A 57,671-nucleotide genomic window follows, 5' to 3' on the forward strand; every position below is an offset into this window, starting at 1 on the left:
TTCACACAGCCAGGGTCAAAAACGGCCGTCTAGACAAACGCGACTTGGCGTCCGGTATACTACGGACAGCCGACATGTCGATGGCGAACGTCTCTCTGTGTTGATTGGTCACTATGGTTGCCGGTGTGAGTCCTCAGGAACGCGACGGCATGCGGGTTAGCTTTCGGACGGCTGCGTGATTGGTGCGGGCTGGCCCGATCTCGGTGCTCGGATGTGCCGGCGCGTTGGTCTTAGGTTGAATTGCAAGCGCATCGCGCATCCAGCTGGGCCAGCGATCCAAATCCAGTTCTGGTCTCGCGACGACAGCAACGTTGCCTGTCGTGGGGAACAATAGCGATCCTCTCATCACGGTAATCTCCGTTCCGGCATGAAAAAACCCGCCACGGATTTCTCCGCGCGGGTGTTTACGAATTTTCGATGATGCCATTCTGCCAGTGTTTTGCCCGACGTGTCAAAGCGAAGTTTACGCCGAACGAGTGCGGCCCATGCGCTGATGAGCGCTGAAGCATGATCCGGACAAGTGCGAAGCGGTTTTCCGAAGAGATCATGCTCCAGACAGCAAGGGCCCAATGATTTCAATGCCTACGCTACTGTGCATGGGGTTGTTTTCGCGCTTTTGGTTTTGAGCGTGGCTAAACGCCCGCGCTTCAGCGCCGTCCGCGCGGCGCTTCGGCCTTCGCCGGCGCATCGGTCTGCGGCCCGCAGCTCGCGGCCGCCAGCGAGGCTTGCGCCTGCGGCATCAGGCCGGGCTCGGCGGCCAGCGCCTTCATCAGGATCAGGCCGGTCGCGCTCGGGGAATCGATGATCAGGCGGTCGGCCGCGGTGATCTCTTCGTCCTCGGGCAGGGCGTCGTGCTGTGCCTGCGTCATCAGGTCGAGCTCGATCACCTTCTTGCCGGCCGAGCGGTCGTTGATGGCGTAATAGGCGATCTCGTTGCGGGTGTAGAACGACACCGACGTATAGGCCTGGCTCACCGGCACGGTGAGCTTGATCGGCCCGCCAGAGAGATCATAGCGGCAGATCGCCAGCGCAAAGGCCGGGTCCATGAACGGCATCGGCGAGGTGTTGGGATCGGCGAGCGGAAGCTGCGTGACGCCGTTGAGCTTGGTCATCGGCGTCAGCCGCGAATAGGCATCCTGGGTCGCAATGCGCGGCAGCGCCAGCACGCTGACGAGATGGACCACGAGGCCCAGCACCACACCGGCGACGATGGTGAACAGCAGCCGGATCATGAGCAGCCCACCGTCGCAATCGTCGGCATCGGCGCATCGCGCTGGGTGCGCGTCGCCACGCCGACCGGCGTGTCGTAGAGGCGGAACATCAGCGCGTAGCGCTCGATACCGCCGGTCGGCAGCCAGTTGCCGGCGCGCGAGCGCGCCGCGATGTGGATCTCGAACGAGCCGTCGGACTGGCGGATGATCTCCTGGCTGGTGAAGCCGTAGCGCTGCAGCGAGTTGGCGACGAGGTGGCCCTTGCGGTCATACAGCGTCAGCGTCCAGAACCGCGCCGGCGGCGTCACGCCGGAGACGACGACGTCGCAGCGGCCGTCGAGCGCCTTCTTCTTGCCGTCGGCGGTCGCGGTGAAGGCGACGCCGTCGCCGGTGCCGATTGGCAGCTCGCCGTTGCGCACGATGGTGGCGCGCGAATAGGGATCGACGTCGGCGGTGCCGGTGCGGGGGCGGGCGGTCCAGGGGCCGATCGTCAGCGCGCCGATCTCGGTGCCGCGCGTCGTCGTCATCCAGGTCGCGCCCAGGCCGACCACCGTCGCGAGCAGAAGGGCCGTCAATGTGATCAGGATCAGCCGCACGGGATCAGATCAGTTCTTGCGCGGGGTGGTTGCGTTCGCGTTCTCCTCCGCCGCATAGTTCTGCGGGAAGGCGAGCGCGCTGTTCGACGATGCCGGCTTGGCCTGCTGGCTGTCGTTGGCCGTCGATTTGGTCGCGGTCTTGGCCGCGTCGTCGAGCAGCTTCTCGACGCGCACCAGGATGTCGGCGCCGCGCTTGGTCAGCACCGGCGGCGGACCGGGCTTGGTCTCCAGCACCTTTGGCGCCGCATTGGCCTGCGCGTTGGCGACGCGCTCGGGCGGCAGCTTCTGGCCCATGCCGATGCCGGGAATTTCGCGGACCTCGACGCCCTGATGGGCTGCAACCATGATGTCGTGCCAGGTCTGCGCCGGCAGCGAGCCGCCGGTCATGCGGTTGGTCGGCGAATAGTCGTCATTGCCGTACCAGACCGCGCAGGTGAAATTGCCGGTGTAGCCGACGAACCAGGCGTCGCGATAAGCATTCGTCGTGCCGGTCTTGCCGGCGGTCGGAATGCCGTCGAGCGCGGCACGGCGCGCAGTGCCTTCGCTGACGACGTGGCTCATCATGCCGGCCATGTCGGCGGCGATGTTCGGCGGAATCGCCTGCTTCGGCTTCGGGCCGTCGCGGTCCCAGCGCCAGACCAGATCGCCTGCGCCGGTGCGCACTTCGAGCACCGAATGCGGCGTCACCGACTTGCCGCGGTTCGGGAAGGTCACATAGGCCACCGCATGCTCGAGCACGGTGACTTCGTCCGAGCCGATCGGCATCGACGGCGTGTCGGGCAGCGGCGCCTTCAGACCGAAGCGGCGCGCGACCTCGACGATCTTGGCGCGGCCGATCTTGGCCGGGTTCGGCGCCTTCGGCTGCTCCTTCTGGCCGATCGCGATCGACAGCTTGACCGGCACGACGTTGATCGAGCGCGTGATTGCCTGCGTCAGCGTCACCGCGCCGGAATAGGAATGGCCATAGTTCTGCGGACACCAATTGCCGATGCAGACCGGGCCGTCGACCACGATCGAGTTCGGCGTAAAACCGTTCAGCAGCGCCGTGGTGTAGACGTAAGGCTTGAACGACGAGCCGGGCTGGCGATAGGCGTCGACGGCGCGGTTGAACTGGCTCGCGCCGTAGTCGCGGCCGCCGACCATGGCGCGGACGCCGCCGTCGAGATCGGACACCACGGTCGCGGCTTGCGTGGCGTGATAGTCGCGGCCGAACTGGCGCAGCTGGTTCTCGATCGCGTCTTCGGCAGCCTTCTGCACGTTGGTGTCGATCGCGAGGCGAACCACGAACACACGCTCGGTGTAGGATTTCGGGAAGGTGTCGACGAGCTTGCGCATCTCGTCGAAGGCGTAATCGAGATAATAGTTCGGCGATGCCTCGTCGCGGCGGTCGACCGCGAAGGCCGGGTTGCGGCGGGCGCCGAACACCTGGCCCTCGGTCATGAAGCCGGCATCGACGAGGTTGTCGAGCACAACGTTGGCGCGCGCGCGCGCGGCGGGCAGGTTGATGTGGGGCGCGTATTTCGTCGGCGCCTTGAACAGGCCGGCGAGCATTGCGGCTTCCGCAAGCGTCACGTCGCGCGCCGACTTGTTGAAGTAGAAATGCGCCGCACCGTCAACGCCGAACGTGCCGCCGCCCATATAGGCGCGGTCGAGATAGAGTTTCAGGATCTCGTTCTTGGTCAGGCGCCATTCCAGCCAGACCGCGAGGAAGGCCTCGTTGATCTTGCGCTCGATGGTTCGCTCATTGCTCAGGAACAAATTCTTGGCGAGCTGCTGCGTGATCGAGGAGCCGCCCTGGCGGACGCCGCCCGCTTGCGCGTTGGTGACGAGCGCACGCGCGGTGCCGGCGATGTCGATGCCGAAATGCTCGTAGAAGCGGCGGTCCTCGGTGGCGAGCGTCGCCTTGATCAGGACGTCCGGAAAATCTTCCAGCGGGATCGAGTCGTTGTGCTTGATGCCGCGGCTGCCGATCGGATTGCCGTAGCGGTCGAGGAACGTCACCGCCAGATCGGACTTCTTCAGCCAGTCCTCGTCCGCGGTCTCGCGAAAGGCGGGGATGGCGAGGATCAGCATCAGCACCATGCCGCCGAGGCCGAGCGTTGCGGCCTCCGACAGCGGCTCGATGAACACCCAGCGCTTCCATCGCCCGACATAGAAGCGGTCCATGAAGGTCGAGTAGCGCTCGTAGAGTTCGCGGATGCCCTTGGCCGAGGAGAACAGCGAGGAGTCGATGCGCGCATCGAGGTCCAGGAAGAAGTTCCTGATACGACTCTTCCAGTTGGATGGTGTGTTCTGGACCACCTAGAACCCTTGAGGCTCGCTTCGAAAGCGTTCAAGCACCCGGCCGGGGCGGCATCGAGACGTCTTGCGGGATTGTTGCGGCAAACCCAAGGCGCCCGTGTCGCGTCCGAGGGGACTTGCTGTTCTTCTAGCCGAGCGGGGCCTATAAACCAATGGTCAGGCTCGCAATTTTGAACAACAGGCCTAATTGAACCCCGGTTCATTACGGGCCTTGCGGGGGCATTGCTTGCAGCTTTCCGGCCGCGCGCCCTAGATGGCGCTGGCCGCACTTCTTGGGAATCGTATCAGTAGCATGACCGCAGCTCGCAAACGACCTTCCGACCAGGATGGATTCTTCTGGAAAACCAAGAAGATGGAGGACATGTCGACGGCCGAATGGGAGAGCCTGTGCGACGGCTGCGGCCGTTGCTGCCTGAGCAAGCTCGAAGACGAGGATACCGGCGAGATCTATTTCACCGATGTCAGCTGCAAGATGCTCGATTCCTGCACGAGCGGCTGCAAGGACTACGCGAATCGCTTCGACTTCGTCCCCGACTGCGTTGTCATGACCCCCGAAAAGGTCCGCACCCTGCCGTGGCTGCCGCCGAGCTGTGGCTACAGGCTCGTCGCCCAGGGCCGCGATCTCTATTGGTGGCACCCGCTGATCTCGGGCGATCCCAATACCGTGCACGAGGCCGGCGTCTCCGTGCGCGGCCGGGTCTCGGGCACTGAGGACGAGGTCCCGGATGACAAGCTCGAAAACTATATCGTGCAGTGGCCTGGACAGATCCCGAAACGGGCACGCCTGAAGCGACGCCCCAAGGACTGATCTGTCTTTCAGATCAATTGTTCGGGATGACCGCGGTGCGGGATGCACCCATGCGCCGCGGTGCCTGCCTGAGAAGAACTTTGCTGTCTAGATTGGCTTGATAGAACGAATCCTTCGCGGCTTTGCACCGCAACAAGACGTCTGACACGCCCGAAATGAACCAGTTCGCACGGCAGAGCAGCCAGCCTGCCGACATCCAGACATTGCCTGACGAGATCGCCGAGGAGCTGACCCGCCTCCCGGGCGAGGTCATCAGCGTCAGCGACGCTCCTTCGCTCGCGCCGCCGGTCCCGCTGTCGCAGGACGAAGTCCGGACCATCGTCCTCAGCCTGATGCTGACGATGTTCCTGGCCGCGCTCGACCAGACCATTGTCGCCACGGCGCTGCCGACCATTGGCCGCCAGTTCCGCGATGTCTCGAATCTCTCCTGGGTCATCACCGCGTATCTGCTCGCCTCGACCGCGGTTGCGCCGGTGTTCGGGACGCTGAGCGACATCTATGGCCGCAAGGTCATGATCATCGTGTCGTTGAGCCTGTTCATCGCGGGCTCCGTGTTGTGCGCGATCGCGCCCAGTATGCCGATGCTAATCCTGGCGCGCGGCCTGCAGGGGCTCGGCGGCGGCGGCATCATGCCTGTCGTGCAGACCGTAATCTCCGACGTCGTCTCCCCGCGCGAGCGCGGCCAGTACCAGGCTTATTTCTCCAGCGTCTGGATGGTCGGCGGCATTTTGGGGCCCGTCATCGGCGGCGTGTTCGCCGAGCATCTGCACTGGTCGATGATCTTCTGGATCAATCTGCCGCTCGCAGCCGCAGCGCTTGCGTTGCTGCTGCCGAAGATGGCGAAGATCCCGGTGTTCCACCGCAAGCGCAAGGTCGACTGGCTCGGCGGCGTGCTGCTGATGGCCTCTGCCGTCGTCTTCATGCTGGTGCTGACCTGGGGCGGCACGCGTTTTCCCTGGCTCTCGCCGACGGTGCTGTCGATGGTGGGCGGCGCCGTCCTGCTCGCGGTAACCTTCGTGTGGCATGCGCGCCGCGCCGACGAGCCGTTCCTGCCGCTGCCATTGCTCAGCGGAAAGGTCGCGCCGTTCGCGCTGACCGCCGGCGGCTGCGGGCTCGGCGCCATCACCGGCCTCACCGTGCAGCTGCCGCTCTATTACGAGTCGGTCTATCACCTCAGCGCCAGTGAGGCGGGCCTTGCCCTCATTCCGCTCGCCGCGGTCTCGACCGTGGGGGCAGCTGTTGCTGGCCGCACCATGGCGCGCGCCAAGCATTACAAGCGCGTCGCCATCATCGGCACATCCTGGGCCGCTTTCTGCGCGCTCGGCCTTACGCTCACGACGCTGCCGCTGTGGGGACTGTTGGCGCTGATGGCCGCGTTTGCGCTCGGGCTCGGCACGACCTTCCCGGTCTGCGTGGTCTCGCTGCAGAATTCGGTGTCCCGCCCGCAGGTCGGCACCATCACCGGGGCGATGAACTTCTTCCGTTCGCTGATGTCGTCATTCACGGTCGCAGCATTCGCAGCGATCCTCTTGATCGCGCTCGGCGCCGATATCCCGCTGGCCGGCGAGCATCACGCCGCAGGCAGCATCCCCGCGATCCCCACCGAAGACATGCGGCACGCCTTCCGCTACGTCTTCGCGGCCGCGACCGCACTGATGACCACTGCGGCGCTCTGCCTGATCATGATGGAGGAGCGGCCGCTGGCCGGTCCGTCCACGGCGCAACCCGTCGAGATGGCGGAGTAGGATTAGCCGCCGCGATCGGGATCGTCGTCGAGACTGCCTGCGCTCGTCTTGCGTGCTCTGGCAGCAAGATAACTCTTGAGCTTCGCCAGCGCGTCAGCGGACCAGTCACTGACATCGGTGACCGCGACCCAGGCATCGACATAGTGCTCGGGCGCATAGACATGGCCAAAGCCCATCGGCGTGCCGGTCGCGACCGCCATGTCGAGCGCGAGCTGCAGCATCGTCACGACCGGATACCATCGCAGCTCCGGTGACACGTCGGGCCCGCGCGGCGCATTCATCCAGGCCGGCGCCCGGAAGGCGTCGCGGTAGGCGAAGAACGTGATCGCGTCGCTGGCATATTGCAGATAGACCACGCGCATCGGGCCCCAGGGCGTATCCGGCGGCACCGTCGGCCCGTTCTGGTTCATGAAACGCACGAAGCGGCCGTCGCGGAATTCCGGCAGCCACGCCGGCGATCCTTGATTGCGGTTGTCGGTGATCGAGCGCCAGATGCGGCTTTCGAACGGCGCTCCACTCCAAAGCGCACCCGCAATGGGATCGCCGATCGTCTCGAACAGCTCTGCGGATTTCTCCGAGTTGAGGGCGCCGAGGCTCAGCCCATGCAAATACAGCTTCGGCCGCTTGTCCTTCGGCAGCGTCGTCCAGTAGCCGTAGATTTCCGCGAACAGGGCACGCGCCGCTTCCGCGCCGTATTCGGGCTGAAACAGCAGCGACAGCGGGCTGTTGAGATAGGAATACTGCATCGCGACGCTGGCGACGTCGCCATGATGGAGATATTCGACCGTATCCATCGCGGCGGGATCGATCCAGCCCGTGCCGGTTGGCGTGATGACGATCAGGATTTTGCGCTCAAAACCGTGCTGGCGCTTGAGCTCGTCGAGCGCAAGCCTGGCGCGCGCCTGGGCGGTGTCGCGGGCAGCGAGCCCCACATAGACGCGCACGGGCTCTCGCGCGGGCTGTTCCGTGACGGCACCCATCTCGGCTGCGGTCGGGCCTGAGGCAATGAACCGGCGCCCCATGCGCCCGAGCTCGTTCCACTTCACCAGGGAGACCGCGCTTCCTGTCCGAGCTGCATCGGTCGGCTGCGGGCGCTCGGGTTCGAACAGAACGTCGAGTTCGCGGAAGGAGGAATCGAGCGCGTTGAAGGCGGTGCGGATCAGGACATTGCTGGCGATCGCCCAGAACAGCAGTGTTGCCACCAGCACGCCAATGACGTTTGCAACTTTTCGCGGAATGACGCGCCGTGTGCGTGCAGCGAGGAAGCGGGCGACAAGCGCAAACAGCCGCCCCAGCACCAGCAGCACCACGAACGTGATCAGGGCGACGGCGCAAACCTTGAGCGGATGTGCGGTCTCGACCGGGGCCATCTTCATGACACTGCGGATCGCGTTCTGCCATGCGGTCGTGCGCCAGAGAGCGACGATGACGACGAGCAGGCAACCGACGGCGACAAGCGCATTCGCAACAGATCTCGCGCGCGCCGACGGCTCGGGCAGTTCGAGATAGTGCCACAGCCGGCGCCACAGCTCGCCTGCGAGATAGCCGATCGCGAAGCAGCCGCCGGCCAGCGCGCCTTGCGTGAGATAGCTGCGCGGGATCAGCGTCGGCGTCAGCGCGGCCGCGAAGAACAGTGCGCCCAGCATGAGGCCGACGCCGGACAGCGAAAGCAATTGCCGCCGAATGAACCGCGCGAGACCAGTCAAGCTATCCCCCGAACGATGCTATCCCTTGTTGTCCGCAAAGCCGCTCTTGCGCGGCAGCAGAATCGTGAACTCCGTAAATTTGCCCGGCTCCGTCGCGACGTCGATCGTGCCGCCGTGCTGCTTCACGATGATGTCGTGGCTCATCGACAATCCGAGGCCGGTGCCTTCACCGGCCGGCTTGGTGGTGAAGAACGGATTGAACATCTTTGCCTTCACGTCATCGGGAATGCCGGTGCCGTTGTCGCGGATGCGGATCTCGATGACGTCGCCGCGGTCGCGGGTCGTAGCGGTCACGACCGGCTCGAAAGTGCCGGCGCCGCTTTCCGCCTGGCGCTTTGCCACTGCATAAAACCCGTTCGAGATCAGGTTCAGCAGCACCCGCGAGATCTCCTGCGGAAACAAATTTGCGAACCCCGCCGCCGGATCGAGATCGCGCTTCAGCGTCACGTCGAACTGCGGCTTTTCGGCACGCGCGCCGTGATAGGCCAGGTTGAGGCTCTCCCCGACCAGCGCATTGACGTCGCTCAAGCCGTACTCGCCGCCGCCTTCGCGCGAATGCAGCAGCATGTTCTTGACGATGGAATCGGCGCGCTTGCCATGCTGCACGACTTTTTGCAGGTTGTCCTTCAGCATCCCCGTCAGCTCGTCGACCTCGCTGCGGACTTCGTCGCTGAGCGAAGTGGGCGCCAGCACCTCGTTCAGCTCGTCCGTCAGCTCGGCCGAGAGGGCGGCGAAATTGTTGACGAAGTTGAGCGGGTTCTTGATCTCGTGCGCGATGCCGGCGGTGAGCTGGCCGAGCGAGGCCAGCTTCTCGGTCTGGATCAGCCGGTCCTGCGCCGCGCGCAAATCGTCGAGCGATTTCGACAGTTCGCGCGTGCGCGCCTGGACCTCGTCGAACAGCCGCGCATTCTCGATGGCGATCACGGCCTGGTCGGCGAAGGTCGAGAGGAGCCCGATCTGACTGTCGGTGAACGGCCGCATGATGGATCGGGTCAAAGTCAGGGCGCCGATCGGCATGCCCTCGCGCAGCAGAGGCACGCCGAGAAAGGTGCGAGGATTGCCACTGAGCTGCTGACCCTCGAAATCATACTCCGGATCGGCAAGCACGTCGTGCACGTGGACGATACGTCCCTCGAGCAGGGTTCTCCCCGTGATAGTGCGCCGTTCGGGCTTGACCCGAATATCCTTGACGTAGTCGGCGAACTCACGCGGAAAGCCGTATGAACCGGCGCGGTAATAGACCTCACCGCTTCGCCGGGTAATGGCAGCCATGTCGGCTTCACACAACCGTGCTGCCGATTCCACCAGCGTATCGAGCACGGCCTGAAGATTGAACGCCGACCGGCTGATGACCTTGAGCACCTCGGCGGTCGCGGTCTGCCGTTCCAGCGCCTCCTTGGTGGCGTTGAACAGGCGGACATTCTTGATTGCGATCACCGCCTGGTCGGCAAAAGTCTGTAGCAGCCGCACGTGATGCTCGGTGAACGCGCCGGTCGTCCGCCGGGTGGCGATGATGACGCCTTTGGCTTCGCCCTCGCTCATCAAAGGCGTGAACAGCATGCTGCGAAAGCCACGCGCGCGGGCGATGTCACGCGCCGCGGGCTCGATCTCGGTGTCGGGCAGTTCAGCCGATTCACCATTGGCCGTGAGTTGGTAGGCCGGAAACTGGGCGAACGGCACCGGGAACGATTCCTGCAGCACGCGATCGCCGGCCGGATCGCCCGGCGTGAAGGCGGCAAGGTGCGCGGCGCCGTCGATGTAGCGCAGCACGGCGGTGGAGAAGCCGCCGATCAGCCGGTTGGCATTGGCGGCGATGGCGTCGAACACCGGCTGCACGTCGGAAGGCGAAGCCGCCATCACTCTCAAGATGTCGGCCGTGGCGGTCTGGCGTTCCAGCGTCTCGCGCGTCTCGTTGAACAGCCGCGCATTCTCGATCGCGATCACCGCCTGGTCGGCAAAGGTCTGGAGCAGCTCCACGAGGTCGGGCGCGAATGCGCCGGTCTCGGTGCGCGTGACGCTGATCATGCCGACCGCGGTGCCGCGGTTCATCAGCGGCATGAACAGCACGCTGCGAAAGCCGCGCAACCGCGCGAGATCGCGGTTCAACTCCGGGACGTCGCTGGCCTCGCAGTCGGGAAACTGGATCGTCTCGCCGCCGCGAACCAGCGCGAAGGTCGGAAAATCCTCGATCCGGCGCGGGAACGACGCCTTCAGTCCTTCGTCCCCTTCAGGGCTGGTCGGTGTAAACGCCACGAGGTGCAGCTCATCGCCGATGAACTGGAGCACGGTGGCGGAGAAGCCGCCGAGCAGGCGTTTGGAGCTGGACGCAATCGCCGCAAAGACGGGCCGGGCATCGGAGGGAGAGGCGGCGATGGTGCGCAAGATCTCGGCGCTGGCATTTTGCCGATCGCGCAGCCGCGCGTTCTCAGCTGCGGCGGACTGCAATTGCCGCTTGAGCTCGTCGATCCCGGCAGCATCGGTGGCAAGGGCGGTCATTCGCATTCCGGCTGAATGTCGCGACAGGCGCGGCACCAGGCCGGATTATCACATCTTCTGCGGCCGGAGCCAGCGCTCGCGGCGTTGCGGCTGCCTCACGTGCCGGGCCGCGATACCTCGGTTTCCTTGCTGGTGATGAACTCCAGCAGCACAGGGACGCCTTCCTGCGTCTTCTGGATGCCGCGCTTTATCGCGGGGATGATGTCGTCCGGCCTGGTCACTCGTTCGCCGTAGCCACCAAAGGCGCGCGCCACCGCGGCATAGTCGCCGGAAATGTCGGTCGAGCGATATTTCTCGGTCGAGATCGGCATCACCTTCAATTCGATCGCCATCGAGAAATTGTTGAGCAGGATCGACATGATCGGGATGCGCTCGCGCACAGCGGTCTCGAAATCCATGCCCGTGAAGCCAATCGCCGCATCGCCCCAGACATTGATGCAGAGCTTGTCGGGCTTTGCGAGCTTGGCGCCCATCGCCAGGCCAAGGCCGTAGCCGAGCTGCGTCGTCTTGCCCCAGCCGAGATAGGAGAGCGGCGTCACCGCCTTCCAGAACGGCGAGAGCTGGTCGCGCGGGCTGCCGGCGTCATGGGTGATGATGGTGTTGTCGATATCGACGGTGTGCTGGAGGTCCCACAGCACGCGGTAGGGGTTGAGCGGCGCATCATTGCTGGTGAGCTTTGGCATCCATTTTGCGAGCCACTCCTTGTGCGAAGCCGCGATCTCGGCGGCGACGGCCGAAGCGTCGCGATCGGCGGTGACGGTCTTGCCGATCTCCTCCAGCAGCGCATCGAGCACGAGGCCGGCGTCGCCGACGAGGCCGATCCTAGCTTCCACATCCTTGTTGAGATGGTTCGGATCGAGCGTGGAATGGATGATGGTCTTGCCCTTCGGCATCGCGATGCCGAAACTGGTTTCGGTGAAGGAGCAGCCGATGCCGAAGATGACGTCGGCGTCAGCAAGGAATTTTGGCACCGCGCGCGGCACGGCAAGCCCACCGGAGCCGAGGGAAAGCGGATGCGTCTCCGGGAATGAGGATTTGCCGCCGAGGCTGGTGGTGATGGGAATGGCGAGCCGCTCCGCAAGCCGCTTCAATTGCGGCCACGCCTGGGCGTAATGCACGCCCTGGCCGGCATAGATCACCGGACGCTTGGCGTTGACGAGCAGAGCGGCTGCTTCCTTCACATGCAGGGGATCGGCGCCATAGCGGGTGCGCAGCACCGGCGTGTAGTTCAGCGGTTCCGGCACCTCTTCGTTCCACATGTCGGCGGGGATCTCGACGATGACCGGCCCGCCGCGGCCGTTCTTCAGCTTGGTGAAGGCGCGCCGGAAAATGTTGGCGACCTCGGCCGCCAGGATGATCGGCTCGGAGGATTTCGAAAACGGCTTCATCGCCTCGCTGGAATTGAAGTTCGGCTCGATATGCGCAAGCCTGCGCTGGTAGCCCATCGGCAGCACCAGCACGGGCACGGATTCGCCGTAGCATTGTGCGACGCCGCCCATCGCATTCTCCGCCCCGGGGCCGTGCTGCATGCAGAACGCCCCGATCGTGCGCCCCGACGTGACGCGTGAGATCGCATCGGCCATGTGCACCCCGACGCGTTCCTGGCGCACCATCACGGGACGGATCTCGGCCTTGGCCGCGTGCTCGATCAGGTGATTGACAGGATAACCGCAGAGGATCTCGATCCCCTCGCGCCGCATGATTTCCGCAATGGCGGTGCCGAGCTTCATGGCGTCTCTCTCCCTGAGGCAGGCCGGTTGGTCCGGCCGATTAGGGAGAGAGGATCAGGAAATGCCGGGAGGGTAAAGCGCGGGGAGACGACAGTCAGCTATGCAGCGAGCTGCGGTAGCCCGGATGGAGCGCAGCGCAATCCGGGATAAGCACGTTCCAGCGGCCCCGGATTTCGCTTCGCTCCATCCGGGCTACGAGCTTGGCGACCTTCCTATTTGCAATCTTTGCAAATCGTCAGCTTTCGCTTCAACGCCTCGTCTTCCTGATCAATCGATGACTGCGCGTCGAGGCCATTTGTATCCCGACTGGAGCCCTTCGCTGCGCGTGATCTCACAGGCGGCGCCGGCTGGCTAGGTGCGTCGTTGTCGTCGGTGCTGGCGCTGAAGCCGTCATAGTCGGCGGCAGGAGCAGAGTTCGGTAATTGTGGAGGTCCGCTGGTTGCCGGTGCCGGCGACACCCTGTTGGACGTCGCCGGGGAATTCTTCACGCCCGCGCGCGGAGGCGATGCCTTGGGCGGGCTCAGCGAAACCGGCGGCGCGGTTTGAGCCCTCGCGCTGTCTTGCGAGCAGATGCCGGCCAAGATGAGGCTGAGAGCCAGGACGGTCGTGCGTCTCATCCGCATCCCTCAAACAGTTTAGGTTCAATGATTGACAGCATGGCGCGTCGTGCCACGCCTTGAAGAATATCTGGACTAAAATGATCGTCAAAGGTGACGGAAATGGGGAGCTTGTAGGATGGCGAACGCCCCACACTCATTGCGAGCGCAGCGAAGCAATCCAGACTTTCTCCGCGGAGAGATCCTGGATTGCTTCGCTGCGCTCGCAATGACGTATCGAGGGAGTTTACTTGGTGGCCGCGCTGATCGAGTTGAACTTGTTGCTGAGGAGGGCGCTGCCCGTGTTGGTCACGACGGTCACGATGGCAAGGGCGACGCCGGCGGCGATCAGGCCATACTCGATCGCGGTGGCGGCTTTCTCATCGGCAAGAAAAGACCTGAGCAAAATCATCGCCAACTCCTCATCATCCGGTCCAATGTAGGCGCGCGGCGTTATCAAACTGGTAAAGTGATCGACGGGCATTTGCGCGCGTCAAATAGACAAGGGCTCGGCCGAACCTTGCCCGCTGTGTCTTAACGTAACAGCCGTTAAACGAAGGTTTCATTATCCAATTGAAATGAAGGAAAGCCGGCCTGCCTCAACCCGTGGTGGTGCGTCCCGGCGCATCCTTGCGCGCGCGTCCCAGCACGGCCGCGAGGCGGCCGACCAGATAGCCCACCACATGCGGCTGCATGCGTGCAGCACCGTCGGCGACGCGCTCGTCTTCGGTCGTGTCGTTCACGATGCCGATGTAGTTCTTTCTGGCGTCCTGCTGCGGCACGAGGCTGCGAACCCTGACTCAATCGATGGCCGGACCATGGTGCGCGCAAGGGGAATCGGAAGTTAATTTTGGCTTCCGTAGGAATACTCAGTGCGACACGATGGCAGCGTGGTGCGGAAAGTGACCGGGCCGCTTAAGGGATTGTTGAGGCTGTTCGTCAACCGATCGGCAAGCATACCGATCGCGGTTCATCCACGCCGGTTATCCGCGTTCAACGCCCGCAGCATCCCGATGCGGGCGAACGTCAACCAGCCGCCGCCGGTCTCTGCTGCGTTGATCAGCATCTCGATCGCGGCCTGCCAGCGCGGCTCATGCTGCTCCGCTTCGGGCAGCTTCATGATGAGGTCGGCGGCCTCTTGCAGCGTGCGGAGCTTGCCGCCGCCGCGCAAGTCGATCGGATCGTCGAACGGCGTCGACCAGGGCATGTCAGGCTGCCCGATCGGTGAGGGGAGACGTCACGGCGGGATCGGTGATGCGAGGTCGTCAGCCGGCCTTCTTCGTCCGTGTGGTCGCGCGCACCGGCTTGTCGGCCTTCTTCGGCGCGGCCTCCTTGGCGGTGGCCTCTTTGCCGCCCTTGCCGGAGATCGGCAGCAGCATCTCGCGCTGGCCCTCGACGCGCTTCTTCGGCTTCTTGGCCTTGACGGTTTCCTTGACGGTTTCCTTGGCGATTTCCTTGACCGTCTCCTTGGCAACCTTGGCCTTGGGCGCGGCGTCCTTCTCGGTGGCGAGGCTCTTCTTCAGCGCGTCCATCAGGTTGATGACGTTGCCGCCGCTCTTCGGGGTGGTCTTGGCTGCGATCGGCGCGCCCGCGCGCTTCTTGTTGATGAGATCGATCAGCGCACTCTCGTAATGGTCCTCGAACAGCTCGGGCTCGAATGCGCCGGATTTCTTCTCGACAATGTGCTTGGCGAGGTCGAGCATGTCGTTCGTCAGCTTCACGTCCTGGATGTCGTCAAAATATTCGCTCTCGCTGCGCACTTCATAGGGGTAGCGCAACAGCGTGCCCATCAGCCCGCTCTCGAGCGGCTCGAGCGCGATGATGTGCTCGCGGTTGGTCAGCACCACGCGGCCGATCGCAACCTTGTCCATGCTGCGGATGGTCTCGCGGATCACCGCGAAGGCGTCGTGGCCGACCTTGCCGTCCGGCACGAGGTAATAGGGGCGGATCAGATAGCGGCTGTCGATGTCGGTCCTCGGCACGAATTCGTCGATCTCGATCGTGTGGGTCGAGTCCAGCGCGATGTCGTCGAGCTCGTCCTTGGTGACCTCGATGTAGGTGTCGGTGTCGACCTTGTACCCCTTGACGATGTCCTCGGAGGTCACCTCGTCGCCGGTCTCGGCGTCGACCTTGAGATATTTGATCCGGTGGCCGGTCTTGCGATTGATCTGGTTGAACGAGACCTTCTCGGTATCCGATGTGGCCGGATACAGCGCGACCGGGCAGGTCACGAGCGAGAGGCGCAAAAAACCCTTCCAATTGGCACGGGGGGCCATGGGCTACTCCAAACGCAACGGGGACAGACTTATGAGAATACCATCGGGGAACACCGAATCATACACGGCTCAGTGCGGATTCTTGCAACTGCGTTAACCAGTCGCTGACCGTGCGGTACGGCCCGATCCGATGGCAAATGGCCGGAACATCATATCGGATCGGGCGTTGGCTTCGGACACAGGGCCGTGATGACGTCGCGGCCACCGGAGGCGGCATCCAGAATTGAGGTCACCATGGCGACCACGCGAGACCAGCATCAAATCGTTGAAACTGCAACCGAGGCGCGCCAGGGCGAACCGGGGCCGTCGGTGGCCGCGCTGCTTGCCATCTCGACCGGGCTTGCGATCCTGATTCTCGCCGTCATCTGGTTCGTGTTCTTCCGGACCTGACGGCAGGCTTACGGGAAGGGCGGACCTTCCGACTCAGCTGCTAACGCGGCACATTGCGCCCGCCATGCCACAGGTCTCGTCCGGTGGCCTGGCGGGCGCAGTCGCGTCAGGTGCGAACACATCGTATATGACCAAAAAGTAACGCGGCCGGTTCCCGGCGTTCATACTCAGTTCACGCCAGAATTGATCATCTGTGGCGTAGTTGATGCAGCCATCTCGGAGAGAAGCGTGCGCTTGCTCGTTGTTGAGGACGACCCCGATCTCAATCGTCAGCTGACCAAGGCGCTGACGGACGCCGGCTATGTCGTCGACCGCGCCTTCGACGGAGAGGAGGGGCACTATCTCGGCGACAACGAGCCGTATGACGCCGTGGTGCTCGATATCGGCCTGCCCAAGAAGGACGGGATCTCGGTGCTGGAGGCCTGGCGCCGCAACGGCCGCACCATGCCGGTGCTGATCCTCACCGCGCGCGACCGCTGGAGCGACAAGGTCCAGGGCTTTGATGCCGGCGCCGACGATTACGTCGCAAAGCCGTTCCACCTGGAAGAGGTGCTGGCGCGGATCCGTGCGCTGCTGCGCCGCTCCACCGGCCATGCCCAGAGCGAACTGAGCTGCGGCCCGGTCACGCTCGACACCCGCACCGGCCGGGTCAGCGTCTCCGGCAATCCCGTCAAGATGACCTCGCACGAATATCGGCTTCTGGCCTACCTGATGCACCATTCGGGGCGCGTCGTGTCGCGCACGGAGCTGGTCGAGCATCTCTACGACCAGGATTTCGACCGCGACTCCAACACGATTGAGGTCTTCGTCGGCCGCATCCGCAAGAAGCTCGACGTCGACATCATCCAGACCGTCCGCGGCCTTGGATATCTCCTGACCCCGCCGCAGGCACCGGGCGCGTAACGGGTGTTTTCAAGGATCTTGGCTTGACGGGCGGCCCGACACGGGCCTTGGTCCGGTCATGACCGCCGAAGCCATGCCGCCACCTCGCGCCTCCGGGATCATTCCGATGCCCGCCAGCTCGCTTGCCAACCGACTGTTCCTGTCGGCGACCGCATGGCTCGTGGTGATCCTGGCCATCACCGGCGTGGTGCTGTCGTCGGTCTACAAGAATGCCACCGAGCGCGCCTTCGACCGCCGGCTCAACCTCTATCTCCGCACCCTGATCGCCGAGGTCGCCACCCCCGACGAGCCGCCGGACCGCCAGTTCCAGTCGCTCGGCGAGCCCCTGTTCGAGCTGCCGCTGTCCGGCTGGTACTGGCAGATCACGCGCACCGACACCGAGAAGCCGGAGGTGCGGTCCTCGCGCTCGCTCTGGGACAAGAAGCTGCCAAAGCTGGAGGATCAAGGCACCGAGCTCACCGCAGCCGGCATTCGCCTCGCTTATGTCGACGGGCCCGAAGGGCAGAATCTGCGCATGGTCGAGCGTCCCGTCGATCTCGGCGCCGACGGCAAATACCTCGTCAGCGTCGCCGGCGACGACACCGAGATTTTCGACGAGACGCGGAGTTTTGACTATTATCTCGGCGGCACCTTCACCGCACTCGGCATCGTGCTGCTGCTGACGACCGTGTTCCAGGTCCGCTTCGGTCTCGCGCCGCTCAAGCGCATCTCGGAATCCATCGCCGACATCCGCTCCGGGAGGGCGGAGCGGCTCGAGGGCGAATTCCCGGTCGAGATCGCGCCGCTCGCGCGCGAGACCAACGCGCTGATCGACGCCAATCGCGAGATCGTGGAGCGCGCGCGAACCCATGTCGGCAATCTCGCGCACGCGATCAAGACGCCGCTGTCGGTGATCGTCAACGAGGCCGGAACGCATGCCGCCGACCCGTTCGCCGCCAAAGTGATGGAGCAGGCGGACGTGATGCGCAACCAGCTCGCCCATCATCTGGAGCGCGCCCGTATCGCGGCCCGGGTTTCGATCGTCGGCACCGTGACCGAGGTTGCCCCCGCCATCGAAGCGTTGCGGCGGACCATGGAGAAGATCCACCGCGACCGCGGCATCGTCGTCGAGGCCAAGGCCGATCCGTCAGCCAAATTCCGGGGCGAGCGGCAGGATCTGGAGGAGATGGTCGGCAATCTCGTCGACAATGCCTGCAAATGGGCGGCCTCGCGCGTCTTTATCGAGGTGTTGGTCGAGGCACCGACCCAGCCCGGCGCAGGCCCCAGGCTGCGGCTCATCGTCGATGACGACGGGAGCGGGCTCTCGGAGGCCGAGCGCGCGCAGGTCTCCCGGCGCGGTCAAAGGCTCGACGAGTCCAAGCCGGGCTCCGGGCTCGGGCTGTCGATCGTGACCGACCTTGCCGCGCTCTATGGCGGCAGCCTCTCGCTCGGCAGCGCGCCGATCGGGGGCCTGCGGGCCGAGCTGGTGCTGCCCGGAATATAATCCTCTGATCCCAAACGATTATTTCGGCTTCCGGGCGAAACCGGAGGTATTCGGAGCGACTTCCTCAACGGCTTCTTAAGGCGCACCCACCTATGATCGGAGAGGACGCATCCTACGTCCGCCATTTTACCGTGCATTACCCGGGCGCATGAGCCAGACATCGATCGAGCGGCTGAGGGAATATCTCGCGCAGCTCCCGCCGCAGGCGCAGGCGCTGCTGATGCGGGAGTTCGAGCGCGCGCTCGAGCGTGGCCAGGACACGGCTGTGGCGACCCTCGTGCTCGAGCAGCTGCGCAAGATCGTGCGCAAGACCGAGGCCGACGAAGCTCCGCCGCCGCGCACCGACGATCTGTCGCGGCTGCTGTTCCAGGTGCTGGAACCGTTCCTGGTCGAGGCCGGTGCCCCGACCCGGGTCGGCCAGATCCGCCGCTCCTCGCTGTCTCCGATCTGGCAATGGCTCGGCCGCGACGGCGCCCCGGACAAGATCAACGAATTCGAGGCGGCGCTGGCACGCATGCCGGCGTCAGACAGTGCGGGGCAGGTCGAGGCGCTGGCGCTCAAGCTCCAGGCCGTGGCTGCGGACGCCATCTTCGAGCTGACGGGGCCCGGCGGCGGCGACAAGTCGCGCGCGCTCGCCCGTGTCGGTCCGCCCAGCGTGATCGAGGACCTCTATTCGATCGGCGCGGTGCTCGCCGTTCGCGAGGCCATCGGCACGCTCAATGAAAAGCTGCCGCGCTTCCTGCGCGCATTCGGCGATCCCCAGATCGCCTCGGTGACCGCAGCCCTCAATATTCCCGTGCTCCAGACCCCGCAGATGTTGCCATTTGCGCTGTCGGTGGTGGTCCAGCGCATGACCGCACCGTGGCAGATCATTCGTCTCGCCATCAAGATCGCCGCGTCCGACGACGAGATCCGCGTCGCGGCGACGCCCTACGGCGTGGCTGTCACGATGGCCCTGCACGATCTGGCCCGCGTTGCCGCCAATTTGCGCATGGACATCAAGCGCGGCCATTTCGAGACCGTCGCCGACAATCTGAAGGCGCTGCATGACGGCGTCCGCGGTCTGCGCACCGAGCTCGACCTGCGTAACGATTCCGCCTGGGGCAAGCAGCTGACCTCGATCCGGGCCGACATCTCCAACGCGCTGCAGTCCGAGATCGACAGCGTTCCCGGCCGCGTCCGCCGCATCCTGCGCCAGCGCCCCGAGAAGGACATTCCGCCGGGCGCGCGGATCGACAGCACCGAGGTCGAGGAAACCGTGGCGCTGATCGATTTCGTCGCGACCTGCCGCAACTACGCCAGTGAGCTTGCGATCAACGAGGTGACGCTGCGCACCTATTCCGACCTGCAGCAATATGTGGAACGGTCGACCGAGCAGCTGGTGCAGTCGCTGCGCGCCGCCGATCACAAGGTCCGCACCTACCGGCAGCAGCAGGTGCAGGCCGCGATCCGCTTCTGCCAGGTGCTGTTTGGCGACGATTACGCCTCGCTGATGAGCCGCGCCGCAGAGAACGCGGCGACGGGCGAGCGCAAATCGACGCGCGCCAGCTGATCCAAGCGCATCTTTTCGTGATCACAATTTGTAGTTGACGCTGCCGATTGCGAGCCCTACGGTCCCGTGCAGGCTCCTGGAATTTCTATCTGTAGGCGCATGAAACCCGTTATCAGCTCCATCGAAATTGAAAACCGTGTCATTGTTGCCAAATATCAAAGGCTGATGGTCGGCGCGAAGGTGGTGCTGGTCGAGAAGGCAAGCGGTCGGCAACTGCCCGAGACCGTGACCAGGGTTGCATCGCCCGTTCCCGTCGGGGCGTTGCGGATCAGATTGCCTGAGGCCATCGAGCCGGGAACATACTTCCTGAAGGCCTTCAACGGGCACGGCGAGGACGCCGCCCAAAGCGTGGACTTCGTGATCGGCTAAGCCGTTGGATTTTCACTATTTCGGGACTGTGTGCGCTCGCGCCAAATTGACAATTGTCAATTGCCGCATCGTCCGGCCGTGGTGTAAAGCCAGCTACAGGCGCGGCTCGCGCGCTGCCGGAAGCTTGCCTGATGACGCTATGGTTCGTGTTCGCGCTGATGACGGTCGCGGCGATCTTCGCCGTGCTCTGGCCGCTCGGCCGTGGTGCGCGTCCTGACAATCAAGGCAGCGAGGTCGCGGTCTACAAGGATCAGCTGGCCGAGATCGACCGTGATCTCGCGGCAGGCCTGATCGCGCGACCTGAAGCCGAGGCGGCGCGCGTCGAGATCAGCCGCAGGCTGCTCGCCGCCGCCGGCAGCGAGTCTGCGCTCGTGCCGACATCCAGTCTGAAATGGCGCCGCGCGGCTGCCGTGCTGGCGCTGGTCGGCCTGCCTCTGGTGGCGGCCGCGATCTATGTTCCGCTCGGCTCGCCCGCGCTTCGCGACTTCCCGCTGGCGCAGCGGGAGCGTGGCGCCGGACCCGGCATGGCGCAGTCGCTCGAGAACCTCGTGGTGCAGGTCCAGCAACATCTGGAAAAAAATCCGACCGACGGCCGCGGCTGGAACGTGCTCGCGCCGGTGCTGGAGCGGGTTGGCCGCTTCGACGAGGCCGTGCGCGCCTATCGCAACTCGATCACCTATAACGGCGAGAGCGCGGAGCGCCGCTCCGATCTCGGCGAGGCGATCACGGCCGCGGCCAGCGGCGTGGTGACGGCGGAAGCCAAGACCGAGTTCGAGCGCGCGCATGCGCTCAACGCCGACGATCCCAAGGCGAATTACTTCCTCGGGCTCGCCGCGGAGCAGGACGGCCGCAAGGATGACGCGGCCAATATCTGGCGCGCGCTGCTGGCGAAAGCACCTGCCGATGCGCCGTGGCGGCCGCTGGTGCAGACCTCGCTCGCGCGGGTCGGGGGTGGCGGCGTGACGATGCCGGCGCTGTCCGACGAGACGATCGCAGCGTCCAAGGAGATGAACGACGGCGATCGCAACGCGATGATCCGCAGCATGGTCGAACGTCTCGCCACGCGCCTCAAGCAGAACGGCGACGATGTCGAGGGTTGGCTGCGTCTGGTGCGCGCTTATCTCGTGATGGGTGATCGCGACAAGGCGCTAGGCGCCTCGACCGACGCGCGTCAGGCGGTCGCCAAGGATTCCGAGCGGTTGCGCCAGCTCAACGAAGGGCTCAAGACTCTCGGGCTCGACGGATGACAGTCGCAGCACGGGACGAGCGGAGAACGGATACGCCATGACGCGCAAGCAGCGACGTATGACCATCATCGGCGGCTCGCTCGCCGTGCTCGCGCTCGCGGCCGCGCTGGTGCTCAACGCACTGCGCGACTCCATCGTGTTCTTCTCGACCCCGACCATGGTGGCCGAAAACCACGTCCAGCCCGGCAAGCGTTTTCGCCTCGGCGGCCTGGTGCAGCCGGGCTCGCTCCAGCGCGGCGACAATCTCGCGGTGACGTTTGAAGTGGCCGACGGCGGTGCCAAGCTGCCTGTCGCCTACAAGGGCATCCTGCCCGATCTCTTTCGAGAAGGGCAGGGCGTCGTCGCCGAAGGCGCGCTCGATGCCAACGGCGTGTTCAAGGCCGACACCGTGCTGGCCAAGCACGACGAGACCTACATGCCCAAGGACGTCGCCGATGCCTTGAAGAAGCAGGGGCACTGGAAGGACGATTACGGCGCCAAAGATCCTAATATGGCTTCTGGTGGCACTAAGCCGGCGGCGACTACGGCGCAAGGCAATTCGCAGGGAGCGGTGCAGTGATCGCGGAAGCCGGACATTACGCGCTGGTGCTGGCGCTCGCGCTGGCGCTGATCCAGTCCTTCGTGCCGATGATCGGCGCGCGCCTGCGCGATCCCGCGCTGATGAACGTGGCGCGTTCCACCGCGCTGGCGCAGCTCCTGTTCGTCGGCGCGTCGTTCATCGCGCTCGTGACGTTGCACGTGAACTCGGATTTCTCCGTCGCCAATGTCTACGAGAACTCCCACTCCATGAAGCCGTTGATCTACAAGATCACCGGCGTGTGGGGAAATCATGAAGGCTCGATGCTGCTGTGGGTGTCGATCCTGGCGCTGTTCGGCGGGCTGGTCGCGGCCTTCGGCAACAACCTGCCGCTGTCGCTGCGCGCGCATGTGCTCGCAGTTCAGGCCTGGATCGCGAGCGCCTTCTATCTCTTCATCCTGATCACCTCGAATCCGTTCCTGCGCATCGTCAATCCGCCGATCGAGGGGCGCGATCTCAATCCGGTGCTGCAGGACATCGGTCTCGCCGTGCATCCGCCAATGCTCTATCTCGGCTATGTCGGCTTTTCGATCTCGTTCTCGTTCGCGATCGCGGCGCTGATCGAGGGACGGATCGATGCGGCCTGGGCGCGCTGGGTGCGGCCGTGGACGCTGGTCGCCTGGATCTTCCTCACGCTCGGCATCGCGATGGGCTCCTACTGGGCCTATTACGAGCTCGGCTGGGGCGGCTGGTGGTTCTGGGACCCGGTCGAGAACGCCTCGTTGATGCCGTGGCTCGCCGGCACGGCGCTGTTGCACTCGGCGCTGGTGATGGAGAAGCGCAACGCGCTGAAGGTCTGGACCATCCTGCTCTCGATCCTGACCTTCTCGCTGTCGCTGCTCGGCACCTTCCTGGTGCGCTCCGGCGTCATCACCTCCGTCCACGCCTTCGCCAACGATCCGACCCGCGGCGTCTTCATCCTGCTGATCCTCTGCCTGTTCATCGGCGGCAGCCTGTCGCTGTTCGCGGGACGTGCGACCTCGTTGAAGCAGGGTGGCCTGTTCGCGCCGATCTCGCGCGAGGGCGCGCTGGTGCTGAACAATCTGCTGCTGACGGTGGCCTGTGCCGTCGTGCTGTTCGGAACGCTTTATCCGCTGGCGATGGAAGTGCTCGCCGATTTCAAGATGTCTGTGGGCGCACCATTTTATAATCTCAGCTTCGCTCCGCTGTTCGTTCTGCTGCTGCTCGCCGTGCCGTTCGGGCCGATGCTGGCGTGGAAGCGGGGCGATCTGCTCGGCGTCACCCAGCGCCTTCTTGCAGCCGGCGTGGCGGCTCTTGTCGTGATCGCCCTTGTCTGGGCCTGGACGCGTGGCGGCAGCGCGCTGGCGCCATTGGCGATCGGGCTCGGAGTCTTCGTCATTGCCGGTGCGGCGACTGATCTGGCCGAACGAACCGGCCTGTTTCGCCTGCCGTTCGCGACGTCGCTGCACCGCGCCCGCGGCCTGCCGCGCTCGGCCTGGGGAACCGTGTTCGCGCATGCCGGCCTCGGCGTTGCGCTGATCGGGATCGTCTGCGAGACCACCTGGAACAGCGAATATATCGCGACCATGAAGCCGAACGACGTTGCGCAGGTCGCCGGATATGAGCTGAAGCTCGACGGCCTGCTCGAGCGCCAGGGGCCGAACTACCGCGAGATGATTGCCCAGTTCAACGTCAGTCGGGACGGCGAAGCGCTCAGCGTCATGACGCCGTCGAAACGCAGTTTTACCACACGCGGCTCCTCGACCACCGAGGCTGCGCTGCTGACCCGCGGTGCGAGCCAGCTCTACATCTCGCTCGGTGACGTCACCGGCGAGGGCGCGATCGCCGTGCGCATCTATCACAAGCCGTTGGTGCTCCTGATCTGGTGGGGGCCCGTGCTGATGGCGTTCGGCGGCGTGCTGTCGCTATCCGACCGACGCCTGCGGGTCGGTGCGCCGAAGCCGGCGCGGGCCAAGCAGCGCCTGCAACCGGCGGAGTGATTTTGATGCGCCGGATAATGTCCGCGATCGTCGCGCTTGTGCTGCTGGCCGCTCCAGCGGCCTACGCCGTGCAGCCTGACGAGATCATGTCTGATCCGGTCAAGGAGGCGCGCGCGAGAGACTTGTCGCGCGAGCTGCGCTGCATGGTCTGCCAGAACCAGTCGATCGACGATTCCGATGCGCCGCTCGCGCGCGATCTGCGGCTCCTCGTGCGCGAGCGGATCGCGGCCGGCGACAGCAACTCTCAGGTGCTCGACTTTCTGGTCGCCCGTTACGGCGAGTTCGTGCTGCTGAAGCCGCGCTTCGAACGGCAGACCATGCTGTTGTGGCTGCTCGCGCCGCTGCTGCTGGCCGGCGGCGGCTTTGCGCTGTGGCGGCAAAACCGACGCCGCGCGCAGGCCGGCGCAGAGGTTCCGCAACCGCCGCTCACGCCCGACGAACAGGCACAGCTCGCCGCGTTGATGTCCGAAGATGCGGCATCGCGCTAGCTGGATTTACGTCGGCGCGAGCGCGTGGGCGCCGTCACGGGAACTTGAATAAATTCCTGTCAAACCACGATTTTCGGTGTGCGCTAAACTGCCGCATGCCGGCACGTTCTTTATTACAAAAGTTTAACCCCGCAGCCAGCGCGCGGTAAGGCGGAAGTCCCCATGTTCAGGTCCGTAAGGTGCCGCCATCAGGCACCAAATGGATTTCAAGGCCCTGGAGACCTGCATGAACGACCGTATCGACCTCACGAACCTTCCGTCCTACCGGCAGCCCCGCCGTTCGGTGTTTTCCGCCCGCAGGATCGCGCTGATGGCCTCGGTCGTCGCCGGCCTCGGCATCGCGGTCCACGGCTTCAGCCCGTCGACGTCGCCCGCCGACCTGTTCTCCAGCCCGGCGCACGCGCAGGTCAACAACGAGGTCAAGAAGGTCGAGCGTCCGATCGGCTTCGCCGACATCGTCGAGCGGGTGAAGCCGTCGGTGATCTCGGTGAAGGTCAATCTCAAGGAAAAGACCGCGAGCAACGACGATGGCGATGATTCCGCCTCGCCGTTCCAGCCGGGCTCGCCGATGGAGCGATTCTTCCGCCGCTTCGGCGGTCCGGACGGCATTCCCGGTCTGAAGGGCGGTGGTCGTGGCCGCGTCGTGCAGGGCCAGGGCTCCGGCTTCTTCATCTCGGCGGACGGCTTTGCCGTGACCAACAACCATGTGGTCGACGGCGCCGACAAGGTCGAGGTCACCACCGACGACGGCAAGACCTACAGCGCCAAGGTGATCGGCACCGACCAGCGCACCGACCTTGCTCTGATCAAGGTCGAGGGCGGCTCGAACTTCTCGTTCGCCAAGCTTGCCGACGGCAAGCCGCGCATCGGCGACTGGGTGCTGGCGGTCGGCAATCCGTTCGGCCTCGGCGGCACCGTGACCGCGGGCATCGTCTCGGCCAGCGGCCGCGACATCGGCAACGGTCCCTATGACGATTTCATCCAGATCGACGCGCCCGTGAACAAGGGCAATTCGGGTGGTCCGGCCTTCGACACCAACGGTGAGGTGATGGGCGTCAACACCGCGATCTACTCGCCCTCCGGCGGCAGCGTCGGCATCGCGTTCTCGATTCCCGCCAGCACCGTGAAGAGCGTGGTCGCCCAGCTCAAGGACAAGGGCTCGGTCAGCCGCGGCTGGATCGGCGTGCAGATCCAGCCTGTCACCTCGGACATCGCCGACAGCCTCGGCATGAAGAAGGCCGAAGGCGCGCTGGTGGCAGAGCCGCAGGCAAACGGTCCGGCGGCGAAGGCCGGCATCGAGTCCGGCGACGTGATCACGTCGGTCAACGGCGAATCCGTCAAGGATGCCCGCGAGCTCGCCCGCACCATCGGCGGCTTGGCGCCCGGCGCGACCGTGAAGCTCAATGTGCTGCACAAGGGGCAGGACAAGGTCGTGAACCTGACGCTCGGCCAGTTGCCGAACACGGTCGAGGCCAAGGCCGACATCGATAGCGACAGCGGCAAGGGCGCGAGCAAGGGCACCGATGTGCCGAAGCTCGGCATGACGGTTGCGCCCGCCAACTCCGTGGCCGGCGCCGGCAAGGACGGCGTCGTGGTCACCGAAGTCGATCCGAAGAGCGCAGCCGCCGAGCGCGGCTTCAAGGAAGGTGACGTGATTCTCGAGGTCGGCGGCAAGAGCGTGAGCACCGCCGGCGATGTCCGCGACGCCATCAACACGGCGCGGACCGACAACAAGAACAGCGTCCTGATGCGGGTGAAGAGCGGCGGCCAGTCGCGCTTCGTCGCCGTGCCGATCGCCAAGGGCTAACAAGCCTTTAGCCTCAGGAGGCTTACGAGATGAAGGGTGTCGCCGGCATCAGTCGCCCCCGCCGCCGGCACTCTTCCGGGGAGCAGCGTCACGTTTGCTCCCCACACCTACCTTCCGGTGGAATTACGCCCCCCTCCGTCGGAAGGCCTAGGGCGGTGAGGTCCCCCCAGCTTCACCGCCCGCCTTTTTGCCTACCCAAGTCCCGATCGCTTGGCTTGCATGCGATTGCCGCTCGCGTCATGTTCAGAGAAGGTTGACCTCCTTGACCGCCGCCGAACGCACAATGCGCCTCCTCATCATCGAAGACGACCGCGAATCCGCCGACTATCTCGTGAAGGCGTTTCGCGAGGTCGGACACATTGCCGACCACGCCGGTGACGGCGAGGAGGGCCTCGTCATGGCCGAGAACGGCGATTACGACGTGCTGGTGGTCGACCGCATGCTGCCCAAGCGCGACGGGCTGTCGCTGATCGGCTTGCTGCGCGACAAGGGCGATACGACGCCGGTGCTGATTCTCTCCGCGCTCGGGCAGGTCGACGATCGCATCAAGGGCCTGCGCGCCGGCGGTGACGACTATCTGCCAAAACCCTATTCCTTCGCCGAGCTGCTCGCCCGCGTCGAGGTGCTGTCGCGCCGCCGCGGCGGCCCGGCCGAGGATACGCTCTACCGTGTCGGCGACCTCGAGCTCGACCGGCTCTCTCACCGCGTCGCCCGCGGCAAGGACGAGCTGACGCTGCAGCCGCGCGAATTCCGCCTGCTCGAATATCTGATGAAGCATGCCGGCCAGGTGGTGACGCGCACCATGCTGCTGGAAAACGTCTGGGACTATCATTTCGATCCACAGACCAACGTGATCGACGTGCACATTTCGCGGCTGCGCTCCAAGATCGACAAGGGTTTCGAGCGGCCGCTGCTGCACACGATCCGCGGCGCCGGGTACATGATCCGTGACGGCATTCGGTAAACTCGTCCGCACCACGGCATTCCGGCTGACGCTGGTCTACCTGTTCCTGTTTGCGATTTTCGCGGCCTCGCTGCTCGGCTATTTCGCCTGGAACACGCGGCGGCTGATCACCGAAGAGATCACGCAGACGGTGAATGCCGAGACCTCGGAGATCAACGACATCTACGGGCGCCGCGGCCTGTTCGGCCTGGTGCGCGCGATCGAATATCGCGCGCTGCGGCCGGGCGCCAATCTCTACCTCGTGACCACGCCGACCGGGCAGGCGGTTGCCGGCAATGTCGGCTCGCTGGCACCGGGCGTGATGGCGACGCGCGGCTGGTCCGAGACGGCCTACAGGCGAATCGAGGACGCGAACGAACACGATCATCGCGCGCTGGTGCGTGTGACCGAGTTGGAGAACGGCTTCCGTCTCCTGATCGGCCGCGATCTCGACGAGCGACGGCGCTTGTTCGGTATCGTCGCCAAGGCGGCGCAATGGTCGGTGCTGATCGTCGTGGTGCTTGGCCTCGGCGGCGGCATTTTCGTCGCGCGCAGGGTGCTGACGCGCATCGACGCGATGTCCGGCACGGCGCATCGCATCATGATCGGCGATCTCAGCGAGCGCCTGCCCGTCGGGCGCAGCGGCGACGAGCTCGACCGCCTCGCCGAAAACCTCAACGCCATGCTGGAGCGGATCGAGGCGCTGATGGCGGGGCTGAAGGAAGTCTCCGACAACATCGCCCACGACCTCAAGACGCCGCTGACGCGATTGCGCAATCGCGCCGAGGAAGCGCTGGCGAAATCGGGCGGCGAGGCCGACTACCGCGCGGCGCTGGAGCGGACCATCGAGGAATCCGACGGGCTGATCCGCACCTTCAACGCGCTGCTGATGATCGCGCGCGCGGAGTCCGGCCAGGCACGCGGCAACATGGATGATTTCGACGCGGCCGATGTCGCGGGCGGCATTCACGAGCTCTACGAGCCGCTGGCCGAGGATGACGGCATGACCTTGAGGGTGAAGACGCAAGCCGCGCCCATTCACGGCAATCGTGAATTGATCAGCCAGGCGCTCGCCAATCTCGTCGAGAACGCGATCAAATACGGCAAGCCGGCGGCGCAGTCGGCGGGAACCGTGGTCAGCATGGACGCCCGTCAGATCACGATCGAGGCGAAGCGCGAGGGAGACCAGGTGCTGCTCAGCGTCACCGATCGCGGCCCCGGAATCCCCGAGGCCGATCGCAAGCACGTCGTCGAGCGATTCGTCCGGCTGGAGGCGAGCCGCACCATGCCGGGCTCCGGCCTCGGCCTCAGCCTTGCATCCGCTGTCGCCACATTGCATGGCGGTGAATTGCGGCTGGGCGACGCTCAGCCTGGCCTCGTCGTCACGCTGATGCTGCCGGCGCGCGCGGGGGCCGGCGACAGGGTTGCTCCGCCAATGCCGGATGTGCCACAGAAGGTGGCATGAACCACTCCGCGCCGGGAAACGCGGACAAGCATGGTGAGAGCCTGGCCGCGCGCTTCGCGGAGGCTCCCCATATTGCCGCTTCCACAATCGACGAACCACGTTTTGAAAGCTGGCTGGCCGAGCTTGAGCCGGCACACTCGGCTCGTGTTGAAGCGTTGCTGGTCCATCCCTTTGCCCGGGACATTCTCGCCGGGATCGCGGAATTCTCGCCTTATCTGTTCGATCTGGTGCGTGCCGATCCGCTGCGCCTGATCCGGCTGCTCGAATGCGAGCCGGATGCACATCTCGCTGCGCTGATCGCAGAGGCGAGGAGCGCGGTGCTCGCCGCCCCCGACGAAGCCGAGGTGATGCGGCTGCTTCGTCGCATGAAGGCGGAGGCGGCGCTCCTGATCGCGCTGTGCGACACCGGCGGAGTCTGGCCGGTGATGCGGGTGACAGCCGCGCTGACCGACATTGCGGTGTCGTCGGTGCAGGCGGCGCTGCAGTACTTGCTGCGACAGGAAGCCGCACGCGGCAAGCTCGTGCCGCCAGATCCGGAAGCGCCGGAGGTCGGCTGCGGCCTGATCGTGCTCGCGATGGGCAAGATGGGCGCGGGCGAGCTGAACTATTCCAGCGACATCGATCTCATCGTGTTCTTCGATCCCGATGCCACGACGCTTGCGCCCGACATCGAGCCGCAGCCGTTCTTCGTCCGGGTGACGCAGGGCATGGCGCGCATCCTCCAGCAGCGCACCTATGACGGCTATGTTTTCCGCGTCGATCTGCGGCTGCGTCCTGACCCGTCCTCGACGCAAGTGGCGATCTCGCGCGACGCCGCGCTGAACTACTACGAGCGGGAAGGGCGCACCTGGGAGCGCGCCGCGATGATCAAGGCGCGTGCCTGCGCCGGCGACGCCAGAGCAGGTGAGGCGATGCTGGCCGAGATCGCGCCGTTCGTCTGGCGCAAGCATCTCGACTTCGCCGCACTTGCCGACGTGCACGACATGAAGCGGCAGATGCAGACTTATCGCGGCCAGAGCGAGGTCTCGGTCGAGGGCCACAACGTCAAGGTCGGCCGTGGCGGCATCCGCGAGATCGAATTCTTCGCCCAGACGCAGCAGCTGATCGCCGGCGGCCGGCATCCGGAATTGCGGGTGCGGCCGACGCTTGCCGCGCTCAACATCCTCGCGTCCAGCAACTGGATCACCCCTGTGGCGCGCGACGAGCTGACTACGGCCTATGAATTCCTGCGCCGGGTCGAGCACCGTCTCCAGATGATCGCCGACGAGCAGACCCATGCGCTGCCGGAGGACAAGGAGGCGGTCGAACGCTTCGCCTGGTTCTTCGGCTATGACAGCCGCGAGACTTTTGCGCGCGACCTGCTGAGCCAGCTCGGGATCGTCCAGGGGCATTACGAAAAGCTGTTCGAGGGCGATGATCCGACCGGCACGGCAAGCCTGCCCGCGATCGACTATCGCGCCGGTCCCGACGATCCGCGCCTGCTTCAGTACCTGACGACGCTCGGCTTCAAGAAGCCCGCCGCCGTGGCGCAGACCGTCCGCGACTGGCTCACCGGCGACTACCGCGTCTTCCGCAACGAGCAGACGCGAAACGCCTTCGTCGAGTTCGTCCCGGCCCTGATCGACGGCCTCGCGCATGCCGAGGGGCCGGACCGTGCCGTCGTGGCGTTCGATCAATTCCTTCAGGCGCTCCAGCGCGGCGGCCGGCTGATCACGCTGCTCGGCCAGAACCGCGATCTCGTTGCGCTCGTCGCGCTGGTGCTGGGCGCGGCGCCCCGGCTTGGCGAGATGCTGGTGCGGCAGCCGCAGCTGATGGACGGCCTGATCGATCCGCGCTTCTTCGGCGCCATGCCGGACAAGCGGGAATTGTCTGCGCGGCTTGCGACCACGGTGCACGATGCAGGCTCCTACGAGGAGTTCTTGGACCGCCTGCGCCTGTTCGGGCAGGAAAGCCTGTTCCTGATCGGCACGCGCATCCTCTCCGGCACCGTCTCGGCGCAGCAGGCGAGCACCGCCTTCGCCGACGTCGCCGAGGGCATCGTCCACACCGTGCACCGCCTTGTCGCGGAGCGCTTCGCCGACCAGCATGGGCGGATCAACGGGCAGGAGACCGCCATCATCGCGATGGGCCGGCTCGGCAGCCGCGAGATGACGGCGTCCTCGGATCTCGATCTGATCCTGCTCTATGATTTCGACAGCGACAATCCGGACTCCGACGGCCAGAAATCACTCCAGGGCGCGCATTACTTTGCGCGCCTCACCCAGCGCCTGATCAGCGCCTTCACCACCCGCACCAATTACGGCGTGCTCTACGAGATCGACATGCGGCTGCGTCCCTCGGGACGCGCGGGTCCGGTGGCATCGAGCCTCGTCTCCTTTGCGGACTATCAGGCCAACGAGGCCTGGACCTGGGAGCACATGGCGTTGACGCGCGCGCGCGTGGTCTCGGCATCGCCCGAATTTACCGTGCGGATCGAGAGTATCATCCGCGAGGTCCTGACCCGTCGCCGCGATCCCGCGGTCACCGCCAACGACGTCGCCGACATGCGCCGGGCGATCGCGCAGGAGAAGGGCGAGACCGACTATTGGGACCTGAAATATGCCTCCGGCGGCATGGTCGATATCGACTTCATCGCGCAATATCTCCAGCTCGTCCATGCCCATGCCAAGCCGGATATTCTCGACGTAAGCACGGTGCAGGTGCTGGAGAATGCCGCGAGGCTCGGCGTGCTGCCGCACTCGGAGGCGGAGATCCTGCGCGCCGCGGCGCGGCTCTATCACGATCTGACGCAGATCCTGCGGCTCTGCGTCAGCGACCGCTTCAAGCCGGAAACGGCGGGCACCGATCTTCAGCGCGTGATGGCGCGCGCTGGCGATGCGCCGGATTTCTCGTCGCTGGAGGCGCGGGTGAAGGAGACGCAAGGCGAGGTGCGGCGCGTGTTCAAGGCGCTGGTCGACAATCGCGGCTAGTTCGGCTTTGACGTCGCGTCGGCAGCCGGCTTGATCTGCACCGGTATGGATTTGTACGACGGCGTTCCAGACTTCGCGTCGTAGTGATCGAGCGCGACCAGCACATTGGCCTCTGGGTAGTAGGCCGCAACCGACCCTTCAGCGATCTTGTAGGCGACAGCCGTCACGCCGCGCAGGATGCGCTCACTCAGGCCTTGCTCGGCCGGATCATCAACGCTGACGTCGACGATGTCGCCATGGCTTAATCCGCGTTTTGCAAGATCCTGCGCGTTGACGAAGACCACGTCGCGGCGCCCCTTGATGCCCCGATAGCGGTCGTTCAGCCCATACAGCGTCGTGTTGTACTGATCGTGGCTGCGGATCGTGGTCAGCGTCAGTGCATTTTCGTTCGGCGGATCTTCTTCGAGGCCGGGATAGATCAGGAAATTGGCCTTCTTGGTCGGTGTCAGCCATTCGCGTTCGGAGGCGGCGTTGCGAGGACGGAAGCCGCCGGGATGCAGGACGCGCGCGTTGAAATCCTTGAACGCGGGAAAAATGGCTTCGATCGCATCCCGTATCTTGTTGTAGTCGGCAATCATCTCCGACCATCGCACTTTGGTATTGGGCAATGTCGCCATCGCCATTTCGGCGATGATGGCCGGTTCGGATTTCAGGTGTTCGGATGCGGGCTTCAGGCCGCCGCGCGATGCATGCACCATCGACATCGAGTCTTCAACGGTGACGGCTTGCGGGCCAGTGGCTTGCATGTCGATTTCGGTGCGTCCCAGACATGGCAGGATGAACGATTGCCTGGCCAGCAGCAGGTGTGAGCGATTGAGTTTGGTTGCGATATGGACAGCAAGATCGAGGCCGCGCATCGCCTCGAAGGTGGCTTGCGGGTCCGACATGGCGACGGCGAGATTGCCGCCGAGGCAGATCAGCGCCTTCGAACGGCCGTCCCGGATGGCTTCGACCGCCTCGACCGCGTTATGTCCTTTCGCGCGTGGTGGCTCGAAACCGAAGACGCGGGAAATGCCGTCGAGCAGAGCGTCATTTGGGATTTCGGTGATGCCGACGGTCCGGTCGCCCTGCACATTGGAATGGCCGCGCAACGGCGAGATGCCGGCGCCCTCGCGTCCGATATTGCCGCGGAGCATCAGCAGATTGGCGATCTGCTGCACATTGCCGGTGCCGTGCCGGTGCTGGGTAATGCCCATGCCATAGTTGATGATGACACGATTGGCCTTGGCATAGACGTTTCCGATGGCCTCGATGTCAAACCGCGGGAGACCGGACGCCGCCTCGATCGCATCCCAGGACGTCGCCTCGATATCTGCCAGCAAGGCCTCGATGCCTGTGGTGTGGGCCGCGATGAACTCGCGGTCGAGCAGGCCGGGGCCACCTTTCGCAAGGCTGCTTGCATCGAGGGCAAGCAGGGTCTTCATCATGCCCTTGAGCACCGCGATGTCGCCGCCGACCTTCACCAGATAGTAGGAGGACGCGATCGGTGTGGAGTCGAGCGTCAACATCTCCACCGGACTCTGCGGCGATGTAAAGCGCTCCAGGCCGCGTTCGCGAAGCGGATTGATCGCGATGATCGGCACGCCGCGCTTGGACGCCTCGCGAAGCGTGGTCAGCATGCGCGGATGGTTGGTGCCGGGATTGTGGCCGATGCAGAAGATGCAGTCGCTGTGGTCGAAGTCCTCCAGCGTCACCGTGCCCTTGCCAACCCCGATCGATTCCGGAAGGCCGACGCTGGTGGCCTCGTGGCACATGTTCGAACAGTCGGGAAAGTTGTTGGTGCCGTATTCGCGGACGAACAATTGATACAGGAAAGCGGCCTCGTTCGAGGCCCGTCCCGAGGTGTAGAACTCAGCCATGTTCGGATCAGGAAGCGCGCGCAGCGCCGCGCCGATCTGGCTCATGGCATCCTGCCACGAGATCGGCAGATAACGGTCCGTGGCGCGATCGTACACCATAGGGTGGGTGAGGCGGCCTTCGTTTTCGAGATCGTAATCCTGCCAGGTCCAGAGTTCGCTGACGGTGTGGCTGGCGAAGAACTCGGGCGTGGTCCGTTTGGCCGTCGCCTCCCAGGTCACGGCTTTGGCGCCATTTTCGCAGAACTCGAACGACGAGGTGTGCTTCGGGTCCGGCCAGGCGCAACCGGGACAGTCGAAGCCGTGGGGCTGGTTCATGGTGAGGAGACCATGGGTCTCCTTAGCCGGCGACATCTGCCCGCGAACCGCGTCGGCGACTGCTTTCAGCGCGCCCCAGCCTGCGGCCGCGCCCTGGTAGTCCTCAATGCCTTCGAGTTTCTTCCGGGTCATCTGCCGCCTCATTGTCTGGAGTGACAGGATAATGCCAGCGTACGCCTATGAGCCACGCAATAAATTGCGAGCCGACACTTGGCCGCGCCCGGTATCGGCGAGATAATCGTGCGATTTCGATAGAGTGCGCGGCCCGGCGCCCGCGCTCAGGGCTGCTTGAGCGAGGTGAGGGCTTCGAGCACGTTCGGCTCGAGGCCTGCGCCGCCGGCATCGAGGTGCGCGAAGATGGCGCGCTTCATCCGGGGATCCCAGAACTTCTTGATGTGGTCGGCGATCCCCGGCACGGCCTTGTCGTGGCCCTGGCTGCGGAAGAACGTGCCGATCTGGTTGGCCATGTAGACGAGGCGGTCAGGCGACGACATTGACGATCTCCGGAGCACGATGAGCCGTGATGCGGCCCGGGTGCGTGAACACTTCAAACCCGTCGCTGCGGGCAATCGCAATCAGCGTGATGCCGGCGGCCTCCGCGGTGCGGACCGCGAGCGCGGTGGGGGCGGAGACCGCGACCATCACCGGCGCGCCAATGGCGGCCGTCTTCTGCACCATCTCGACCGACACGCGGCTCGTCAGCAGAACCATGCCGCAGCTTGCGTCCGTCCGGCTGCGCGCCAGCGAGCCCGCGAGCTTGTCCAGCGCGTTGTGGCGGCCGACGTCCTCGCGCAAGGCGCCAATGCCATTCGAAGGCGACCAGAACGCCGCTGCGTGGACCGCGCGGGTCTGGATGTTGATCGCCTGCAGGGGCGCGATGGTCTGCATCGCCGCCATGATCTGCTCGGGCGTGAAGGTCTGGCCCGGCGGCACGATGGCCGCAGGCCGTATGGCTTCGGCGATGGAGTCGATGCCGCAGATGCCGCAGCCGGTGGGCCCGGCAATGTGGCGGCGCCGCTCGCTGATGCGCGCGGCGTTGTCCTGCTCGAGCCACATGCGCAGCTCGATGCCGTCGTCGAGGCGGACCACATCGAGCGACTTGATGTCGTCGACCGATGTGATGATGCCTTCGTCCAGGCTGAAGCCGACGGCAAAATCCTCGAGGTTCTGCGGAGTCCCCATCATGACGGCATAGGTGCCGCCATTATAGGTCAGCGCCAGCGGTGTCTCCTCGGGGATCAGCCGCGTCCCTTCTGACGCAACGCCGTCGCGCCAGATATCGCGGTCGATGGCCTGGACAGGCACGTGCATCCTGTTACTCCGCAGCCTCGGCGGGCGCGATGCGGCGGGAGTGCCGCGCCTGCTCGTCGTAGCTCTTCTGCCAGTCGGACGGGCCGTTCGATGGCGAGATCTGCACGGCCGTCACCTTGTATTCGGGGCAGTTGGTCGCCCAGTCCGAATAGTCGGTCGTGATCACGTTAGCCTGAGTGTCGGGATGATGGAAGGTGGTGTAGACCACGCCCGGCGACACGCGGTCGGTGATCTCCGCGCGCAGCGTGGTCTCGCCGGCGCGGCTCTGCAGCCGCACCCAGTCGCCGCCGCGCACGCCGCGCAGTTCGGCGTCGTGCGGGTGGATCTCCAGCCGGTCCTCGGCATGCCAGACCACGTTCTCGGTGCGCCGTGTCTGCGCGCCGACATTGTACTGGCTGAGGATGCGGCCCGTGGTGAGCAGCAACGGGAAGCGGGGACCGGTTCGCTCGTCAGTTGCGACATATTCAGTGACGATGAACTTGCCCTTGCCGCGGACGAAGCCGCCGATATGCATCACCGGCGTGCCTTCCGGCGCCTTCTCGTTGCAGGGCCACTGCACCGAGCCGAGCTCGTCGAGCTTGGCGTAGGAGACGCCGGCGAAGGTCGGCGTCAGCGCCGCGATCTCGTCCATGATCTCGGACGGATGGCTGTAGTTCATCTCCAGACCCATCGCCTTGGCCAGCGCGATCGTGACCTCCCAGTCGGCCATGCCGTTCTTCGGCGACATCACCTTGCGAACGCGCTGGATGCGGCGTTCGGCATTGGTGAAGGTGCCGTCCTTCTCGAGGAAGCTCGAGCCGGGGAGGAACACATGGGCGTAGTTCGCGGTCTCGTTGAGGAAGAGGTCGTGGACGATGACGCATTCCATCGCCGACAGCGCCGCCACCACATGCTTGGTGTTGGGATCGGACTGCAGGATGTCTTCGCCCTGCACGTAGATGCCCATGAACGTGCCTTCGATGGCGGCGTCGAACATGTTGGGAATGCGCAGGCCTGGCTCCGGGTTGAGCTTGACGTTCCAGAGCGCCTCGAACTGGTCGCGCACGGCATCGCCGGAGATGTGACGGTAGCCGGGCAGTTCGTGCGGGAACGAGCCCATGTCGCAGGAGCCCTGCACGTTGTTCTGGCCGCGCAGCGGGTTCACGCCGACGCCGGGACGGCCGATATTGCCGGTCGCCATCGCCAAATTGGCGATCGCGATCACCGTGGTCGAACCCTGGCTGTGCTCGGTGACGCCGAGCCCGTAATAGATCGCGCCATTGCCGCCGGTGGCGTAGATGCGGGCCGCTTCGCGCAAATCATTCGGATCGACGCCAGTGAGGATCGCAGTCGCTTCCGGGCTATGCTTGGGCTGGGCGACAAAGGCGGCCCATTCCTCGAACTCGCTCCAGTCGCAGCGCTCGCGCACGAAGGTCTCGTTGACGAGACCTTCGGTGACGATGACATGCGCCAGCGCCGTCACGACAGCGACGTTGGTGCCGGGCATCAGGGGCAGATGCAGCGCCTTCACATGCGGCGAGTCCACCATTTCGGTGCGGCGCGGATCGAGCACGATCAGCTTCGCGCCCTGGCGCAGCCGCTTCTTCAGGCGGGAGGCGAAGACGGGGTGAGCCGAGGCCGGATTGGCGCCGATGATCATGGCGACGTCGGTATTCTCGACCGAGTCGAAATCCTGCGTGCCGGCCGACGTGCCGAAGGTCTGCGACAGGCCATAGCCGGTCGGCGAGTGGCAGACGCGGGCGCAGGTGTCGACATTGTTGTTGCCGAAGCCCGCACGGATCAGCTTCTGCACCAGATAGGTTTCTTCGTTGGTGCAGCGGGACGAGGTGATGCCGCCGATGGCGTCGCGGCCGTATTTCTTCTGGATGCCGCGCATCTTCGCTGCGGCAAACGAGAACGCCTCGTCCCAGGACACTTCGCGCCACGGATCCTCGATCCGCTCGCGGATCATCGGATTGAGGATGCGCTCCTTGTGATTGGTATAGCCCCAGGCGAAGCGGCCCTTGACGCAGGAATGGCCGCGATTGGCCTTGCCGTCCTTGTAGGGCACCATGCGGACGACTTCCTCGCCGCGCATCTCGGCCTTGAAGGTGCAGCCGACGCCGCAATAGGCGCAGGTGGTGACGACGGAGTGCTCGGGCTGGCCGATCTCGATGACGGACTTTTCGGTCAGCGTCGCGGTCGGGCAGGCCTGCACGCAGGCGCCGCAGGAGACGCATTCGGAGCCGAGAAAACTCTCGCTCATTCCGGGCGAGACGCGGCTGTCGAAGCCACGGCCGGAGATCGTCAGCGCGAAAGTGCCTTGCACTTCCTCGCAGGCGCGGACGCAGCGCGAGCAGACGATGCACTTGGAGGGATCATAGGTGAAGTAGGGATTGGACTCGTCCTTCGGCATCCAGGCGGCGTTGATCTCGCCATGGGATTTGGCAAAGACGTGATTTTCGCCCTCATAGCCGTAGCGCACGTCGCGCAAGCCGACGGCGCCGGCCATGTCCTGCAATTCGCAATCGCCATTGGCGCCGCAGGTGAGGCAGTCGAGCGGATGGTCGGAGATGTAGAGCTCCATCACGCCCTTGCGCAACTTCTTCAGCCGCTCGCTCTGGGTGTGCACGACGAGGCCGTTCATGACCGGCGTGGTGCAGGAGGCCGGCGTGCCGGTGCGGCCCTCGATCTCGACGACGCAGAGCCGACAGGAGCCGAAGGCGTCGACCATGTCGGTCGCGCACAGTTTTGGGATCTGGTGGCCGGCATCCATCGCGGCGCGCATGATCGAGGTGCCCTCGGGCACCGTGACCTCTTTGCCGTCGATGGTCAGCGTGACCATCGTTTCCGATTTTGAGCGCGGCGTGCCGTAGTCGATTTCTTCGATCAGAGACATTTTCGTTCTCCTATTCCGCGGCCTGAAGCGTGGTCGGGGCGGGGGCGAAATCTTCCCGGAAATGCTTCAATGCGCTGAGCACGGGGTAGGGCGTGAAGCCGCCGAGTGCGCAGAGCGAGCCGAATTTCATGGTGTTGCAGAGGTCTTCGACGAGCGCGAGGTTTTCGCTGACGCGTTCGCCGCGGATGATCTTCTCGATGGTCTCGACGCCGCGGGTCGAGCCGATGCGGCAGGGCGTGCACTTGCCGCAGGATTCCACGGCGCAGAATTCCATGGCAAAGCGCGCCTGCTTGCGCATGTCGACGCTGTCGTCGAACACGACGATGCCGCCATGGCCGATCAGGCCGTCGCGTGCGGCGAAGGCTTCGTAGTCGAACGGGGTGTCGAACAGCGCGCGGGGGAAGTAGGCGCCGAGCGGACCGCCGACCTGCACGGCGCGGACCGGCCGGCCGGTGAAGGTGCCGCCACCGATGTCGTCGACGAGCTCGCCGAGCGTCACGCCGAACGCCGTTTCGAACAGCCCGCCCTGGCGGATGTTGCCGGCAAGCTGGATCGGCATGGTGCCGCGCGAGCGCCCCATGCCGAAATCGGCGTAAGCCTTGGCGCCCTCGGCGAGGATGAAGGGGATGGCTGCAAACGACAGCACGTTGTTGATGACGGTCGGCTTGCCGAACAGGCCGTGATGCGCCGGCAGCGGCGGCTTTGCGCGCACCAGGCCACGGCGGCCCTCGAGGCTTTCGAGCAGCGACGTCTCTTCGCCGCAGACATAGGCGCCGGCGCCGACGCGCACTTCCATATCGAAGCTATGGGTCGAGCCGCCGATCTTGTCGCCGAGATAGCCGCCGCGCCGTGCTGCGACGATCGCAGCTTTCATCGCCGCGACCGCATGCGGATATTCACTGCGGATGTAGATGTAGCCCTTGGTGGCGCCGACGGTGATGCCGGCCGTCGTCATGCCTTCGATGACGAGGAAGGGATCGCCTTCCATGATCATGCGGTCGGCGAAGGTGCCGCTGTCGCCCTCGTCGGCGTTGCAGACGATGAACTTGCGGTCAGCCTTGGCTTGCGCCACCGTCTTCCACTTGATGCCGGTCGGAAAGCCGGCGCCGCCACGGCCGCGCAGGCCGGATGCGGTGACTTCAGTGAGGATCGCATCCGAGCCGAGCGAGAGCGCACGTTCCAGGCCCTTGTAGCCGCCATGGGCGCGATAATCCTCGAGCGAACGCGGATCGATCACGCCGCAGCGGGCGAAGGTGAGGCGGGTCTGGCGCTTCAGCCAGGGGATCTCGTCCGCGACGCCGAGCCGCAGGGCGTGCGGTCCGTTGCTGGCCATGGACTCGAACACGGAGGCGACATCCTCGGAGCTGACCGGGCCGTAAGCGACGCGCCCCTTCAAGGTCGCCACCTCGACCATCGGCTCCAGCCAATGCAATCCGCGCGAGCCGGTCCTGACGATTTCGATCGGCAGGCTACGCTTCGCTGCGATCTGCGCGAAGGCTGCGACAACCTCATCGGCGCCGACGGCGACAGCGGTTGCATCGCGCGGAACGAAAATTTTCATCTTCATCGCTGCGCCTCCGCGACCAGCGCATCGATGCGCTTCTCGTCGAGCCGGCCGATGAGGCGGCCGTCGAGCATCGCCGACGGTGCGGTCGAGCACAGCCCGAGGCAGTAGATCGGCTCCAGCGTGACGCGATCATCCGCAGTGGTGTTGCCGAGCGAAACGCCAAGCTTGGCTTCGGCGCGCGCAGCCAACGCGTCGCCACCCGCGGCCTGGCAGGCCTCGGCGCGGCACAGCTTCAGCACATGGCGGCCGGCCGGCTTGTGGCGGAAGTCATGGTAGAAGGTGAACACGCCATGGACTTCGGCGCGCGACAGATTCAGCGTCTGCGCCACCATCGGAATCGCGGCCTCCGGCACATAGCCGAACGCTTCCTGGAGCGCGTGCAGAATCACCAGCGTCGCACCTTCCTGCCTGGCATGTTCGGCGATGATCTCGGCGCCGCGCGTCTCGTCCCAAGGCTCGTAAGAAGGCTCGTAAACCGTTGTCATTCTTCGTTCTCAAATTGAGCGTCCCTGCGCTGCAAACTATTTGGAATCGTTCGAAGATCAATAAAGCTGTCTCATGCTGCGATTGCGAATTCAGATCGATTTGGAAGTCCAATCGGTCGATACGAAGTGCTAATGAAACTTGTATCCACTGCCGGTTTTTGCGTGTTGGTGCAGGCCCGGCGTGATAGCTTGTATGCCACGACAAAATCCGAGGGGACGACCGGTTGATCGACAAGCTTGAACTGCTGCTGGCGCTGGCCAAGGAGCGGCATTTTGGACGGGCGGCAGAGGCCTGCGGCGTCACCCAGCCGACCATGTCGACCGGGCTGAAGCAGCTCGAGGAGATCCTCGGCGTGATGCTGGTCGAGCGCGGGTCCCGATTCCAGGGATTTACCCCCGAAGGCGAGCGGGCGCTGGACTGGGCGCGGCGGATCGTGGGCGATGCCCGCGCGATGCGCCAGGAGATCAACTCGCTGAAGGAAAAGCTTTCCGGCGAGATTCGTATCGCGGCGATCCCGACCGTGCTCGGCATGGTGGCCTCATTGACCACGCCGTTCCGCGCCAAGCATCCCGAGGTCCGCTTCCGCATCCAGTCGACGACCTCGTCCGAGGTGCTCGGGCTGCTCGAAAATCTCGAGGTCGATGCCGGGCTGACCTATATCGAGAACGAGCCGATCGGGAAGGTGCGCACCATTCCGCTCTTCAACGAGAGCTACCGCCTCCTGACCGCGCCGGATGCGATGTTCGGCGACCGGGAGTCCGTGACCTGGAGTGAGGTCGGCCAGGTGCCGCTGTGCCTGCTGACACCCGACATGCAGAACCGCCGCATCATCGATCGCGCGTTGCGCTCGGTCGGTGCGGAGGCGACGCCGACCTTGACCTCGAACTCGCTGCTGGTGCTGTACACGCATGTGAAGACGGGGCGCTGGGCGAGCGTGATGCCGGCCAAGCTCGCCGAGACGCTCGGGCTTTCCGACAAGGTCCGTTCGATCCCGATCACCGATCCCGACGTCAATTACAGCATCGGCCTGGTGATCCCGCAGCGCGATCCGATGACGCCGCTGATCGCGGCGCTGGTCAACGTCGCGCGCGAAGTGGCGCCGTCGCTGCAATCGTAGGAGCCAGAGCGGGAGGGCCCGAGCAAGCGCCTCGTCCTTCGAGACGACCGCTTCGCGGTCTCCTCAGGATGAGGCTCCGTTGTATCGGTGTTCGTCGAATGGCTGCCGCGTACTCCGCCCTCATCCTAAGGGCCCGCCGGAGGCGGGCGTCTCGAAGGATGGCCGCAGGCGAGCTTCCTGCCACGCTCTAGGCCGCGGCGGATATTCCGGCTGCGGCCTTGATGGCGTCGCGCGGCAGCGTCACGCGGACGACGGTGCCAACCTCGAGCCTGGAGCGCAGCTTCATCGAGCCGCCGTGGAGCTGCGCCAGCGAGCGCGCGATCGCGAGCCCGAGGCCGGAGCCGTGATAGGTCTTGGTGAGCTGGCTCTCGACCTGCTCGAACGGACGTCCGAGCCGCGCCAGCGAGTGCGGCGCGATGCCGATGCCGGTGTCGGCGATCATCAGCACGATCCTGTCCTCGAGCTGCAGGCTGCGCACCACGATGCGTCCGCCCTCGGGCGTGAACTTCACGGCGTTGGAAAGCAGATTGACGATGATCTGCTTGGTGGCGCGGCGGTCGGCGACGACCGAGATGGACTTCTCGACCTCGGCGTCAAGCGCCAGATTCTTGTCCTGTGCCCGGCCGGCGACGACTCGCAGCGATTCCGCGAGCGTCTGTCCGAGGTCGAGCTCCTCCATGTCGAGCTTCATCCGGCCGGCCTCGATCTTGGACATGTCGAGGATGTCGTTGATGACCTCGAGCAGATAATGGCCGCTGGTCAGGATGTCGTGGCAGTATTCCTGGTACTTCTCTGAGCCTAGTTCGCCGAACATGCCCGAGCCCATGATCTCGGAGAAGCCGATGATGGCGTTGAGCGGCGTGCGCAGCTCGTGGCTCATATTGGCGAGGAATTTCGACTTGGTCTGGTTGGCTTCCTCGGCCCGGGTCTTCTCGCGCTGATATTTCTCGGCGAGGTCGGCGAGCTCGATGGTCTGGCGTTCCAGCGCCGCCTGCGAGCGCTTGAGGTCGATGACGGTGGCGCGCAGGCGCAGATCGTTGTCGACGAGCTTCTGCTCGTGCTCCTTGATGCGGGTGATGTCGGTGCCGACCGAGACGTAGCCGCCGTCCTTGGTGCGGCGCTCGCTGATGTGCAGCCAGCTGCCGTCGTCGAGCTGGGCCTCGAAGGTGCGCGCGCCCGGGCCTTGGGCAGCGGTCTCGTTGTGGCGGGTGCGGACCTCCGGCATGCGGCCGACTTCCAGCACGGTCTCGTAGGATGTGCCGGGGATCACGGCCGTGTCGGGCAGCTTGTGCAGGCGCTGGAAATGCGAATTGCAGAGTACCAGGCGGTCGCTGGCGTCCCACAGCACGAAGGCTTCCGGAATGGTCTCGATGGCGTCGCGCAGGCGAAGGTCGGCTTCCACGGTGCGCTCGGCGAGGCTCTTCTGCTCGGTGATGTCGACCGCGATCCCGATCAGATGCATGCCGGCATCGCCCGCCCCGTGTGTCCGCTCGCAGCGGACGCGCAGCCAGATCCAGTGGCCGTCGACATGCTGCATGCGGAAGGTTTGGTCGATGTGGTCGATCTTCTCGGAGATGAGCTGGTCGGCGATCGCGAACAGGTCGATGTCGTCCGACTTCACCAGCGCGTTGACCTCGCCGAAGGTGAGGAGCTCGTTGCGGCCGTCCAGGCCCAGCATCGAAAACATCGATTGCGACCAGAAGATCCGGCCGCGCGACAGGTCCCAGTCCCACAGGCCGCAGCGGCCGCGGTTGAGCGCGGTGTCGATCCGGCCGCGCACGGCGTCGTTGATGAGGTCGCCTTCGCGGGCGCGCGTCGATTGCCAGTGGAAGGCAAAGCCGAGGATCAGGACGACGAAGCCGGTGGTGGCCGACAGCGTCACCGAAAGGGCTGCGTCCGAACCCCAGATCGGCTCGTTGCGTTCCTGGATCACGGTGACGAGGCCCGGCAGCGACTTGATCGGCCGCGAGGTCGCCATCGCGGTGTTGCCGTTCGGCAGCGTCATGTTGGAGACGTCATTGTCGCGCGGCGGCGCGGCAAGCAACTGCGCGGTGGTGATCGCATCGAGCAGGCTGTCGTTGCCTGAGGGATCGCTGTCGATCGGAATGCGGGCGAGGACGCGGCGTTCGATTCCGGCCGAGGTGACGACGACGTGGCGGCCCGCGACTCTGGCCCGGGACGGGATCATGTCGGGCAGCAGCGTCGGCAGGTTCTCGACGCTCTTCAGCCGCTCCGCGCGCACGGAGGTGAGGCGATCGATGCGCTCGGCGAGCAGTTCGGCGAGGAATGAAATGTCGTTCTGGATCACCTGGCGCTTCTGGCGCGTCTGATCGACGACCTGGACGAATGCGCCGAGGCAGATCGTGATGAGGAAGGCGATGATGAGCGTCGGCACGGCGCGACGCAGCGCCGGCTCCGCAATCAGGAGCCGATGATAGGCAGGTTTCGCGATCGATTGCGCCAATCCTTTGATCGAATCGGATTGGACACACGCGTTCGCGGCGTCTGCGCGCGCCATGCCTTCGGCCCCCTGAAAACCAGCTTACGACGAGTTTCGAAAGCAGCCCCACGTCGCTTTCGAATCAAAGCGATTTGAATCCAGTTTGCGCAGGCTGTCGAGAGTCAACGAAAGGTTAACGCGAAATAATTCTTATCCAACGGAGACTTCGCGCGTTTTAACTCCGCAAACTCACGTGCGTGATGAGTCCGAAACAAGAACGTGTGACTCCATCACGCACGCGGCGGTTCGGCGTGACTGATGACGCGCTTCACGCTCGGGAACGCGCGACGCAAGCGGCGCTCGATCGCATCGACTTGCTCGTGCACCCTGATCACGCTCATCGACGGCGTGGCGCGGCAATGGAAGTTGACGATCTCGCCGCCCTCGGTATCGCGCACGCGCACATTATGGATGTCGTGGATCTCGCCGCCGGCGGCATATTCGGTGAGCGCGGCTGCGATGGTCTGCACCCGCTCCGGCGCGGCATCGACGCCGAACGGCAGTTCCGGTTCCAGCGGCTCGATATGGACGTCGACCTCGACGTCCGCGCCGAACTCCTCCTGGATCTTGCGTTCCAGCGTGTTGGCGACGTCGTGGGCGGCCTCGAGGGCCATCTCGGCGTTGACCTCGAGGTCGATGCCGACGATCAGCTTGCCGCCGAGATCGTGCACCGTGACGTGGTGGATCGCGAGGCCCGAATTGTGCGCGATCACCATGATGCGGTCGCGCACGGTTTCGTTGTCGCGCGCGACGGGGACCGCGGTGAAGGTGAGGTCGGCGTCGCCGAACGTCTTCGTGACGGCGGCCTGCGCGTTGCGCTTGATCTCCTCGACGCGGTCGATCGGGTAGGTCCGCGGCACCTTTGCGATGGTGTCGATGAACGTGGTCGCCCCGACCATGCGCACCCGCAGCCGCTCGACATCGATCACGCCGGGTACGCTGCGGATGGCGGCGGTTGCTTTCTCCTGGGCGCCTTCCGGCGCGCGGTCGAGCAGCGTCTGCACCGTGGAGCGTGCCATCCGCAGGCCGAGCAGGGCGATCATCACGGCCACGGCCGCGGCGGCCGCGGCGTCACCCCACCAGAAGCCGCAGGCCGCGAGAATCAACCCCACGATCACGGCACACGAGCCCATGACGTCTGATGCAAAGTGCAGGGCGTCGGCAGCGAGCGCCTCGCTTCGGGTCTCGCGGGCAGCCCGGTGCAGGGCGCGGGCGCGCCAGAGATTGACGACGATATCGATCACCAGCACCACGAACGGCACGGCCGAAATCGTCGGCGGCGGGGTTCCCTCGCGAAGGTGGCTATAGGACTGGACCAAAATGCCGCCGGCGAGCACGTAGAGCAGGGCGGTGACGCCGAGCGCGGAGATGCTCTCGAGCTTGCCGTGGCCGTAATGGTGCTCGTCGTCGGCCGGCTTGTCCGAGACCCGCACCACTGCCCAGGTGATGATGGTCGCGACCAGGTCGATCGAGGAGTGCAGCGCTTCGGAGATCAGCGCCAGCGATCCGATCGCGATGCCGACGACGAATTTGGCCGCCGCCATGCCGCCGCTGGCCAGGATCGAGATGGCCGCGACCGATGTCTTGTCGTGTTGTCCGCTCATGGCGGGGATTTAGCAGGGCGTTCGCGAACATCAAGCGACGATCCACAGAAGTAGTCGCTAGTGAGTTGCAGGAGCGGGATACAGGTTGGTCTCGTAGGGTGGGCAAAGGCGCGAAGCGCCGTGCCTACCATCTTGCCTCGATTGCGAACGTGGTGGGCACGCTTCGCTTTGCCCCCCCTACGGGACCGGAATCCGGAGCGACAGCTACGGCACCGTCACCACGATCTTCCCGAGGTGCTTGTTCGCCTCCATGTGCTCGAACGCCTTGTCGATGTCGGAGAAGGCGTAGACCTTGTCGATCGGCAGTTGCAGCTTGCGCGACTCGACCGCACCCCAGATGTCCTTCCTGACCTCGTCGAAGATCGCGCGGACCTCCTCGATGGAGCGGGTGCGGAAGGTGACGCCGATATAGGAGATGCGGCGGGCCGCATGCAGGTCGAAGTTGAAGTCGGCATGGGTGCCGCCGAGCCGGCCGACATTGACGATGCGGCCCAGGACCTTGGTGGCGGCGAGGTTCTGGTTGGCGACTTGGCCTGAGACCTGGTCGACGATGAGGTCGACGCCTTCGCCGTTGGTCGCCTTCAGCACCTCGTCGACCCATTTGGGATCGGAGGAGTCGACCGCGAGGTCGGCGCCGTATTCGGTCAGTCGGCCGCGGCGATAGGCATCGGTCGAGGAGCCGATCACAAGCTTGGCGCCCTTGAGCTTGGCGATTTGCATCGCCATCAGGCCGACGCCGGAGCTGGCACCCTGGATCAGCACGGTCTGCCCCGGCTGCACGCCGCCGACGGTGACGACGGCGTTATGCATGGTCGCGAGCGCGACGGGGAGGGTGGCCGCCTCCTCGAAATTCATGTTCGAGGGCGCGCGAAACAGCCGGCCGTGGTCGGCCAGCGTGTACTCGGCGAACGCCGCGCCGCCCGAGCCCATGATGCGGTCGCCGACCTTGACGCCCTTCGCATCCGGTCCAAGCTCGGCGACTTCACCGGCCCATTCCATCCCAAGCACGGTGCCGACGCCGCCGGCCGCGCCATGGGCGTGTCCCTTGCGCATGCCGGTGTCGGCGCGGTTGAGGCCACAGGCGCGCACGCGTACCAGCACCTGCGTGCCTTTTGGTTTTGGTTGAGCGACGTCGGAAATCCGAGCGCCATCAGGGCCGTAGACATAAGCCTTCATGAATTACTCTCGCTTCCTGCAGTGATTATTCCGCGGCTTGCGCGCTTGGTTGAGCGATCATGGCTTCGAGCCGGCTGCGAATGATCGCCTCGGCTTCGCGCACGATGCGGGAGATGAGCTCGCCGCAGCTCGGGATGTCCTGGATCAGGCCTTGCACCTGGCCGGCCGACCAGATGCCTTCGTCGGAATTGCCAGTCGCATAGACCATCTTGCCGCGGGCACCGGCGACGAGCTCGCGGATGTCCTCGAACTTGGCGCCTTCCTTCTCCATGGCGACCACCTTGGTCGAGATCTCGTTCCTGGCGACGCGCGAGGTGTTGCGCATGGTGCGGAAGATCAGCTCGGTCTCGCGCTCGTCATTGGCGACGATCTTCTCCTTGATGAGCTGGTGGATCGGGCTTTCCTTGGTGGCCATGAAGCGGGTGCCCATGTTGATGCCCTCGGCGCCGAGCGCCAGCGCCGCGACCAGGCCGCGGGCGTCGGCAAAACCGCCGGAGGCGATCATCGGGATCTTGACCTTGTTGGCGGCGGCCGGAATCAGGATCAGGCCGGGGGTATCGTCCTCGCCGGGGTGGCCGGCGCATTCGAAGCCGTCGATCGAGATGGCGTCGACGCCCATCCGTTCGGCCGACAGCGCGTGGCGGACGCTGGTGCATTTGTGCACGACCTTGACGCCATGTTTTTTGAACTCGTCGACATGCTCCTGCGGCTTGTTGCCGGCGGTCTCGACCACGGTGATGCCGGCTTCAATGATCGCGGCGCGGTATTCGGCGTAAGGGGGCGGCTTGATCGCGGGCAGGATGGTGAGGTTGACGCCAAACGGCTTGTCGGTGAGGTCGCGGCAGCGCGCGATCTCCCTGGTCAGGTCCTCCGGCGTCGGCTGGGTCAGCGCGGTGATGAAGCCGAGCGCGCCGGCATTGGCAACGGCCGCGACCAGCTCGGCCCGCCCGACCAATTGCATGCCGCCCTGGACGATCGGGTGCTCGACGCCGACGAGTTTTGTGAATCGTGTCTGCAACATTGATCTTGTTCCCCCCGGGTGGCCCGCAGGCTCTGTTATCGATTGATGGCGGGAGGATGCCGCCCGGGTCAGGAAAAGTCTATTGCGCCAGCCTGCGGGGCAGGCAGGGCGATCATGCGAAGAAGGGATGTGATTCCGTGGGGCGGATAATTTGCGTGCGGGGCTGGTGTCGTAGCCCGGATGGAGCGAAGCACAATCCGGGGTTCTCGCAACTGAGCGACACTGGTCCCGGATTTCGCTGCGCTCCATCCGGGCTACGAGGCTTCAGCTACTCCGCCGACAACCGCACCATCTGGCGGCCGCCGTTGATGTCTTTCAGGCTGTTGACGAAGTTTTCCGGGCGCTGCCAGCGATAGGGGACCTTCAGTCCCATGTACTCGGCAATGTCGCCGATGAAGCCGGTGCAGTTGGTGGTCTCGGCATTCCAGACCGGCGAGCTTGCCTGCAGCTTCTTGATGTAGGCGAACACGCGCTTGGCGTCGGCCTCGTTCAGATAGACGCGATAGCTCGCGGTCAGATAGTCCGGATCGAGATCGCCGTAGCTCGCGCCGGTCTCGGATGGCACCCAGGTGAGGTGACCGAGCACGTAACTCAAGGTGTCGCCCTTGGGCGTGAGGCCTGCGACCTCGACGGCGCGCTCGCTGGTCTTGCCGTACCAGACGAAGGCGTGGCCCCAGCTCGCCGCCGTCCGCGCGCGGAAATCGACGTAGTACGGACCTTTCTCCGCACGCGCGACGGGGCGCCGCGTCGATTGCGGCGCCTGTCGCGATGAGGAGTCGGTCGTGGCAAGCGCATTTGCATCGGCAACGCGCTTGTTCGCTTCGTGGGCCGAGGCCGATGGCATCGTGCATGCGGCCATGGCCGCAAGAGCGAGACCTGCAAGGATGCAGAATCCCGATCGATCAGGTTTGTTCGTCACGTGTGCCCCTCGACTGTCGGCCGGCTACGCAGGTTTTTGCGCCTCAGTAGCGCGCTGCGACCGGGCCGGGCGCCTTGCCGATCGGGGCCTTGCCAATCGGGCTCTTGCCAATCGGCATCTTGCCGATCGGGGCCTGCTCGGCCGGATAAGGCACGGGCTGGCGGCGCGGCAGATCCGCAGCGTTCGCAGCCGTCACCAGAGCAAGCGTCGCACCCAGAACAATTACAATCTTCTTCACAGTCATACCCCTAGCAGGTTTGGTCCAAACACGGCTGAGCCGTGCCCCCAGACACGTCTCACACAAGGGCGGCCGAATGCGACCACAGTGCGGCACCCCCGCGGCTTGTTGGCGGCATTGATCGGGCACGCGCAGAAGTGATGTGTGTCAAAAATGTTTCGGAACGCCGCGTCAGCGATCGGCGGTGAGGCGGAAATGCATCTCGATCTTGGCTGGCGATGGCTCGCTCGCGGTGCGCCAGGGCGAAAAGCCGGGGGTCGGATCGGGATCGGAACCGAGATCGATCGGCCAGCGCTGCGTCGGCACGCCCGGGAGCGTCAGGCTGACGCCGCGGTGGCGTGTCTTGTACATCAGAGACGCCGTGGAAATGATCGCCTTGCGGTCCCCGTCATGCGCGCGCCAGTTCGCCGGCAACATCGCGTTGGCATAGCCCGTCGCTTCCTCGACCTCGATATGCACGTCCTCCTCCTTGTCCGGCAGGGCCATGCCGGGGGGAAGCCGAAACTCGATCTGCAGCGTCATGAAGCCGTGGCTGAGATTGGGCGAGCGGATGAATTCGTACCATCCCCAATAGCCGAGGATGGACGCGATGAGCAGCACGGTGGCGGCAAAGGGGAAGGAGAGCTGCGTGGCGCGGTGAGGCGCGGCACCGGTGGTTTCCGCAGGCGGCTGTGGCGTCGCATCCCGGACCAGACCGAAACGCACGAACAACCAGATGCCGGCGATCAGGCCGGCCACGCCGCCGATCGGGCCGATATCGAAGAAGGCCCCCATGGCGATGCCGCCATCGCGGTCCGGCCCCGCCAGCATGACCACCAGCGCGGCAAGGCCGGACCAGCCGGCGAGTGCGCCGAGCAGGGCAGACAGGAGGCCGAGGATGAAGCGCATGTGCGATTCGTCGCAGGCAGATTAATTGCGGTTCGAACCGGTCCGTCGTTCGGCCTTCACCCGATCCGGTTCAGGCTGTTGCGGATGGTCGAGAAGATGCCGCCGATGTCCTTGCGCAAGCCATCGAGCGCGTTGAAATTCTCGAAGATGCGGGCGAGGCGATCTTCGACCTCGCGCTTGCTCTTGGTCAGCGCATCGACGCGCGAGGTGAGGGTGACATCGCCGTTGGCCTCGATCTCGCCGACGGTTTTGGCGAGGAGATCGCGGGTGGTGCTGACATCGGCGATCATGGCCTCGATGCCGAACACCGGCGCCTTCAGCGGCACGAGATCGGCCTGCGATTTCGACAGCTCCGTCTTGAAGGCGTTCAGCGTCGCCAGCGTTTCCTGCAACGCGCCGAGGCGCTGGCGCGACTGGAGCACAAAATCGTTCAGCGCGTTCTGGCGGTCGACCAGCGTCGTGCCGTCCGGATCGGTCTCGACATCGGCGAGCGAGCGTTCGAGCTGAGCCCGCCGCTGGCCGAGCTCCTCGAAATCGAGCCGGATGGTTTTGAGGATGTTGGCGCTGTCGTCGATACGGGCGAGGCGCTGCTCGATCTCGATCTTGTTGTTCGACAGCGTCTCGACGCGTGCGCTGAGCGGCGTCTCGCCGCCGGCCTCGATCTCGTCGACGCTCTTGGCGAGGCGGTCATGGCTGAGGCCAAGCTCGCCGATCAGGGCGTTGATGCCGGCATCCGATGAGCGCAGCGGCACCAGCTCGGCATGGGATTTTGCCAGATCTTCCTTGTACTGGTTGAGCGTCGCAAACGTATCCTGCACCGCGTTGACCCGGCCCAGCAGCGTCGATACGTCACGGGCGATGTCCTTCAGCCGGTCGGCGAGGTTGTTCTTGCGGTCGTCGGTCTCGAGGTCGAGCAGCGCGCGTTCGAGCTGGTTCTGGCGGTCGCGGATCTCGGTAAAAACAGGCTCGACCGCGCGGCGCTGATCGGCGACCTTGCCGACCATCTCGCGCAGCCCCTGCTGGCGGCGGCGGATCTCGGCGAGCTGATCGTGCATGTCGGTGGACTGGTTGCGGCCCTGCTGGAGCAGCGCGCGCTGCTCGGTCTCGCCGAGCTTGTCGTGCAGCGCGGAGACGGCCTCCCTGGGATCGCTCTCGATCAAGTGCTGGACGGTGGTATCGAGGTGATTTTGCAGGGCGTGGGCGACGACGACGTCTTCCCGGGTCTTCTTGAGGCGGTCGCGCAGCTTGTCGAGGCGCCGATCCTGGCGCGAGAGCCGCCAGGCCGAGGCGCCGATCAGCGCCAGCCCGACCACCAGGATCGCACCGACTGCGATGCGCTGCGGCATCGGCAGGCCCGAAAACGCGACGGGCAGATGAGTGATGTCGTATCCAAACGCCTGCGGGGCGAGAAACGCGATGGCGGCGAGCAGGACAGCCCAGGCAACCAGGAAAAACAGCCACATCGTGACGCCCCCACGCCGGCACAATCTCGCCATGATTGCTATTGGAGAGCGGAACCGAGATCAAGGGCCGGGCGGGTTGCCGATTATTTTGGGGGCGGGGGCTGTGCAAAACCTGCGGACCCTCAATCTACCCCCCGCGAATAGGTTTTGACCGCTTCCGACCCAACTGCGACGTTCGTCGGTCTCATCCGAGAACGCGGGAGAGCGCGTATGCCCGTCATCGGTTGGCACTGGCGCGAATTACTGCAATCCCTGTGCGCTGACTATTTCGGCCCGCATCCTGCCGACGACGGAATCGATGAAAGCTGAAACGGCCAATGGCAGGTGAGCCCGGTTGGGGTAGACGACGCTCATGCCGAGATTGCGACGCGCGTATTGGGGCAATACCGGCACCAGTCGGCCGGCCGTAAAATCGGCCGTCCCCAGTATCGGAGTTAGCGCGATGCCGAGGCCTGCTATCGCCGCCTTTCGGATCGCTTGCGCGGTATTCGCCATCACGCGGCCGGTAACGGTCACCTCCTCGTCGGTGCCGTCGGGACCTTGAAGGCGCCACGTCGCATAGTCCCGAGCCTGTGGCACGAACAGACAGTCATGACGGGTCAGGTCCTGCAATGTGGCTGGCGTCCCGCGCGCGGTGAGGTAGGAGGGGCTGGCGACAAGTCCGATCGAGCGGCTCTGGATCTTGCGCACAACATAGTTCGGACCACGCGTTGCATTGCCTCGGAAGGCAACATCGATGCCCTCTTCGATAAGATCGACCGTGGCGTCGCTTAACACGAACTCGACACGCACGAGTGGGTGTGAGGCCAGGAATTCGGCCACCCATTCCATCCTGTAGAAGTCGAAGAAGTCGGCGGGCATCGCCACACGTATCAGCCCCCTGGGTACCCGCGCCCCGGCAATCAGATCCTCTCCCGCTTGTTGCAGTCCGTCCACGGCCACAGCGCTATGACGATAGAGTTCGTGCCCGGCATCGGTGAGCTTCAGCTTCCGGGTTGATCGCTGCATCAGCCGAGTGCCGAGCTGCTCCTCCAATTCTTGAATGCGCCGGCTGACCGTATTGGCGGGAATCCCCAGACGGCGTCCGGCCTCCGCGAAACTACCGAAGCGAACGACCTGTACAAACAGGCCGATATCATTCAGGTCGAGCATCGTCGACATTCCTTCGAAAAATGGGGGAGTTAAATCCGATATCCCCATGTAGTCAATTAAACATGCGACGGCCATGTAGCGGGCAGCGGGACACGCACTCCGTCCCCGATTGTTCGATCAGCCCTGAAAGGAACAGCCCACATGCCCAAGATCCCGCATATCGGCATCGTCGTCGGCTCGACGCGAGAGGGCCGCTTCAGCGAGCGGGCGGCCGCATGGTTTCACAGGATTGCGGCCCGCCGCACCGATCTCAGCGTCGAAATTGTCGATCTGCGCGACTACCCGATGCCATTCTTCGATGAACCGGCATCGCCAGCCTGGATGCCACCAAAGCACCACGTCGCTGAGCGCTGGACAGCGAAGCTCACCCTGCTTGACGGGCTCGTTTTCGTCACGCCCGAATACAATCACGGATACAGCGCAGTGCTGAAGAACGCGCTGGATTACGCCTTCCAGCAATTCAACCGCAAGCCGGCGGCCTTCGTCGGCTATGGCGGCGTCGGCGCCGCACGCGCCATCGAGCAATTGCGCATGGTTGCCGTCGAACTTCAGATGGCGCCCGATCCTCAAGTCTGTGAACGTCGGCATGGCCGAGTTCCTCGCCATCTGGCAGCAGGGCAAGGAATTCGCGGATTTTCCGCATCTCGAACAGGCGGCAGTCGCTCTGCTGGATGACCTGTCCTGGTGGAGCCGGACGCTGCAAACCGGGCGCCACGCCGCATCCGCACAGTGAGAGGAGAGTGGTCATGAGCCAGAAGCTTACTGTTGTCGTCACGGGGGCTACAGGCCAACAAGGTGGCGCGGTGGTGAAGAACCTGCTCGAACGCGGCCATGAGGTTCGCGCCGTCACGCGCGATACCGACTCCGCCAAGGCGAGAGCGCTTGCCAGCGCCGGTGTCACGCTCGTGCGCGCGTCACTCGAAGATACAGCCGCGCTTACGAAGGTGCTCGAGGGAGCGACCTCGCTGTTCTCGATGACCACGCCATTCGAAGGAGGTCCGCAAGCCGAGACGCGACAGGGCATCTCTGCCGCGGACGCGGCCAAGGCAGCAGGCGTACATCTCGTCTTCACCTCCGTCGGCTCTGCCAATCGACAGACGGGAGTCCCGCACTTCGACAGCAAATACGAGGTCGAGAAGCACATCGCCAGGATCGGCGTGCGCGCCACGGTCCTGGCGCCCGCCTATTTCATGGAAAACCTCTATTTCGGCAAAGAGCAACTCGCGAAGGGCATCTACGCCGCGCCGCTCCCGCCAACGAGGCCGCTCGCGCAAGTCGCCCTCGCGGACATCGGCGCCGTCGCCGTTCGTCTCCTTGAGGACCCAGGCCGCTTTGCAGGCAAGCGCTTCGACCTCGGGGGCGATGAACTCACGGGCAACGACGTTCTCGCCATGCTCTCGCGTGTCACCGGCCGGCCGTTCACCTATTTCCAGGTCCCGCTGGACGTCATCCGCCAACGCCTGGGTGAAGACGGCGCCAAGATGTACGAGTGGTTTGACCGTGTCGGCTTCGCATTCGATCGCGCAGCGCTCCGCCGTGAATTCCCCGACGTCGCCTTTCACGACTTCGAGTCGTGGGCGAAGGCGCAGGATTGGAACGCGCTTCTTCAAGGCGCCGATCCGTCCGCACGCGCGATGCATCCAGCAACCCATAAATGAGGTGATACCGATGAGCCGGATCCCAACCCACACAGTCGAGGACGCCCCCGCTGCATCGCGGGCGCTCCTGCAAAAGATCGTTGAGGCCACCCCGATGGGACGCCCCGCGAACCTGCATGCCCAGATGGCGCATTCTCCGGCGGTCCTGACAGCGTATACGTCGCTACGCGCTGCGCTTGCCGCCACGACCTTCGATCCGAAGGTGGGTGCGGCCCTGACTCTCGCGGCTGCGGCTGGGGTCGGCAACAACTACATGACCCGTATCGCCAGTCGGCTCGCCCAGATGAATGGCTGGACCGAAGAGCAGGTCACGGCCTTAGCGACGGGCACTTCGACAAGCGACGCCAAAATCGATGTGCTGGCAGGGCTGGTGAGGGAAGCGGCTGCCAATTCGGGACATGTTGCCGACACCACCTGGAAAGCAGCTCAGAAAGGCGGCTGGAACGATGAGCAACTGACCGATGCGTTTGCCTATTTGGGGGCGACGGTGTTCACGGGGTACTTCCTCAATTACGCGCAAACCGACCTGGACGTCTAACGTCCTCGCCTCCTACAGCCGAAACTCGTTGGTCAGTTCGCCGATGCCGTCGATCGCCACCGTCACCGTGTTGACCGGCTCCTTCATGACGCCGACGCCGACCGAGGTGCCGACCGCGATGAGGTCGCCGGGGAGCAGGGTCATGTCGTGGGAGATCTTGCTGACGAGGGCTTGTGCACTGAAGATCATGTCGGAGATCGGATAGTTCTGCCGCTCCGCGCCGTTGAGGATGGTGCGGACGGTGAGCTTTGCCGGATCGAGGCCGGTCGCGATGACGGGGCCGAACGGGCCGTAATCGTCGATGCCCTTGGCGCGGGCCCACTGGGGAAAGGTGGGATCGCTGGTCAGGATGTCGTTGGCGGTGATGTCGTTGACGCAGGTGTAACCGAAGATGAAACTGTCGGCCTCGGCAGGCGAAACGCGGGCGCAGGTCTTGCCGATGACGATGCCGAGCTCGCCCTCATAGGTGGTCTTGCCGTCGTAATAGGAGGGACGGCGGATCACGGCGCCGGGCGTCGTGATCGTGGTGGTGGCCTTGAGCAGATAGAGCGGCTCCGGCGGCTCGGGCTGATTGAGCTTTGCCGCGAGCGCGTGAAAATTGTTCCAGAGCGCGACGATCTTGCTGGGCGCGCAGGGCGCGAGCAGCTCGACCTCTGACAGCGCCAGCGTCTTACCCGTCGCAGAGTTGCGGCCGAACATCTCGCCCTCATGCACGCTGATCTCAGATGCGGTCAGCGTGCCGAAGCCGGTGGTGCCGGCGTGGCGGAAGCGGAGCCACTGTTTCATCTCGCCAGCCATCACGCCACCGCCAGTGCGCGAGGATCTGATGGCGAGGAGACACCGTCGTAGAGGCCGGCGACGCGGGCGCGCTGGGTCACCATCGCCAGCACCGAGTCGAGTGCCGGTGTGGGGATCCTGGTCAGGCGGCCCATCTCCTGCACTACGGTGACGAGCGGGTCGATCTCCATCGGGCGGCCGCGCTCGAGATCCTGCAGCATCGAGGTCTTGTGCGCGCCGACCTTGCGGGCGCCCTCGATGCGGCGCTCGACGTCGACGCGGAATTTGACGCCAAAGGTTTCGGCGATGGCTTGCGTCTCCACCATGATCGCGCGCGACAGCGCGCGTGTGGACGGATCGGTGCAGATCACGTCGAGCGTGGCGTGGGTCAGCGCGCTGATCGGGTTGAAGCAGACATTGCCCCAGAGCTTCAGCCAGATCTCGTCGCGGATGCGGTCGAGCACCGGCGCCTTCAGGCCGGCCGCGACGAAGAAGTCGGCGAGGCGCTGCACGTCGCTACTGATCTCGCCGGAGGGCTCACCGAGCGGAAAATTATTGCCGTAGACGTGGCGGATCACGCCGGGCGCCTCGATCTCGGTTGCGGGATAGACGATGCAGCCGATCGCGCGCTCGGCCCCAAGCTCGCGCCATTGCCGCCCGCCGGGATCGATGCTCTCCAGCGTCGCGTTCTCGTAATCGCCGCCGTGCTTGTGGAAGTACCAATAGGGGATGCCGTTGACGGCGGTAACGATGCGGGTGTGCGGTCCGAGCAGCGGCTGCATTTTCTCGATCACACCTGTGATCGAATGCGCCTTCAGCGTGACGATGACGTAGTCCTGCACGCCGAGCTCGGCCGCATTGTCGGTGCAGCGCGGATAGACCGTGTGCTTCTCCTCGCCGGCGAGCAGCGTCAGGCCGTGCTCGCGCATCGCGGCGAGGTGCGCGCCGCGTGCGACCAGGCTGACATCGGCGCCTGCGCGCGCCAGCTGCACGCCGAGATATCCGCCGATCGCGCCGGCGCCGTAGATGCAGATCTTCATGAAATCCTCGCGGGGGTACCGGAATTTGGGACGAAAGATCCGGTCCGGCTCGGAGGTCTCCGAGCCGGGGCCGGCAGTCGCAGGGGAAGAGTGGTCGCGCTTTAGGCTGCTTGCGACGTGCTGTTGGTCGCTTCGTCAACAGCAGCCGCGATGTCGCGCATGCTGATGACGGAGACGAGGCTGTAGTCGTCGATCACGGGCAGGTGCCGGATGTGATTCCGGTTCATCAGATGCCTGACGTGCTCGATCGTGTCCGACGAGGTGCAGGAGACCAGCTGCTGCACCGAGACGAGCTGTGAGACCTTGACGTTGACGGCATTGGTGCCGTGCTCGGCGACCGCGCGCACCACGTCGCGCTCGGTGAACATGCCGACGGCCGTGTTGCCTTCCGAGCGGACCACGTCCTTCACCACCAGCGCGCTGATGTTGTTGGCCCGCATCAGCTTGGCGGCGATACCCACTGTTTCGTTCATTCGCACCGTGACAACGCGCGGCGTCTTCTTACGCAGAATGTCTCCGACCAGCATTGCAACCTCCTTGGGTGAATGACGAGGGAAGTGTGGTATACATAATGCCAATCGTCAAGCGCTGGATTTGGCTGATCCGAAAATTCTTGCGGCAGCAATGCTGACGTTTGTCGTCGCGCGCCAAAGAAAAAGGGGCGCATCGCTGCGCCCCTTTTGACCGACGTGCCGGAGTGTGGCGGCTCACGCCGTCCCGGTCTTGGCTCTGGTCTCGGCACTCGCCGTTGCGGTGTTGGCGCTCTCGGCTTCCTTGCCCAGGATGAAGGAGCGGCGCAGCGGCTTGATCACGAACAGCGCCATCAGCGCGGCCGTCGCGTTCAATGCCACCGCCACCACGAACACGGCCTTCCAGCCATAGGCGGCCGAGATCACGCTTGCGAGCGGGACCAGCAACGCGGCGGTGCCCTTCGCGGTGTAGAGCATGCCGTTGTTGGTGGTCGCATACTTCGAACCGAAGGTGTCGCCGCAGGTGGCGGGGAACAGTGAGTAGATCTCGCCGAACACGCCGAAATAAACCGCGGTCGCGAGCACGAACACGATCGGAATGTGGCCGTAGGCCGAGAGCGTCAGCAACATCACCGCCGCGGTGCCGAAGGCGATGAACATGGTGTTCTCGCGGCCGATCGTATCGGACACGTAGCCGAAGAACGGGCGGCCGAAGCCGTCGAAGATGCGGTCGAGCGAGATCGCGAAGGTCAAGGCCGCCATCTGGAAGCCGAGAAGTGTGACCGGCGTATCGGCGATCTTGAAGTCGTGCGCGATCGGGGCGATCTGCGCCGCGGTCATCAGGCCGCCGGAGGCGACCATGACGAAGACGAGGTACATCACCCAGAAAATAGGAGCACGCAGCACCTGCGGCGGGGTGAAGTCGATCTTGGTCTGCGGCAGATTGAGCTGCTTCTTCTTCGGCGGAATCGAGATCCGCGGCGGCTGGATGAAGAAGGCGAGCACGAACACGATCAGGCCCTGGCCGATGCCGAAGGTGAGGAACGCTTGCTGATAGCCGCTCGATGCGATCATC

At 64.8% G+C, this 57,671-nt stretch carries 48 protein-coding genes and 1 pseudogene (1 of these 49 running past the window's edge); 20 read left to right on the forward strand and 29 right to left on the reverse strand.

What is annotated here, in order from left to right:
• Positions 1-647: 647 nt before the first annotated feature.
• From FXB40_RS20390 to FXB40_RS20400, 3 genes are read right to left on the reverse strand one after another with little or no spacing between them, the layout of a single operon-like run.
• Positions 648-1,232, reverse strand: a complete 585-nt coding sequence (locus FXB40_RS20390) for a DUF1254 domain-containing protein (protein WP_148773969.1) — start codon at positions 1,230-1,232, stop codon at positions 648-650.
• On the reverse strand, positions 1,229-1,807 hold the full coding sequence (locus tag FXB40_RS20395; protein ID WP_148773970.1) for a DUF1214 domain-containing protein: 579 nt from the start codon (positions 1,805-1,807) through the stop codon (positions 1,229-1,231). The genes FXB40_RS20390 and FXB40_RS20395 overlap by 4 nt, the downstream gene beginning before the upstream one ends.
• A 9-nt stretch (positions 1,808-1,816) precedes the next feature.
• On the reverse strand, positions 1,817-4,108 hold the full coding sequence (locus FXB40_RS20400) for a transglycosylase domain-containing protein (RefSeq protein ID WP_148773971.1): 2,292 nt from the start codon (positions 4,106-4,108) through the stop codon (positions 1,817-1,819).
• 292 nt (positions 4,109-4,400) lie between these two features.
• On the opposite strand from FXB40_RS20400, the gene FXB40_RS20405 reads away from it, so the two are divergent.
• Positions 4,401-4,916 carry a YcgN family cysteine cluster protein gene (locus FXB40_RS20405; protein ID WP_148773972.1) on the forward strand — a complete coding sequence of 172 codons (516 nt, stop codon included), beginning with the start codon at positions 4,401-4,403 and terminating at the stop codon, positions 4,914-4,916.
• A gap of 155 nt (positions 4,917-5,071) precedes the next feature.
• Positions 5,072-6,661: an MDR family MFS transporter gene (locus FXB40_RS20410; protein WP_148773973.1), complete on the forward strand. Its 1,590-nt coding sequence runs from the start codon at positions 5,072-5,074 to the stop codon at positions 6,659-6,661.
• A 2-nt stretch (positions 6,662-6,663) separates the two neighbouring features.
• Here FXB40_RS20410 and FXB40_RS20415 read toward each other — a convergent pair whose 3' ends face one another.
• From FXB40_RS20415 to ku, 7 genes are all read right to left on the reverse strand, one after another.
• Positions 6,664-8,307, reverse strand: a complete 1,644-nt coding sequence (locus tag FXB40_RS20415) for an alpha/beta hydrolase (protein ID WP_148774077.1) — start codon at positions 8,305-8,307, stop codon at positions 6,664-6,666.
• 78 nt (positions 8,308-8,385) lie between these two features.
• Positions 8,386-10,863 (reverse strand): GAF domain-containing protein, encoded by a 2,478-nt coding sequence (locus FXB40_RS20420; RefSeq protein WP_187437011.1) that lies wholly within the window; start codon positions 10,861-10,863, stop codon positions 8,386-8,388.
• A 95-nt stretch (positions 10,864-10,958) separates the two neighbouring features.
• Entirely contained in the window at positions 10,959-12,593 is a 1,635-nt protein-coding gene (locus tag FXB40_RS20425) for a thiamine pyrophosphate-requiring protein (protein WP_148773975.1), read from the reverse strand.
• 843 nt (positions 12,594-13,436) lie between these two features.
• The gene (locus FXB40_RS20435) at positions 13,437-13,601 is read right to left on the reverse strand and encodes a Flp family type IVb pilin (RefSeq protein WP_148774078.1); all 165 of its coding nucleotides are present in this window, start codon (positions 13,599-13,601) and stop codon (positions 13,437-13,439) included.
• Between the two features lie 187 nt (positions 13,602-13,788).
• A complete protein-coding gene (locus tag FXB40_RS20440) occupies positions 13,789-13,971 on the reverse strand; it encodes a hypothetical protein (protein WP_148773977.1) in 183 nt (60 codons plus the stop codon).
• A gap of 188 nt (positions 13,972-14,159) precedes the next feature.
• Complete coding sequence (locus FXB40_RS20445; protein WP_148773978.1) at positions 14,160-14,396, reverse strand: hypothetical protein; 237 nt, start codon at positions 14,394-14,396, stop codon at positions 14,160-14,162.
• Between the two features lie 58 nt (positions 14,397-14,454).
• A complete protein-coding gene (gene ku, locus FXB40_RS20450) occupies positions 14,455-15,465 on the reverse strand; it encodes a non-homologous end joining protein Ku (RefSeq protein ID WP_148773979.1) in 1,011 nt (336 codons plus the stop codon).
• A gap of 234 nt (positions 15,466-15,699) precedes the next feature.
• On the opposite strand from ku, the gene FXB40_RS47995 reads away from it, so the two are divergent.
• The 13 genes from FXB40_RS47995 to FXB40_RS20510 all read left to right on the forward strand — a co-directional run bounded on the left by FXB40_RS47995 (position 15,700) and on the right by FXB40_RS20510 (position 31,619).
• The gene (locus FXB40_RS47995) at positions 15,700-15,855 is read left to right on the forward strand and encodes a hypothetical protein (protein ID WP_165448146.1); all 156 of its coding nucleotides are present in this window, start codon (positions 15,700-15,702) and stop codon (positions 15,853-15,855) included.
• A gap of 228 nt (positions 15,856-16,083) precedes the next feature.
• Entirely contained in the window at positions 16,084-16,758 is a 675-nt protein-coding gene (locus FXB40_RS20455) for a response regulator transcription factor (RefSeq protein WP_148773980.1), read from the forward strand.
• Between the two features lie 106 nt (positions 16,759-16,864).
• Positions 16,865-18,241 (forward strand): sensor histidine kinase, encoded by a 1,377-nt coding sequence (locus tag FXB40_RS20460; RefSeq protein WP_148773981.1) that lies wholly within the window; start codon positions 16,865-16,867, stop codon positions 18,239-18,241.
• Between the two features lie 148 nt (positions 18,242-18,389).
• The gene (locus FXB40_RS20465) at positions 18,390-19,793 is read left to right on the forward strand and encodes a hypothetical protein (RefSeq protein ID WP_148773982.1); all 1,404 of its coding nucleotides are present in this window, start codon (positions 18,390-18,392) and stop codon (positions 19,791-19,793) included.
• Positions 19,794-19,892: 99 nt separating this feature from the next.
• Positions 19,893-20,162, forward strand: a complete 270-nt coding sequence (locus tag FXB40_RS20470) for a hypothetical protein (protein WP_148774079.1) — start codon at positions 19,893-19,895, stop codon at positions 20,160-20,162.
• Positions 20,163-20,293: 131 nt separating this feature from the next.
• Complete coding sequence (gene ccmI / locus FXB40_RS20475; protein WP_148773983.1) at positions 20,294-21,409, forward strand: c-type cytochrome biogenesis protein CcmI; 1,116 nt, start codon at positions 20,294-20,296, stop codon at positions 21,407-21,409.
• Positions 21,410-21,446: 37 nt separating this feature from the next.
• On the forward strand, positions 21,447-21,968 hold the full coding sequence (gene ccmE, locus FXB40_RS20480; protein ID WP_148773984.1) for a cytochrome c maturation protein CcmE: 522 nt from the start codon (positions 21,447-21,449) through the stop codon (positions 21,966-21,968).
• On the forward strand, positions 21,965-23,947 hold the full coding sequence (locus FXB40_RS20485; protein ID WP_148773985.1) for a heme lyase CcmF/NrfE family subunit: 1,983 nt from the start codon (positions 21,965-21,967) through the stop codon (positions 23,945-23,947). Before ccmE ends, FXB40_RS20485 begins: the two co-directional genes overlap by 4 nt.
• Before the next feature lie 5 nt (positions 23,948-23,952).
• A complete protein-coding gene (locus FXB40_RS20490) occupies positions 23,953-24,435 on the forward strand; it encodes a cytochrome c-type biogenesis protein (protein WP_148773986.1) in 483 nt (160 codons plus the stop codon).
• Positions 24,436-24,661: 226 nt separating this feature from the next.
• Positions 24,662-26,242, forward strand: coding sequence for a Do family serine endopeptidase (locus FXB40_RS20495; RefSeq protein WP_148773987.1), 1,581 nt, complete (start codon positions 24,662-24,664; stop codon positions 26,240-26,242).
• Between the two features lie 283 nt (positions 26,243-26,525).
• Complete coding sequence (locus FXB40_RS20500; RefSeq protein ID WP_148773988.1) at positions 26,526-27,206, forward strand: response regulator transcription factor; 681 nt, start codon at positions 26,526-26,528, stop codon at positions 27,204-27,206.
• Positions 27,190-28,650 carry a sensor histidine kinase gene (locus FXB40_RS20505; RefSeq protein WP_148773989.1) on the forward strand — a complete coding sequence of 487 codons (1,461 nt, stop codon included), beginning with the start codon at positions 27,190-27,192 and terminating at the stop codon, positions 28,648-28,650. Before FXB40_RS20500 ends, FXB40_RS20505 begins: the two co-directional genes overlap by 17 nt.
• On the forward strand, positions 28,647-31,619 hold the full coding sequence (locus FXB40_RS20510) for a bifunctional [glutamine synthetase] adenylyltransferase/[glutamine synthetase]-adenylyl-L-tyrosine phosphorylase (protein ID WP_148773990.1): 2,973 nt from the start codon (positions 28,647-28,649) through the stop codon (positions 31,617-31,619). The genes FXB40_RS20505 and FXB40_RS20510 overlap by 4 nt, the downstream gene beginning before the upstream one ends.
• Here FXB40_RS20510 and FXB40_RS20515 read toward each other — a convergent pair.
• From FXB40_RS20515 to FXB40_RS20540, 6 genes are all read right to left on the reverse strand, one after another.
• Entirely contained in the window at positions 31,616-33,925 is a 2,310-nt protein-coding gene (locus FXB40_RS20515; RefSeq protein WP_148773991.1) for an FdhF/YdeP family oxidoreductase, read from the reverse strand. The two genes, FXB40_RS20510 and FXB40_RS20515, sit on opposite strands and share 4 nt — an antisense overlap.
• A gap of 146 nt (positions 33,926-34,071) precedes the next feature.
• Positions 34,072-34,287 carry a formate dehydrogenase subunit delta gene (locus FXB40_RS20520; RefSeq protein ID WP_148773992.1) on the reverse strand — a complete coding sequence of 72 codons (216 nt, stop codon included), beginning with the start codon at positions 34,285-34,287 and terminating at the stop codon, positions 34,072-34,074.
• Positions 34,274-35,104 (reverse strand): formate dehydrogenase accessory sulfurtransferase FdhD, encoded by an 831-nt coding sequence (fdhD, locus tag FXB40_RS20525; protein WP_148773993.1) that lies wholly within the window; start codon positions 35,102-35,104, stop codon positions 34,274-34,276. The genes FXB40_RS20520 and fdhD overlap by 14 nt, the downstream gene beginning before the upstream one ends.
• Before the next feature lie 4 nt (positions 35,105-35,108).
• Entirely contained in the window at positions 35,109-37,982 is a 2,874-nt protein-coding gene (fdhF, locus tag FXB40_RS20530) for a formate dehydrogenase subunit alpha (protein ID WP_148773994.1), read from the reverse strand.
• A gap of 10 nt (positions 37,983-37,992) precedes the next feature.
• Positions 37,993-39,549, reverse strand: coding sequence for a formate dehydrogenase beta subunit (locus FXB40_RS20535; RefSeq protein WP_148773995.1), 1,557 nt, complete (start codon positions 39,547-39,549; stop codon positions 37,993-37,995).
• Positions 39,546-40,034: a formate dehydrogenase subunit gamma gene (locus FXB40_RS20540; RefSeq protein WP_148773996.1), complete on the reverse strand. Its 489-nt coding sequence runs from the start codon at positions 40,032-40,034 to the stop codon at positions 39,546-39,548. Before FXB40_RS20540 ends, FXB40_RS20535 begins: the two co-directional genes overlap by 4 nt.
• Positions 40,035-40,258: 224 nt before the next feature.
• On the opposite strand from FXB40_RS20540, the gene FXB40_RS20545 reads away from it, so the two are divergent.
• Positions 40,259-41,152 (forward strand): LysR family transcriptional regulator, encoded by an 894-nt coding sequence (locus FXB40_RS20545; protein WP_148773997.1) that lies wholly within the window; start codon positions 40,259-40,261, stop codon positions 41,150-41,152.
• A gap of 187 nt (positions 41,153-41,339) precedes the next feature.
• On the opposite strand, the gene FXB40_RS20550 is transcribed toward FXB40_RS20545, so the two are convergent.
• The 9 genes from FXB40_RS20550 to FXB40_RS20590 all read right to left on the reverse strand — a co-directional run bounded on the left by FXB40_RS20550 (position 41,340) and on the right by FXB40_RS20590 (position 52,113).
• Entirely contained in the window at positions 41,340-43,670 is a 2,331-nt protein-coding gene (locus FXB40_RS20550) for a PAS domain-containing sensor histidine kinase (protein WP_148773998.1), read from the reverse strand.
• Positions 43,671-43,882: 212 nt separating this feature from the next.
• The gene (locus tag FXB40_RS20555; protein ID WP_148773999.1) at positions 43,883-45,256 is read right to left on the reverse strand and encodes a cation-efflux pump; all 1,374 of its coding nucleotides are present in this window, start codon (positions 45,254-45,256) and stop codon (positions 43,883-43,885) included.
• A gap of 204 nt (positions 45,257-45,460) precedes the next feature.
• Complete coding sequence (locus FXB40_RS20560; RefSeq protein ID WP_148774000.1) at positions 45,461-46,432, reverse strand: zinc-binding dehydrogenase; 972 nt, start codon at positions 46,430-46,432, stop codon at positions 45,461-45,463.
• 25 nt (positions 46,433-46,457) lie between these two features.
• The gene (locus FXB40_RS20565; protein ID WP_148774001.1) at positions 46,458-47,453 is read right to left on the reverse strand and encodes an NAD(P)H-dependent flavin oxidoreductase; all 996 of its coding nucleotides are present in this window, start codon (positions 47,451-47,453) and stop codon (positions 46,458-46,460) included.
• A 268-nt stretch (positions 47,454-47,721) separates the two neighbouring features.
• Positions 47,722-48,372, reverse strand: a complete 651-nt coding sequence (locus FXB40_RS20570) for a hypothetical protein (protein WP_148774002.1) — start codon at positions 48,370-48,372, stop codon at positions 47,722-47,724.
• A gap of 43 nt (positions 48,373-48,415) precedes the next feature.
• The gene (locus FXB40_RS20575; RefSeq protein WP_148774003.1) at positions 48,416-48,616 is read right to left on the reverse strand and encodes a hypothetical protein; all 201 of its coding nucleotides are present in this window, start codon (positions 48,614-48,616) and stop codon (positions 48,416-48,418) included.
• A gap of 165 nt (positions 48,617-48,781) precedes the next feature.
• Complete coding sequence (locus FXB40_RS20580; protein WP_148774004.1) at positions 48,782-49,498, reverse strand: hypothetical protein; 717 nt, start codon at positions 49,496-49,498, stop codon at positions 48,782-48,784.
• Positions 49,499-49,554: 56 nt separating this feature from the next.
• Entirely contained in the window at positions 49,555-50,961 is a 1,407-nt protein-coding gene (locus FXB40_RS20585) for a hypothetical protein (RefSeq protein WP_187437012.1), read from the reverse strand.
• Between the two features lie 240 nt (positions 50,962-51,201).
• Positions 51,202-52,113 carry a LysR family transcriptional regulator gene (locus FXB40_RS20590; protein ID WP_148774005.1) on the reverse strand — a complete coding sequence of 304 codons (912 nt, stop codon included), beginning with the start codon at positions 52,111-52,113 and terminating at the stop codon, positions 51,202-51,204.
• 141 nt (positions 52,114-52,254) lie between these two features.
• Here FXB40_RS20590 and FXB40_RS50140 point away from each other — a divergent pair.
• The 4 genes and pseudogenes from FXB40_RS50140 to FXB40_RS20605 form a co-directional block, all read left to right on the forward strand.
• Positions 52,255-52,614, forward strand: a pseudogene (locus FXB40_RS50140) (NADPH-dependent FMN reductase); the annotation flags it as partial.
• A gap of 85 nt (positions 52,615-52,699) precedes the next feature.
• Positions 52,700-52,846, forward strand: coding sequence for a hypothetical protein (locus FXB40_RS50145; RefSeq protein ID WP_347339771.1), 147 nt, complete (start codon positions 52,700-52,702; stop codon positions 52,844-52,846).
• Positions 52,847-52,859: 13 nt separating this feature from the next.
• Entirely contained in the window at positions 52,860-53,771 is a 912-nt protein-coding gene (locus tag FXB40_RS20600) for an NmrA/HSCARG family protein (protein ID WP_148774006.1), read from the forward strand.
• 10 nt (positions 53,772-53,781) lie between these two features.
• The gene (locus FXB40_RS20605) at positions 53,782-54,309 is read left to right on the forward strand and encodes a hypothetical protein (protein ID WP_148774007.1); all 528 of its coding nucleotides are present in this window, start codon (positions 53,782-53,784) and stop codon (positions 54,307-54,309) included.
• Between the two features lie 12 nt (positions 54,310-54,321).
• Here FXB40_RS20605 and FXB40_RS20610 read toward each other — a convergent pair whose 3' ends face one another.
• The 4 genes from FXB40_RS20610 to oxlT all read right to left on the reverse strand — a co-directional run.
• Positions 54,322-55,095 (reverse strand): fumarylacetoacetate hydrolase family protein, encoded by a 774-nt coding sequence (locus FXB40_RS20610; protein WP_187437013.1) that lies wholly within the window; start codon positions 55,093-55,095, stop codon positions 54,322-54,324.
• 11 nt (positions 55,096-55,106) lie between these two features.
• Positions 55,107-56,126 (reverse strand): 2-dehydropantoate 2-reductase, encoded by a 1,020-nt coding sequence (locus FXB40_RS20615; protein WP_148774009.1) that lies wholly within the window; start codon positions 56,124-56,126, stop codon positions 55,107-55,109.
• Positions 56,127-56,227: 101 nt separating this feature from the next.
• On the reverse strand, positions 56,228-56,653 hold the full coding sequence (locus FXB40_RS20620; RefSeq protein WP_148774010.1) for a CBS domain-containing protein: 426 nt from the start codon (positions 56,651-56,653) through the stop codon (positions 56,228-56,230).
• 180 nt (positions 56,654-56,833) lie between these two features.
• A protein-coding gene (gene oxlT / locus FXB40_RS20625; RefSeq protein WP_148774011.1) for an oxalate/formate MFS antiporter crosses the window boundary here: on the reverse strand, positions 56,834-57,671 show its 3' portion. The gene runs 497 nt beyond the window's last position; only the last 838 of its 1,335 coding nucleotides appear in the window; its start codon lies off the right edge, out of view — the gene reads right to left on this strand; the stop codon is at positions 56,834-56,836.

Source organism: Bradyrhizobium rifense (assembly GCF_008123425.1).
In the GTDB taxonomy this organism is placed as follows: domain Bacteria; phylum Pseudomonadota; class Alphaproteobacteria; order Rhizobiales; family Xanthobacteraceae; genus Bradyrhizobium; species Bradyrhizobium rifense.

What these genes read in the sequence shown, in the direction of transcription:
- fdhF (WP_148773994.1), bottom strand. Translation starts at nt 37,982, where the DNA reads ATGTCTCTGATCGAAGAAATCGACTACGGCACGCCGCGCTCAAAATCG.
- FXB40_RS20615 (WP_148774009.1), bottom strand. Translation starts at nt 56,126, where the DNA reads ATGAAGATCTGCATCTACGGCGCCGGCGCGATCGGCGGATATCTCGGC.
- FXB40_RS20620 (WP_148774010.1), bottom strand. Translation starts at nt 56,653, where the DNA reads ATGCTGGTCGGAGACATTCTGCGTAAGAAGACGCCGCGCGTTGTCACG.
- fdhD (WP_148773993.1), bottom strand. Translation starts at nt 35,104, where the DNA reads ATGCACGTGCCTGTCCAGGCCATCGACCGCGATATCTGGCGCGACGGC.
- FXB40_RS20590 (WP_148774005.1), bottom strand. Translation starts at nt 52,113, where the DNA reads ATGCTCGACCTGAATGATATCGGCCTGTTTGTACAGGTCGTTCGCTTC.
- FXB40_RS20470 (WP_148774079.1), top strand. Translation starts at nt 19,893, where the DNA reads ATGAAACCCGTTATCAGCTCCATCGAAATTGAAAACCGTGTCATTGTT.
- FXB40_RS47995 (WP_165448146.1), top strand. Translation starts at nt 15,700, where the DNA reads ATGGCGACCACGCGAGACCAGCATCAAATCGTTGAAACTGCAACCGAG.
- FXB40_RS20515 (WP_148773991.1), bottom strand. Translation starts at nt 33,925, where the DNA reads ATGACCCGGAAGAAACTCGAAGGCATTGAGGACTACCAGGGCGCGGCC.
- FXB40_RS20405 (WP_148773972.1), top strand. Translation starts at nt 4,401, where the DNA reads ATGACCGCAGCTCGCAAACGACCTTCCGACCAGGATGGATTCTTCTGG.
- FXB40_RS20535 (WP_148773995.1), bottom strand. Translation starts at nt 39,549, where the DNA reads ATGAAGATGAAAATTTTCGTTCCGCGCGATGCAACCGCTGTCGCCGTC.
- FXB40_RS20415 (WP_148774077.1), bottom strand. Translation starts at nt 8,307, where the DNA reads ATGCTGGGCGCACTGTTCTTCGCGGCCGCGCTGACGCCGACGCTGATC.
- FXB40_RS20540 (WP_148773996.1), bottom strand. Translation starts at nt 40,034, where the DNA reads ATGACAACGGTTTACGAGCCTTCTTACGAGCCTTGGGACGAGACGCGC.
- FXB40_RS20390 (WP_148773969.1), bottom strand. Translation starts at nt 1,232, where the DNA reads ATGATCCGGCTGCTGTTCACCATCGTCGCCGGTGTGGTGCTGGGCCTC.
- FXB40_RS20520 (WP_148773992.1), bottom strand. Translation starts at nt 34,287, where the DNA reads ATGTCGTCGCCTGACCGCCTCGTCTACATGGCCAACCAGATCGGCACG.
- FXB40_RS20610 (WP_187437013.1), bottom strand. Translation starts at nt 55,095, where the DNA reads ATGAAACAGTGGCTCCGCTTCCGCCACGCCGGCACCACCGGCTTCGGC.
- FXB40_RS20580 (WP_148774004.1), bottom strand. Translation starts at nt 49,498, where the DNA reads ATGCGCTTCATCCTCGGCCTCCTGTCTGCCCTGCTCGGCGCACTCGCC.
- FXB40_RS20465 (WP_148773982.1), top strand. Translation starts at nt 18,390, where the DNA reads ATGAGCCAGACATCGATCGAGCGGCTGAGGGAATATCTCGCGCAGCTC.
- FXB40_RS20585 (WP_187437012.1), bottom strand. Translation starts at nt 50,961, where the DNA reads ATGTGGCTGTTTTTCCTGGTTGCCTGGGCTGTCCTGCTCGCCGCCATC.
- FXB40_RS20555 (WP_148773999.1), bottom strand. Translation starts at nt 45,256, where the DNA reads ATGAGCGGACAACACGACAAGACATCGGTCGCGGCCATCTCGATCCTG.
- FXB40_RS20420 (WP_187437011.1), bottom strand. Translation starts at nt 10,863, where the DNA reads ATGACCGCCCTTGCCACCGATGCTGCCGGGATCGACGAGCTCAAGCGG.
- FXB40_RS50145 (WP_347339771.1), top strand. Translation starts at nt 52,700, where the DNA reads ATGGCCGAGTTCCTCGCCATCTGGCAGCAGGGCAAGGAATTCGCGGAT.
- FXB40_RS20435 (WP_148774078.1), bottom strand. Translation starts at nt 13,601, where the DNA reads ATGATTTTGCTCAGGTCTTTTCTTGCCGATGAGAAAGCCGCCACCGCG.
- FXB40_RS20445 (WP_148773978.1), bottom strand. Translation starts at nt 14,396, where the DNA reads ATGCCCTGGTCGACGCCGTTCGACGATCCGATCGACTTGCGCGGCGGC.
- FXB40_RS20490 (WP_148773986.1), top strand. Translation starts at nt 23,953, where the DNA reads ATGCGCCGGATAATGTCCGCGATCGTCGCGCTTGTGCTGCTGGCCGCT.
- ku (WP_148773979.1), bottom strand. Translation starts at nt 15,465, where the DNA reads ATGGCCCCCCGTGCCAATTGGAAGGGTTTTTTGCGCCTCTCGCTCGTG.
- FXB40_RS20410 (WP_148773973.1), top strand. Translation starts at nt 5,072, where the DNA reads ATGAACCAGTTCGCACGGCAGAGCAGCCAGCCTGCCGACATCCAGACA.
- FXB40_RS20510 (WP_148773990.1), top strand. Translation starts at nt 28,647, where the DNA reads ATGAACCACTCCGCGCCGGGAAACGCGGACAAGCATGGTGAGAGCCTG.
- ccmE (WP_148773984.1), top strand. Translation starts at nt 21,447, where the DNA reads ATGACGCGCAAGCAGCGACGTATGACCATCATCGGCGGCTCGCTCGCC.
- ccmI (WP_148773983.1), top strand. Translation starts at nt 20,294, where the DNA reads ATGACGCTATGGTTCGTGTTCGCGCTGATGACGGTCGCGGCGATCTTC.
- FXB40_RS20575 (WP_148774003.1), bottom strand. Translation starts at nt 48,616, where the DNA reads ATGACTGTGAAGAAGATTGTAATTGTTCTGGGTGCGACGCTTGCTCTG.
- FXB40_RS20425 (WP_148773975.1), bottom strand. Translation starts at nt 12,593, where the DNA reads ATGAAGCTCGGCACCGCCATTGCGGAAATCATGCGGCGCGAGGGGATC.
- FXB40_RS20495 (WP_148773987.1), top strand. Translation starts at nt 24,662, where the DNA reads ATGAACGACCGTATCGACCTCACGAACCTTCCGTCCTACCGGCAGCCC.
- FXB40_RS20605 (WP_148774007.1), top strand. Translation starts at nt 53,782, where the DNA reads ATGAGCCGGATCCCAACCCACACAGTCGAGGACGCCCCCGCTGCATCG.
- FXB40_RS20560 (WP_148774000.1), bottom strand. Translation starts at nt 46,432, where the DNA reads ATGAAGGCTTATGTCTACGGCCCTGATGGCGCTCGGATTTCCGACGTC.
- FXB40_RS20460 (WP_148773981.1), top strand. Translation starts at nt 16,865, where the DNA reads ATGCCCGCCAGCTCGCTTGCCAACCGACTGTTCCTGTCGGCGACCGCA.
- FXB40_RS20565 (WP_148774001.1), bottom strand. Translation starts at nt 47,453, where the DNA reads ATGTTGCAGACACGATTCACAAAACTCGTCGGCGTCGAGCACCCGATC.
- FXB40_RS20600 (WP_148774006.1), top strand. Translation starts at nt 52,860, where the DNA reads ATGAGCCAGAAGCTTACTGTTGTCGTCACGGGGGCTACAGGCCAACAA.
- FXB40_RS20550 (WP_148773998.1), bottom strand. Translation starts at nt 43,670, where the DNA reads ATGGCGCGCGCAGACGCCGCGAACGCGTGTGTCCAATCCGATTCGATC.
- FXB40_RS20500 (WP_148773988.1), top strand. Translation starts at nt 26,526, where the DNA reads ATGCGCCTCCTCATCATCGAAGACGACCGCGAATCCGCCGACTATCTC.